This is a genomic window from Pseudonocardia yuanmonensis, assembly GCF_039542425.1.
GTDB lineage: Bacteria > Actinomycetota > Actinomycetes > Mycobacteriales > Pseudonocardiaceae > Pseudonocardia > Pseudonocardia yuanmonensis.
The window spans coordinates 115,344-171,239 of record NZ_BAABIC010000013.1 but is presented as its reverse complement, the minus strand read 5'-3'; the positions used below and the strand labels follow the sequence as shown (position 1 = coordinate 171,239).

Annotated in this window: 56 protein-coding genes and 1 tRNA gene (2 of these 57 running past the window's edge); 35 read left to right on the top strand and 22 right to left on the bottom strand. The window is 73.1% G+C overall.

The window, feature by feature from the left end:
* Positions 1 to 699, top strand: the 3' portion of a protein-coding gene (locus tag ABD990_RS20160) for an adenylosuccinate synthase (protein ID WP_345382167.1). It extends 582 nt beyond the left edge of the window; only the last 699 of its 1,281 coding nucleotides appear in the window; its start codon lies beyond the left edge, outside the window; it ends in the stop codon at positions 697 to 699.
* Here ABD990_RS20160 and ABD990_RS20155 read toward each other — a convergent pair.
* Genes ABD990_RS20155 through nth form a run of 5 tightly spaced genes read right to left on the bottom strand, consistent with a single transcriptional unit; the run spans position 683 to position 4,447 of the window.
* On the bottom strand, positions 683 to 1,102 hold the full coding sequence (locus tag ABD990_RS20155) for a PaaI family thioesterase (RefSeq protein WP_345382166.1): 420 nt from the start codon (positions 1,100 to 1,102) through the stop codon (positions 683 to 685). The genes ABD990_RS20160 and ABD990_RS20155 overlap by 17 nt on opposite strands.
* Positions 1,099 to 2,295, bottom strand: coding sequence for a MarP family serine protease (locus ABD990_RS20150; protein WP_345382165.1), 1,197 nt, complete (start codon positions 2,293 to 2,295; stop codon positions 1,099 to 1,101). The genes ABD990_RS20155 and ABD990_RS20150 overlap by 4 nt, the downstream gene beginning before the upstream one ends.
* A 22-nt stretch (positions 2,296 to 2,317) precedes the next feature.
* On the bottom strand, positions 2,318 to 3,040 hold the full coding sequence (locus ABD990_RS20145; RefSeq protein ID WP_345382164.1) for an NUDIX hydrolase: 723 nt from the start codon (positions 3,038 to 3,040) through the stop codon (positions 2,318 to 2,320).
* On the bottom strand, positions 3,037 to 3,690 hold the full coding sequence (locus ABD990_RS20140; protein ID WP_345382163.1) for a TlpA family protein disulfide reductase: 654 nt from the start codon (positions 3,688 to 3,690) through the stop codon (positions 3,037 to 3,039). Before ABD990_RS20140 ends, ABD990_RS20145 begins: the two co-directional genes overlap by 4 nt.
* A 7-nt stretch (positions 3,691 to 3,697) precedes the next feature.
* A complete protein-coding gene (gene nth / locus ABD990_RS20135; RefSeq protein ID WP_345382209.1) occupies positions 3,698 to 4,447 on the bottom strand; it encodes an endonuclease III in 750 nt (249 codons plus the stop codon).
* Between the two features lie 202 nt (positions 4,448 to 4,649).
* Between nth and ABD990_RS20130 the strand changes: the two genes are divergently transcribed.
* The 3 genes from ABD990_RS20130 (at position 4,650) to ABD990_RS20120 (ending at position 7,052) form a co-directional block, all read left to right on the top strand.
* Complete coding sequence (locus ABD990_RS20130; RefSeq protein ID WP_037041896.1) at positions 4,650 to 4,898, top strand: hypothetical protein; 249 nt, start codon at positions 4,650 to 4,652, stop codon at positions 4,896 to 4,898.
* Positions 4,899 to 5,083: 185 nt separating this feature from the next.
* Complete coding sequence (locus ABD990_RS20125) at positions 5,084 to 5,758, top strand: Crp/Fnr family transcriptional regulator (RefSeq protein ID WP_232873804.1); 675 nt, start codon at positions 5,084 to 5,086, stop codon at positions 5,756 to 5,758.
* Positions 5,759 to 5,837: 79 nt separating this feature from the next.
* Positions 5,838 to 7,052 (top strand): MFS transporter, encoded by a 1,215-nt coding sequence (locus ABD990_RS20120; RefSeq protein WP_345382160.1) that lies wholly within the window; start codon positions 5,838 to 5,840, stop codon positions 7,050 to 7,052.
* On the opposite strand, the gene ABD990_RS20115 is transcribed toward ABD990_RS20120, so the two are convergent.
* Positions 7,041 to 7,832: an MBL fold metallo-hydrolase gene (locus ABD990_RS20115; RefSeq protein WP_345382159.1), complete on the bottom strand. Its 792-nt coding sequence runs from the start codon at positions 7,830 to 7,832 to the stop codon at positions 7,041 to 7,043. The two genes, ABD990_RS20120 and ABD990_RS20115, sit on opposite strands and share 12 nt — an antisense overlap.
* On the bottom strand, positions 7,829 to 8,665 hold the full coding sequence (locus tag ABD990_RS20110) for an NUDIX hydrolase (protein WP_345382158.1): 837 nt from the start codon (positions 8,663 to 8,665) through the stop codon (positions 7,829 to 7,831). Before ABD990_RS20110 ends, ABD990_RS20115 begins: the two co-directional genes overlap by 4 nt.
* A gap of 103 nt (positions 8,666 to 8,768) precedes the next feature.
* Here ABD990_RS20110 and ABD990_RS20105 point away from each other — a divergent pair, with 103 nt between their 5' ends.
* Positions 8,769 to 9,662, top strand: a complete 894-nt coding sequence (locus ABD990_RS20105; protein ID WP_345382156.1) for a Gfo/Idh/MocA family protein — start codon at positions 8,769 to 8,771, stop codon at positions 9,660 to 9,662.
* Positions 9,663 to 9,739: 77 nt separating this feature from the next.
* Here the strand turns inward: ABD990_RS20105 and ABD990_RS20100 are convergent, their stop codons facing one another.
* Genes ABD990_RS20100 through sp36 form a run of 4 tightly spaced genes read right to left on the bottom strand, consistent with a single transcriptional unit; the run spans position 9,740 to position 15,168 of the window.
* Positions 9,740 to 13,921, bottom strand: a complete 4,182-nt coding sequence (locus tag ABD990_RS20100; protein WP_345382155.1) for a hypothetical protein — start codon at positions 13,919 to 13,921, stop codon at positions 9,740 to 9,742.
* 19 nt (positions 13,922 to 13,940) lie between these two features.
* Entirely contained in the window at positions 13,941 to 14,537 is a 597-nt protein-coding gene (locus ABD990_RS20095; RefSeq protein WP_345382154.1) for a hypothetical protein, read from the bottom strand.
* Entirely contained in the window at positions 14,537 to 14,995 is a 459-nt protein-coding gene (locus tag ABD990_RS20090; protein WP_345382153.1) for a RidA family protein, read from the bottom strand. The genes ABD990_RS20095 and ABD990_RS20090 overlap by 1 nt, the downstream gene beginning before the upstream one ends.
* Entirely contained in the window at positions 14,992 to 15,168 is a 177-nt protein-coding gene (sp36, locus tag ABD990_RS20085; RefSeq protein WP_197040498.1) for a Sp36 family protein, read from the bottom strand. The genes ABD990_RS20090 and sp36 overlap by 4 nt, the downstream gene beginning before the upstream one ends.
* Before the next feature lie 155 nt (positions 15,169 to 15,323).
* Here sp36 and bagA point away from each other — a divergent pair, with 155 nt between their 5' ends.
* Positions 15,324 to 16,328: an ATPase BagA gene (gene bagA / locus ABD990_RS20080; RefSeq protein ID WP_345382152.1), complete on the top strand. Its 1,005-nt coding sequence runs from the start codon at positions 15,324 to 15,326 to the stop codon at positions 16,326 to 16,328.
* Positions 16,325 to 17,500: an ATPase BagB gene (gene bagB, locus ABD990_RS20075; RefSeq protein ID WP_345382151.1), complete on the top strand. Its 1,176-nt coding sequence runs from the start codon at positions 16,325 to 16,327 to the stop codon at positions 17,498 to 17,500. Before bagA ends, bagB begins: the two co-directional genes overlap by 4 nt.
* Before the next feature lie 50 nt (positions 17,501 to 17,550).
* On the opposite strand, the gene ABD990_RS20070 is transcribed toward bagB, so the two are convergent.
* The 3 genes from ABD990_RS20070 to ABD990_RS20060 form a co-directional block, all read right to left on the bottom strand.
* Entirely contained in the window at positions 17,551 to 17,871 is a 321-nt protein-coding gene (locus tag ABD990_RS20070; protein ID WP_345382150.1) for a DUF3618 domain-containing protein, read from the bottom strand.
* A gap of 81 nt (positions 17,872 to 17,952) precedes the next feature.
* Positions 17,953 to 18,642, bottom strand: coding sequence for a class I SAM-dependent methyltransferase (locus ABD990_RS20065; protein WP_345382149.1), 690 nt, complete (start codon positions 18,640 to 18,642; stop codon positions 17,953 to 17,955).
* A 51-nt stretch (positions 18,643 to 18,693) separates the two neighbouring features.
* On the bottom strand, positions 18,694 to 19,077 hold the full coding sequence (locus ABD990_RS20060; protein WP_345382148.1) for a WhiB family transcriptional regulator: 384 nt from the start codon (positions 19,075 to 19,077) through the stop codon (positions 18,694 to 18,696).
* Between the two features lie 143 nt (positions 19,078 to 19,220).
* On the opposite strand from ABD990_RS20060, the gene ABD990_RS20055 reads away from it, so the two are divergent.
* The 7 genes from ABD990_RS20055 to ABD990_RS20025 all read left to right on the top strand — a co-directional run bounded on the left by ABD990_RS20055 (position 19,221) and on the right by ABD990_RS20025 (position 26,866).
* On the top strand, positions 19,221 to 21,632 hold the full coding sequence (locus tag ABD990_RS20055) for a transglycosylase domain-containing protein (protein WP_345382147.1): 2,412 nt from the start codon (positions 19,221 to 19,223) through the stop codon (positions 21,630 to 21,632).
* A 66-nt stretch (positions 21,633 to 21,698) separates the two neighbouring features.
* Positions 21,699 to 22,445 (top strand): hypothetical protein, encoded by a 747-nt coding sequence (locus ABD990_RS20050; RefSeq protein ID WP_345382146.1) that lies wholly within the window; start codon positions 21,699 to 21,701, stop codon positions 22,443 to 22,445.
* Positions 22,446 to 22,664: 219 nt separating this feature from the next.
* A complete protein-coding gene (locus ABD990_RS20045; RefSeq protein WP_345382145.1) occupies positions 22,665 to 24,638 on the top strand; it encodes an MFS transporter in 1,974 nt (657 codons plus the stop codon).
* Positions 24,635 to 25,792, top strand: coding sequence for a DNA polymerase III subunit delta' (locus ABD990_RS20040; protein ID WP_345382144.1), 1,158 nt, complete (start codon positions 24,635 to 24,637; stop codon positions 25,790 to 25,792). Before ABD990_RS20045 ends, ABD990_RS20040 begins: the two co-directional genes overlap by 4 nt.
* Positions 25,793 to 25,861: 69 nt before the next feature.
* Positions 25,862 to 26,260: a nuclear transport factor 2 family protein gene (locus ABD990_RS20035; protein WP_345382143.1), complete on the top strand. Its 399-nt coding sequence runs from the start codon at positions 25,862 to 25,864 to the stop codon at positions 26,258 to 26,260.
* A gap of 84 nt (positions 26,261 to 26,344) precedes the next feature.
* Positions 26,345 to 26,533, top strand: coding sequence for a hypothetical protein (locus ABD990_RS20030; protein WP_345382142.1), 189 nt, complete (start codon positions 26,345 to 26,347; stop codon positions 26,531 to 26,533).
* Between the two features lie 256 nt (positions 26,534 to 26,789).
* Positions 26,790 to 26,866, top strand: a tRNA-Thr gene (locus ABD990_RS20025).
* A 165-nt stretch (positions 26,867 to 27,031) separates the two neighbouring features.
* Here ABD990_RS20025 and ABD990_RS20020 read toward each other — a convergent pair.
* From ABD990_RS20020 to ABD990_RS20005, 4 genes are all read right to left on the bottom strand, one after another.
* Positions 27,032 to 28,438: a flavin monoamine oxidase family protein gene (locus ABD990_RS20020; RefSeq protein ID WP_345382141.1), complete on the bottom strand. Its 1,407-nt coding sequence runs from the start codon at positions 28,436 to 28,438 to the stop codon at positions 27,032 to 27,034.
* Between the two features lie 81 nt (positions 28,439 to 28,519).
* On the bottom strand, positions 28,520 to 29,101 hold the full coding sequence (locus ABD990_RS20015; protein WP_345382140.1) for a TetR/AcrR family transcriptional regulator: 582 nt from the start codon (positions 29,099 to 29,101) through the stop codon (positions 28,520 to 28,522).
* A 103-nt stretch (positions 29,102 to 29,204) separates the two neighbouring features.
* Complete coding sequence (locus tag ABD990_RS20010; RefSeq protein ID WP_345382139.1) at positions 29,205 to 30,098, bottom strand: alpha/beta hydrolase; 894 nt, start codon at positions 30,096 to 30,098, stop codon at positions 29,205 to 29,207.
* A gap of 10 nt (positions 30,099 to 30,108) precedes the next feature.
* On the bottom strand, positions 30,109 to 31,584 hold the full coding sequence (locus tag ABD990_RS20005; RefSeq protein ID WP_345382138.1) for a flavin-containing monooxygenase: 1,476 nt from the start codon (positions 31,582 to 31,584) through the stop codon (positions 30,109 to 30,111).
* Between the two features lie 95 nt (positions 31,585 to 31,679).
* On the opposite strand from ABD990_RS20005, the gene ABD990_RS20000 reads away from it, so the two are divergent.
* The 20 genes from ABD990_RS20000 to ABD990_RS19905 all read left to right on the top strand — a co-directional run bounded on the left by ABD990_RS20000 (position 31,680) and on the right by ABD990_RS19905 (position 51,682).
* On the top strand, positions 31,680 to 32,930 hold the full coding sequence (locus ABD990_RS20000) for a saccharopine dehydrogenase family protein (RefSeq protein ID WP_345382137.1): 1,251 nt from the start codon (positions 31,680 to 31,682) through the stop codon (positions 32,928 to 32,930).
* A gap of 448 nt (positions 32,931 to 33,378) precedes the next feature.
* The gene (locus tag ABD990_RS19995; protein ID WP_345382136.1) at positions 33,379 to 34,140 is read left to right on the top strand and encodes a TetR/AcrR family transcriptional regulator; all 762 of its coding nucleotides are present in this window, start codon (positions 33,379 to 33,381) and stop codon (positions 34,138 to 34,140) included.
* A gap of 87 nt (positions 34,141 to 34,227) precedes the next feature.
* On the top strand, positions 34,228 to 34,830 hold the full coding sequence (locus tag ABD990_RS19990; RefSeq protein WP_345382135.1) for a VOC family protein: 603 nt from the start codon (positions 34,228 to 34,230) through the stop codon (positions 34,828 to 34,830).
* Positions 34,827 to 35,084 carry a hypothetical protein gene (locus ABD990_RS19985; RefSeq protein WP_345382134.1) on the top strand — a complete coding sequence of 86 codons (258 nt, stop codon included), beginning with the start codon at positions 34,827 to 34,829 and terminating at the stop codon, positions 35,082 to 35,084. Before ABD990_RS19990 ends, ABD990_RS19985 begins: the two co-directional genes overlap by 4 nt.
* Complete coding sequence (locus ABD990_RS19980) at positions 35,081 to 36,343, top strand: alpha/beta hydrolase (protein WP_345382133.1); 1,263 nt, start codon at positions 35,081 to 35,083, stop codon at positions 36,341 to 36,343. The genes ABD990_RS19985 and ABD990_RS19980 overlap by 4 nt, the downstream gene beginning before the upstream one ends.
* Positions 36,344 to 36,348: 5 nt before the next feature.
* On the top strand, positions 36,349 to 36,921 hold the full coding sequence (locus ABD990_RS19975) for a flavodoxin family protein (protein WP_345382132.1): 573 nt from the start codon (positions 36,349 to 36,351) through the stop codon (positions 36,919 to 36,921).
* On the top strand, positions 36,918 to 38,042 hold the full coding sequence (locus ABD990_RS19970) for an FAD-dependent monooxygenase (protein ID WP_345382131.1): 1,125 nt from the start codon (positions 36,918 to 36,920) through the stop codon (positions 38,040 to 38,042). The genes ABD990_RS19975 and ABD990_RS19970 overlap by 4 nt, the downstream gene beginning before the upstream one ends.
* A 23-nt stretch (positions 38,043 to 38,065) precedes the next feature.
* Positions 38,066 to 39,727 carry an AMP-binding protein gene (locus tag ABD990_RS19965; RefSeq protein ID WP_345382130.1) on the top strand — a complete coding sequence of 554 codons (1,662 nt, stop codon included), beginning with the start codon at positions 38,066 to 38,068 and terminating at the stop codon, positions 39,725 to 39,727.
* Between the two features lie 29 nt (positions 39,728 to 39,756).
* Positions 39,757 to 40,761: an AraC family transcriptional regulator gene (locus tag ABD990_RS19960; protein ID WP_345382128.1), complete on the top strand. Its 1,005-nt coding sequence runs from the start codon at positions 39,757 to 39,759 to the stop codon at positions 40,759 to 40,761.
* Positions 40,762 to 40,787: 26 nt separating this feature from the next.
* On the top strand, positions 40,788 to 41,645 hold the full coding sequence (locus ABD990_RS19955) for an alpha/beta hydrolase (protein WP_345382127.1): 858 nt from the start codon (positions 40,788 to 40,790) through the stop codon (positions 41,643 to 41,645).
* Between the two features lie 115 nt (positions 41,646 to 41,760).
* Positions 41,761 to 42,945 carry a cytochrome P450 gene (locus tag ABD990_RS19950; RefSeq protein ID WP_345382126.1) on the top strand — a complete coding sequence of 395 codons (1,185 nt, stop codon included), beginning with the start codon at positions 41,761 to 41,763 and terminating at the stop codon, positions 42,943 to 42,945.
* A complete protein-coding gene (locus ABD990_RS19945) occupies positions 42,942 to 43,898 on the top strand; it encodes a PDR/VanB family oxidoreductase (protein ID WP_345382125.1) in 957 nt (318 codons plus the stop codon). Before ABD990_RS19950 ends, ABD990_RS19945 begins: the two co-directional genes overlap by 4 nt.
* A gap of 21 nt (positions 43,899 to 43,919) precedes the next feature.
* Positions 43,920 to 45,254, top strand: a complete 1,335-nt coding sequence (locus ABD990_RS19940; protein WP_345382123.1) for an MFS transporter — start codon at positions 43,920 to 43,922, stop codon at positions 45,252 to 45,254.
* Positions 45,255 to 45,807: 553 nt separating this feature from the next.
* Positions 45,808 to 46,680 (top strand): alpha/beta hydrolase, encoded by an 873-nt coding sequence (locus tag ABD990_RS19935; protein ID WP_345382122.1) that lies wholly within the window; start codon positions 45,808 to 45,810, stop codon positions 46,678 to 46,680.
* A gap of 42 nt (positions 46,681 to 46,722) precedes the next feature.
* Complete coding sequence (locus ABD990_RS19930; RefSeq protein ID WP_345382121.1) at positions 46,723 to 48,258, top strand: AMP-binding protein; 1,536 nt, start codon at positions 46,723 to 46,725, stop codon at positions 48,256 to 48,258.
* 39 nt (positions 48,259 to 48,297) lie between these two features.
* The gene (locus tag ABD990_RS19925; RefSeq protein ID WP_345382120.1) at positions 48,298 to 49,389 is read left to right on the top strand and encodes an amidohydrolase family protein; all 1,092 of its coding nucleotides are present in this window, start codon (positions 48,298 to 48,300) and stop codon (positions 49,387 to 49,389) included.
* Positions 49,386 to 49,760: a metal-sulfur cluster assembly factor gene (locus tag ABD990_RS19920; protein ID WP_345382119.1), complete on the top strand. Its 375-nt coding sequence runs from the start codon at positions 49,386 to 49,388 to the stop codon at positions 49,758 to 49,760. Before ABD990_RS19925 ends, ABD990_RS19920 begins: the two co-directional genes overlap by 4 nt.
* Positions 49,757 to 50,068 carry a Dabb family protein gene (locus ABD990_RS19915; protein ID WP_345382118.1) on the top strand — a complete coding sequence of 104 codons (312 nt, stop codon included), beginning with the start codon at positions 49,757 to 49,759 and terminating at the stop codon, positions 50,066 to 50,068. Before ABD990_RS19920 ends, ABD990_RS19915 begins: the two co-directional genes overlap by 4 nt.
* A gap of 62 nt (positions 50,069 to 50,130) precedes the next feature.
* Positions 50,131 to 50,808 (top strand): TetR/AcrR family transcriptional regulator, encoded by a 678-nt coding sequence (locus ABD990_RS19910; RefSeq protein ID WP_345382117.1) that lies wholly within the window; start codon positions 50,131 to 50,133, stop codon positions 50,806 to 50,808.
* 634 nt (positions 50,809 to 51,442) lie between these two features.
* Entirely contained in the window at positions 51,443 to 51,682 is a 240-nt protein-coding gene (locus ABD990_RS19905) for a hypothetical protein (RefSeq protein ID WP_345382116.1), read from the top strand.
* A gap of 44 nt (positions 51,683 to 51,726) precedes the next feature.
* Here the strand turns inward: ABD990_RS19905 and ABD990_RS19900 are convergent, their stop codons facing one another.
* The 4 genes from ABD990_RS19900 to ABD990_RS19885 form a co-directional block, all read right to left on the bottom strand.
* On the bottom strand, positions 51,727 to 52,014 hold the full coding sequence (locus tag ABD990_RS19900; protein WP_345382115.1) for a DUF2795 domain-containing protein: 288 nt from the start codon (positions 52,012 to 52,014) through the stop codon (positions 51,727 to 51,729).
* On the bottom strand, positions 52,014 to 52,391 hold the full coding sequence (locus ABD990_RS19895) for a DUF2267 domain-containing protein (RefSeq protein ID WP_345382114.1): 378 nt from the start codon (positions 52,389 to 52,391) through the stop codon (positions 52,014 to 52,016). The genes ABD990_RS19900 and ABD990_RS19895 overlap by 1 nt, the downstream gene beginning before the upstream one ends.
* 476 nt (positions 52,392 to 52,867) lie before the next feature.
* Complete coding sequence (locus tag ABD990_RS19890) at positions 52,868 to 53,584, bottom strand: DUF2267 domain-containing protein (RefSeq protein WP_345382113.1); 717 nt, start codon at positions 53,582 to 53,584, stop codon at positions 52,868 to 52,870.
* A gap of 237 nt (positions 53,585 to 53,821) precedes the next feature.
* Complete coding sequence (locus tag ABD990_RS19885; protein ID WP_345382112.1) at positions 53,822 to 54,871, bottom strand: helix-turn-helix transcriptional regulator; 1,050 nt, start codon at positions 54,869 to 54,871, stop codon at positions 53,822 to 53,824.
* Positions 54,872 to 55,613: 742 nt separating this feature from the next.
* Here ABD990_RS19885 and ABD990_RS19880 point away from each other — a divergent pair.
* Positions 55,614 to 55,896 carry the beginning of a glutathione-independent formaldehyde dehydrogenase gene (locus ABD990_RS19880; RefSeq protein WP_345382111.1) on the top strand. The gene runs 878 nt beyond the window's last position, so only the first 283 of its 1,161 coding nucleotides appear in the window; the start codon lies at positions 55,614 to 55,616; its stop codon lies off the right edge, out of view.

The window sequence follows — 55,896 nt, the reverse complement described above, 5'->3', positions numbered from 1 at the left end:
AACGGCTTCCGGCACCGCATCGCCGACACCCGGCTGCTGCTCAACCAGGCCCTCGAGGCGGGCGAGACGATCCTGCTGGAAGGCTCGCAGGGCACGCTGCTGGACGTCGACCACGGCACCTACCCCTTCGTGACCAGCTCGAACCCCACCGCCGGCGGCGCCGCGGTCGGGTCCGGCATCGGCCCGAACAAGATCGACCGGGTCATCGGCATCCTCAAGGCGTACACCACGCGCGTCGGGTCCGGCCCCTTCCCGACGGAGCTGTTCGACGCCTCCGGCGAGTACCTGCGCAAGACCGGCGGCGAGGTCGGCGTGACCACCGGCCGCCCGCGGCGCTGCGGCTGGTTCGACGCCGTGATCGGCCGCTACGCCCAGCGCGTCAACGGCATCACGGACTTCTTCCTCACCAAGCTCGACGTGCTGTCCTCGCTCGACCGGGTGCCGATCTGCGTGGCGTATGAGGTCGACGGCAAGCGCGTCGACGACATGCCCATGACGCAGACGGACATCCACCACGCCGTGCCGGTGTACGAGGAGATGCCGGGCTGGTTCGAGGACATCTCCGGGGTCCGGGAGTTCGACGACCTGCCGGCCGCCGCGCGGGACTACGTGCACCGGATCGAGGAGCTCACCGGCGCGCCGGTCTCGGCGATCGGTGTCGGGCCGGGCCGGGACCAGACGATCACCCGCGAGGTCTGACCCGCGCCAGGATCACCGAGCCGCGGGCGACCAGCCGGTCGCCCGCGGTGACCCGGCACGTGGTGAACACGGTCCGCCCGCCGATCCGGTCCACGGTCGCGACCAGCTCGATCCACTCGCCGACGTCGACGGGCGCCAGGTAGTCCATCGTCATCGTCACGGTGCTCACCCCGGACCCGTCGGCCATCGCGGCGCGGGCGCCGCGGGAGGCGGCCACGTCCACCGCGGTGGCCAGGAACCCGCCGTGTGCCCGGCCACGGACGTTCGCGTGCTCCGGCCCCACCCGCATGCCGAATGTGTGCTCCGGCGCCTCGGGGCGGTGGTAGAGGCCGCCGAGGTGTTCGACGAACGCCGAGGTGGGCAGGGGCACGAACCCGGCGGGCACGCCGTTCCCGTCCGTCATGCCGCGCAGGAGCCGGTGTCGACGGAGCGGGTGAGGCCCGGGGCGTTCCCGAGCGCCTGCGCCACCTGCGGCGCGGTGAGCACGAAGCCGGTCTCCGAGTCGTCCAGCGCCGCGCCGAACACCACGCCCAGCACCCGGCCGTCCGGCGCGATCATCGGGCCGCCCGAGTTCCCGGACTGCACCTTCGCGCGCACGGTGTAGACGTCCCGGGTCACGGTGTTGGCGTCGTAGATGTCCGGGCCGCGGAGCTGGATGCGGTCGCGCACCTTGCCGGCGGAGATCGTGTACGGGCCGTCGAGCGGGTAGCCGAGGATGATCGCGTCGTCCCCGGGGCTCGCCGGGGCCTGCGCGAAGGTCAGCGGGTCCGCCTCCAGGTCCGGCACGGCCAGCACCGCGACGTCGATCTCCGGGTCGTAGCTGACCACCCGCGCGTCGAGCTGGCGGATGCGGTTCGACGACGTCGTGACCTCGACGGTGGTGTCCGTGGTCCCGGCGACGACGTGGGCGTTCGTCATGACCCGCTGCGGCGCGACGACGAACCCGGTGCCCTCCAGCTGCCGCTGGCAGGACGGCGCCCGCCCGTGCACCTTGAGCACGCTGCCGCGGACCTCGGACACGATCGGCAGGTTGAGCAGCGCCGGGTCCGGCGGCCCGACCTGCTGGATCGGGGTGGCCTGGAAGGGGCTCAGGACGTCCGGGAAGCCGGAGCGGTCGAGCAGCGTGCGCAGCTCGGCCGGCAGCGACCGCGCCTGGTCCGGCATCACCGCGTCGACGCCCTTGAGCACCTCGGACTGGCGCACGCTCGCGGCCAGCCCGGGGAAGCTCGCCGAGGCCAGCGGCAGTGCCACGAGCCAGGCGGCGATCACGACCGTGACGGCCTGGACGACCGCGCCCAGCGTGGAGTCGACCGCGAGGAAGCGCTCGCCGCGGATCCGGTCCCGGATCTTGCGGCCCAGGTACACGCCGAGGGTCTCGCCGAGCGCGACCAGCAGCACCACGATCACGATGCTGACGATGATCCGCGTGGTCTGCGCCTGGATGTCCGCGACCAGGAGCGGGGCGACCCGCACGCCGATGATCGCGCCGCCGAGCACCCCGACGAAGGACAGCAGCGCGACCGCCATCCCGTGCCGCCACCCGGACACCGCCGCGATCAGGGCCAGGACGACGACCGCGACGTCCACCCAGCTCATCGCCCGTCTCCCGGGTTCCGCCTCACGTGCCCGCAGCCTCCTGCCCGCCCTGTCGGCGTCCGTTCCGGTCGCCACCGCGTGCCGAGCGAGCTGCCGACCACGCCGCGCCCAGGTCCAGGACCCGGGACTCGTCCCAGGGATGCGCCCATCCCGCGCGATCCAACAGGCCGGACAATAGGCCCCCGGTGAAACCCCACACGAGCACCCCCGCCACCAGGAAGGCCGGGCCGCGGTGCCCGCTGGGGTGAGCCACGGTGATGCGGTTGGCCGGGTCGACGAGGTCGGCCACCGGCACCCGCACGACGGTCGCGGTCTCGGCCGGGTCCGCCGCGTGCACCGCGCTCGGCTCGGCCCAGTACGCCAGCACCGGGGTGACCACGAAGCCCGACGGCGGGATGAACAGCTCGGGCAGCAGGGCCAGCGGGACGACGCCCGCGGGGTCCAGCCCGGTCTCCTCCTCCGCCTCGCGCAGCGCGGCGCCGAGCGGGCCGGCGTCGCCGGGGTCGATCCGGCCGCCGGGGAAGGCCACCTGACCGGCGTGGTTGCGCAGCGTCGAGGCGCGCTCGACGAGCAGCACGTCCGGCCCCTGCGGGCCCTCGCCGAACAGCATCAGCACGGCGGCCCGCGGTCCGCCCGCGGGCGGGGGGACGCGGTGGGGGGCGAGGTCGTAGGCCTCGACGCTGTCGAGCGAGCCCAGCAGCGGCTCCAGGAAGGCGGGCGCCGCCTCCGGGTGCACGTCGGTCATGAGGACAGCTTGCCCACCGCCGCGGCCACGTCGTCGGCCGACCCGAAGGGGACGGGCGGGTCGACCCGCGCGACCGACCCGTCCGCCCGCACGACGTAGCTGGCCGGGATGGCCGGCGGCACGGCCAGCGCGGCGCGCAGCGCACCGTCCGGGTCGGTGACCGAGGGCAGCCGGACGCCGAGCTCCGCGAGCAGCGCGAGCGCGGCCTCGTCCGTGTCCTGGATGTCGACCAGCAGTACGGGCACGGCGCCGGGCCGGGCCGCGTACTCGGCGATCGCGGGCAGCTCCTCCCGGCACGGCGCGCACCACGAGGCCCACACGTTGACCAGCGCCGGGCGCCCGGCGAGCGCGCCCCCGACGTCGACCGGGGTTCCGTCGGCCAGGCAGGGCGCGGTGACGCCGGCGAGCGGCCCCGCCCCGCCCGTGCCCGACGGGCAGGCCGGCAGCGCCGCCGCCGCGCGCAGCCCGGCGAGCCGGGCGGGATCGGGCGCGGCGGTCGCGCTCGCGGTGCCGCCGGACGAGGGCTCCGACGGTGCCTGGTCGCGCGGCCAGAGCGCGACCACCCCGATCACCACCAGCACCAGCACGACCGCCGTGCTGACCAGCTCCGACCGGTGCCGGCGCAGCGTGGCCCGCGGCCCCTCGCTCATCTCCCGCTCACTCCCCGCCGAGTCCCGCCAGCTGCAGCAGGTGGGGCGCCTCCGGGCCCTTGACCAGCTTCCCCGCCGCGACCGGGTCCGTGGGCCCGAGGCCGAACGACGGGCAGTCCATCGCCAGCGTGCACGCGCCGCAGGCCGGCTTCTTGGCGTGGCAGACCCGGCGCCCGTGGAAGATCACGTAGTGCGAGGCCATGGTCCAGTCCTTCTTCGGGATCAGGGCGCCGACCTCGTGCTCGACCTTGACCGGGTCCTCCTCGGCGGTCCAGCCCCAGCGGCGGACCAGCCGGCCGAAGTGGGTGTCCACCGTGATGCCGGGGACGCCGAACGCGTTGCCCAGGATGACGTTCGCGGTCTTCCGGCCGATTCCCGGCAGGGTGACGAGATCGTCCAGGTTCCCCGGCACCTCGCCGTCGAACCGCTCGACCAGCGCGGCACCCAGGCCCATGAGCGCGGTGGCCTTGTTGCGGTAGAAGCCGGTCTGCCGGACGTACTCCCCCAGCTCCGTGCGGTCGGCGCCGGCGTAGTCGGCCGCGGTGCGGTAGCGCGCGAACAGCGCCGGGCTGATCTCGTTGACCTTCTTGTCCGTGGACTGGGCGGAGAGGATGGTCGCGACGGCGAGCTCGAGCGGGTTCGTGAAGTCCAGCTCGCAGTGCGCATCGGGATACGCGACGGCGAGCGCCCGCAGGATGCGGCCGACCCGCCGGGCGCGGCCGATCGCGCTCTCGCCGGCGGCGATCCGCGCGGACAGCTTCGCGACCTCACGGCTGGTGGGACGCCGGAGTGTGGTGGTCACACGGCGAGACTACGGCCGCGCACCGACAACCCCGGGCGCGGTACGCAGCGTGACGGTTCGTTGCTGCAGGTGGCGGGTCTCGATCGCGCATCGATCCCGACACGCGGGGGCCCCGGTGCGGCCGGCACCCCGGGGGTGCGCCATCATCGACGGTGACATGACTGCCTGGTTAGCCGTCCTCGTGCCGCTCCTGGTGATGTTCTTCGCGCTCGGCATGGAGCGCGTGGAGTCCCGGATGCGGGAGTCCACCGTGCGGCAGGACGAGCTCGACGAGCTGCTCGAGCGTCCCCGCCCCGACGAGGTGCGGGCCCTGTTCCGGCAGGGCACCGTCCGTGCGCTGGAGCTGTTCCGGCTGCGCAACCGGGGCGGGAGGCGCGGGACACGCCGGAGTAAAGTCTCCTCGTAGCCCGTTCGGCCCGAGAGGGTCGGAGGGGAGGGGGGCCGAACGGGTCGGTCCGCGGTGCCTGGGTACCCCAATCCGGGCATGGTGTTCACACGTCGTCTCGTCACACTGTGCGGAGCGACCCCCTAGACTGGCGCGCCGATGATCCGCTGCGTGGCTGCGGCGGATGTGGACGAGGAGCAGGTGTTGTGGACGATGTTCTGATCCGGGCAGGGATCTTCCAGGGTGTGGAGCCGCACGCCGCCGAGGTGCTGGCCCAGACCCTGGAGCCCGTCGAGTTCCCGCGTGGGCACGTCATCTTCAGCGAGGGCGAGCCGGGCGACCGGCTCTACATCATCGCCAGCGGCAAGGTCAAGATCGGCCGGAAGTCCCCCGACGGCCGCGAGAACCTGCTGATGGTCGCCGGCCCGTCGGACATGTTCGGCGAGCTGTCGATCTTCGACCCGGGTCCGCGCACCTCGTCGGCCACCTCGGTCACCGAGGTCCGCGCCTACACGATGGACCGCGCCGCGCTGCGCGAGTGGATCGGCAAGCGTCCGGAGATCGCCGAGCAGCTGCTGCGTGTGCTGGCCCGCCGGCTGCGGCGCACCAACAACATGCTCGCGGACCTGATCTTCACGGACGTGCCCGGCCGCGTCGCCAAGTCGCTGCTGCAGCTGGCCCGGCAGTTCGGGTCGCAGGAGTCCGGCCTGCTCCGCGTCACGCACGACCTGACCCAGGAGGAGATCGCCCAGCTCGTCGGCGCCTCCCGCGAGACGGTCAACAAGGCGCTGGCGGACTTCGCCCACCGCGGCTGGCTGCGGCTCGAGGGCAAGAGCGTGCTGATCCTGGAGCCCGAGCGGCTCGCCCGCCGGGCCCGCTAGAACCACCTCCGGCCACCTCCGCGGTGGCGTGCGGCAATCGACTGGTACGGCCGTACCAGAATGTGCGATCCTCGACGGCGTGTCCGTCTCGCTCGCCGACTACCGCGCCGCCGTCCGCGCACCCGGGGCGACCGTGCCCGTCCTCACCTCCGCGGTGGGGCGCTTCCCGGTCGCCATGTTCAGCTTCGCCACGCTGCTCTACGTGCAGCGCGAGTCCGGGTCGTTCGCGGTGGCCGGTGCCGTCTCGGCGGGCTCGCTGGTCGGCGTCGCGCTCGGGTCAGTGCTGCAGGGCCGGCTGATGGACCGGCGCGGGCCGTCGGGCGTGCTGCTGACCGTCGCCACCCTGTTCGCGCTCGGTGCGGGCGGGCTCGTCGCGGCCATCGAGACGCGGGCCGCGCTGCCGGTCGTCGTCGCGGTCGCCCTGTTCACCGGGCTCACCATGCCCGCCATGCCGGGCGCCTCCCGGGCCCTGTGGGAGCGGCTGGTGCCGACCGGGCCGCGCCGCGAGGCCGCGTACAGCTACGAGGCGATCAGCCTCGAGGTCTTCTTCATCCTCGGGCCCGGCGTGGCCGCGCTGCTGGCCTCCACGCCCTGGTCCGGGACCGGCACGGCGACGGCCGTCGTCGCGACCGTCGTCGGGACGGTGGGGTTCGCGCTGAGCGGGCCCGTGCGGGGCAGCCGGCCGCTCCCGTCGACCGGGGCCTCCCTGTGGGGGGCGATCGCCAGCCCCGGCATGCGGACGATCGCGCTGGCCGGGCTGGGGTTCGGGCTGGTCGTCGGCGCCGTCGAGGTCGGGGTGCCCGCGGTCGCGGCGGACCGCGGCGAGCCGTGGCTGGGCGGCGCGCTGCTGTCGGCCTGGTCGGTCACGTCCGTCCTGGTCGGCGTGCTGTACGGGATGCGGCCCTGGCCCCGGGCGCTGCACCTGCGGATGCCGGTGCTGGTCGCCGGGTTCGGCGTGCTCGTGCTGGCGATGTGGCTCGCGGGCGCGGCGGGCTCGCTCCTGCTGCTGGTGATCGCGATGCTGGCCGCGGGCGGGCTGATCACGCCGCAGACAACCGGGCACTCGCTCGTCATCGAGATCGTGGCGCCCCGCGGCGCGGCCACCGAGGCCTTCGGATGGGTGGTCACGGCGATCACCGTGGGGGCCGCCGTCGGGCAGTCCCTGGCCGGGCTCGTCGTCGAGGCGGCCGGGGCGTCCGCGGCCTTCCTCGCCGGCGGCGCGGCCGGGGTGGTCGTCGGCGCCGTGCTCTGGGCCCGACGGCGGACGATCGAGGGGACGCCCTCAGCCGCGTAGGTAGTCCAGCTGGGCCTTCACCGAGAGCTCCGCGGCGTCCCACAGCCGCTGGTCGACGTCCGCGTACACGACCTCGACCACCTGCCGGGGCGTCGCGTCCTCCGGCAGCGTGCGCAGGGCCTCGCGGACCTGGTCGAGGCGCTGGTGGCGGTGCTCGCGGTAGTACTTCGCGACGGTCGCGGCGTCGGGCAGCTCGGGGCCGTGGCCGGTCAGCACGGTGGTGCCGGGCGGCAGGTCGGCGTACCAGTCCAGCGAGGAGAGGTACGGGGCGAGCGCGCCGTCCGGGTGCGCGATCACGGTGGTGCCGTGGCCGAGGATCATGTCGCCGGCCAGCAGCGGGGGCGGGCCCTCGCCCGGGCCGTCGACCAGGAAGGACGTCGAGTCCGACGTGTGTCCCGGCGTCGCCACCACGCGCAGCTCCAGCCCGGCCGCGGCCACGACGTCGCCGTCGGCCAGCGCCTCGGAGCCCAGCACAAGGCTCGGGTCCAGGGCCTGCACCGGCGCCTTCGTGAGCTCGGCGAGCCGGCGGGCGGCGCCGCAGTGGTCGTGGTGCCGGTGGGTCAGCAGGATCCGGGCCACCGGACCCTGCGCGGTCACCCGCTGCAGATGCTCCTCGTCGTCCGCCTCGCCGGGGTCGACGACGATGCACTCCCTCACCCCGGGCGCCCGCAGGACCCAGGTGTTGGTGCCCTCGAGCGTCATCGGGCCGGGGTTGTTCTGCAGCAGCACCGAGACGAGCGGCGTGACCTCGCGGAGCTCGCCGTATGCCGGGGCGGTCACGCCGACCGCGCCGGCGCGAACCGGTGCTCGGAGCCGTCCGGGAGGATGATGTACCGGACGCCCTCCTCGTCCTTGCGGAACTTCGGGTGCACCGGGGTCAGGTCGCGGCCGGCGCAACCGGCCAGCGCCTCGGCCGTGGTGTCGAAGGCGGTGAGGTCGCGCAGCGAGAGCAGGGTCGGCGGCATCAGGGTCATCTCGCCGACGTCGAACGCCTCCAGCGCCGCGGCGGGGTGCCACCAGGTGGCCTCGACGGCCTCGGTCGTGTGCGCGTCGGCCTCCTGGCCGGCCGGCATCCCCGCGACGAAGAAGATCGTGTCGTAGCGGCGGCCCTCCTGCGGCGGGGTCACCCAGTGCGCCCAGCTGCGCAGCAGGTCCGAGCGCAGCACGTAGCCCGAGTCGACCAGGACCTGGGCCAGCGAGATCGAGTGCTCGACGAGCTGCTTGCGCCACAGCGGGGCCTGCGCGGTGAGGGAGCCGGGCTCGCCGCCGGGCGGGCCGGCGAGCAGGACGCCGGTCTCCTCGAACACCTCGCGCACGGCTGCGGACACCGCCAGTCCCGCGACCTCCGGCGTCACGCCGATCAGCTCGGCCCACTCGGTGGGGTCGGGGCCCGCCCAGCGCTCGGCGTCGGGCACGTCCGAGGGGTCGACGCTGCCGCCCGGGAACACGGTCATGCCCCCCGCGAAGGCCATCTGCTTCACCCTGCGCTGCAGGAAGACCTGCAGCGGGGCGCGACCGGGCGGGGGCGCCGGGTCGTCACGCAGCAGCAGCACGGTCGCGGCCGGCTTCGGCTGCGCGACTCCGTCGGTCGTGTTGTCCCCGGCGACGCTCACGTCCGGACCTTAACCCGGCGGGCCCACCGAGCCGGGCGTGAAGATGCCCACCCCTCGTCGCCCGACCGGCCGTCGCGGGCGGCCCGCCCGGCAGGATGGGGGCGTGGACCAGCTGCGCGTCGGACTCGTCGGGGGTGGGCCGTGGGCCCGCTCCGTGCACGCCCCCGCCCTCGCCGCCCACCCCGGGGTGGAGCTCGCGGGCGTCTGGACCCGGCGGGCGGAGCCGGCCCGGGAGATCACGGCGGTGCACGGCGGCACCGCCTTCGCCGAGTTCGACGAGCTGCTCGAGGAGGTCGACGCCGTCGCCTTCGCCGTGCCGCCCGCGGTGCAGGGCGCGCTCGTGGTGCCCGCGGCCGCCGCCGGGAAGCACGTGATCCTGGACAAGCCGCTCGCCGAGAGCCTGCCCGCCGCCGAGCACGCCGCGGCCGCGATCGCGGAGGCCGGCGTCTGCTCGACGACCGTGTTCACCCTGCGCTTCCACCCGCCGGTCCGCGCGTGGCTCGCCGGTCTCCCGGCGGGCCCGGCCGACGCCGACACCACGGCCACCGCCCGCTGGCTCTCCGGGGCGCTGCTCGGCGGCCCGTACTCGGCGTCGGCGTGGCGGGCCGAGCGCGGTGCGCTGCTGGACATCGGCCCGCACCTGGTCGAGCTGCTCGACGCGGCGCTCGGCGAGGTCGTCGCGGTCGAGTTCGCGCACGGGGGCGAGCCGGATCTGTGGCGGGTCGGGCTGCGGCACGTCGGCGGCGCGCGCAGCACGCTGACGCTCTCGCTCGCGATGCCCGTCGACCCCACCGAGATGGAGGTGACGGCCTTCGGTTCGGTCGGGCGGCACGTGCTCACCGACCGGCCCTCCGACGCCACGGTCTCCTACGTCGCCCTGCTCGACGAGCTGCTCGACGCGATCGCCGGCGGCCGCGCGGACGGACCGTTCTCCGCCGCCCGCAGCCTGCACGTGCAGCGGGTGCTCGCCCGGGCGGAGGAGCTGGCGCGGGAGTAGGACCTGCGGTCCCGGTGGGACGTGAGCGCTGTTCCGGGGTCCGGCAACAGCGCTCACGTCCCACTCGACCGCCCTGCTCAGCCCGGGAGATCCGGCGGCCCGTAGGGGCCGGAGCCGTTGCGACGCTCGGGCGCGGACTCCCGCACCGCCAGCTCCTGCTGCAGCAGGCGCAACAGGTCCTGCTCGCGACTGGAGAGCGAGGAGTACGTCTCCGGAACCGAGCCGTTCTCCTGCGGCACGGGGCTCTGCGGAGCGTCCTCGGCGTCGCCGTGCGGTTCGTCGTCGGCGCGGTCCCGGGCCGGACCCGGACCGGCTCCGAAGGGATCGTCCGGACGGCTCGGCGGCACCTCCCCGGGACCGAACAGCCCGCTGACGGGCTGGTCGGAGGTCCGGCGGATGCGCGGGATGGTGCGCGGCACCGGCCGGGGCGGCGGCAAGCCCTCCGAGCGGTCCGAGGGGCCGTCCCCGGATCCCGGCGCGGGGTCCGGGGTGGGGCCGGCGTCGGAGGCGAAGTTCCACGGGTCGGGCTCCGCGTCGTCCGGACGGTGCCGTGCCCGGCGACGGCCACCCGGCACGGGGCGGATCGTCGGCACACCGTCCTTGGCCGCCCGACGGCCGGTGGGGGCGTCGTCGTCCGGCGCGGCCGTGGCGTCGATCGCCTCGGCCCCCGTGCTCTCGTCCACGGCCGACGGGTCGGCGCCGGGCCGGGGGCCCGGGGCGTGGTCGGTCGCGAGCGGGCCGGGCGAGGCGCCGGACCCGGAGTCCGGGGTGCTGTCCTCCTCCGACGGACGACCGACCCCGCGGGTGGCCGATCCGCCGTCGGGCCGGGGGGCGGTGTCGCTCGGCCCGCGGGGCTCGGTGGCCTCGTTCGAGCCGGTCGCGGCACGGTCCGAGCCCAGCGGGTCGAACGGGTCGATGCGCAGGGGGCTCTCGGTCGGGTCGGCGACGTCGGCGTGCCGGTCCTCGGCCGCCGCCCCGGCCGGCCGGTCCACGTCGGCCGTCGGGCTGCTCGACGGCGCGTGCGGCGGGAACGGCCGGGGATCGGCCGAGCCAGCGGGGCCCGAGGTGTCGGTCGGGCGTTCCGCCGGCTCGGCGGGTGCCACGGCGGGGCGACGACCGATCTGCGGGTGGGCCGTCCCGTTCGTCGGCCCGAGGGGCTCGACGGCGCGGTCCGGCGCGCCCGCGTTCCCCGGCGGGCCGTTCGCTTCTGCGAGGCCGGCGCCATCCGGGAGGCCGCGCGTGTCGTTCGACGGCCTGGGCAGGCTCGCGCCGCCCGTGACGCCGAAGGTGTCGTTCGCCTCGGTGCGGCGCCTCGGCTCCCCCGCGTCGCCGAAGGGCGAGCCCGGTCGGCTGCCGGCCTCGGGCCCGCCGTTCGTGCGGTCCGGTCCGTCAGCGTCGCCCCGGTCGCCCGTGCCCAGCGGGTCGCTTGCCGGACGACGGCCCGGGCCGCCGAAGCCCGCCGAGTCCCCGAACGGGAAGCGCATGCGGCCTTCCGCGTCGGGCGACCCCGACCGCGAGTCACCCGCTGCCTCGGTCCCGCCGCGCTCGGCCGGGCTCGTCGCGTCGGCTGCCCGGCGGCGGCCGGGGCTGCCGGACCCTTCCGGGTCGCCGAGCAGCGAGCCACCTCGGCTCGTGTCAGGGGAGATGCCGGGCGCGCCGCCGGTGCGGTCCTGGGCGTCGTCGGCGTCGCCCTGGGCGGCCGTGCTCGGCGCCTCGGGCGCCCGACGACGGGCCCCACCGCGGAAGCCGGCCGGATCGTCGAAGGGTGCGGCCGGTCGGCCGCCCGTGTCGGGCGTCCCGCTGATCGTGCCGCTGGTGCGGTCCGGTGCGCCGGGGTCGCCCTGGGCGGTGGTGCCGGCCGCCCGACGGCGGCCGGCACCACCGAAGTCCGCCGCGTCGCCGAGGAGCGAGGGCAGGCCGGTGTGCGCGACGGACGGGGAGCGCCCCGTCGTGGGGTCCTCCGGGTCGGCGGTGCTCAGCGGGTGAGGCGCGTCCGGTGCTCCGGCGGTCTGCCCGGGGCGGCGACGCCTGTCGCCCTCCTCCGGCTCGCCCCCTGGACGGTCGGACGTGATCGCGAAGCCGTCCCTGCCGGCTGACGGGGCGCCTGTGCAGGAGCCCGGCTCCGGGCGAGGGCCGTCCTCGCCGGACTTGCCCGACTCGCCCGCGTCGTCGCTCGGGTTCGCCCGGTCGCCGTCCCTGCGGCCGTCCTCGGGCGGAGCCTCGGACGGGCCCGATGCGCGGACGTCGCCGGACGAGCCGGCCAGACCCGCGTCCGCCGAGCCGTCCTGCGGTCGCCCCGTGGGATCGGTGGTGTCCGTGTGCTGCGCGCGCGGTGCCGTCGGGTCGGCGACCGGCGCGGTGCGACCGGAGCCCTCACCGCCGGCCGCGGCCCGGCCGGCAGCGGGAAGCTCCGAGGAGGGCCGGCGGTCCGGCATCGCCCAGGCACCCGACGTCCAGTCCCGCGTCCACTCCGCAGCAGGCTCGCGCCGCGGCTCCTCGGCGCGGCGCCGACGGCCTCCTGCCGGCGCGTCCGCCGTGTCGCCCCGATCCTCGCCGGTGGAGTCGGGCTCGGTGGAGTCGGGCTCGACGGAGCTCGGGACCTCCGGGCCGACGGCGGGCGGGCCCTGCGGCGGGGTGAGCCCGACGACCGGAACGGGGCCGGTCTCGGCGCGGTCGAGCCGGGCGTCGAGCAGGGGCTCGCGCAGGGGTCCGCTCAGCGGGTCCCGCATCGCCGCGAGGACGGGCGGGTCCCCCTCCTCGGACTCGTCCCGGGAGGCGGGCCAGGGCACGGCCGGGGTCGGGAGGGACTCGTCGGCGCGCACGACCGGGGTCGGACGCGTGACCGGCGCCTGGCGCGGTCCGCTCGGCGGTTCGTGGCCCGGCGCGGCCGGCACCACGCTCAGCGTGGGACCCGAGCGGCGGGAGCCGGGCGTGCGCGTGCGCTCGAAGGGTGTGGTCCGCGGCTCGTCCTCCGGCGGAACCGTCTCCACCGGTCCGAGCGGTGGCCGAGGGCCCTCGGGAGCCGGGCGGGGGCCGGGGCTCGGGACCGGGCGCGGGCGGTCCGCCTGGCTGCCGGAGACGTCGGGAAGGGCGGCCGCCGGGCGCGCCTCGGGATCACCCGCGCCCCCGTCCGGACGCGGACGCAACGGCCGGAACGCCGCCGGCGGCTGCGAGGTCTCCAGGGGGCGGCCGAGCGCCGGGTGCGGCATCGGCGGCCGGGTGCCCGGGTCCACGGAGGCCTGCCGGGGGGACGGGGAAGGCCGTGGCGAGACGTCGGTCGCACCGTGGGCGGGCCGGGACCCGTCGGCACCGACCGACCCCTCACCGGGCACGCCGGCCTCGGTCGTCGGCCCGGTCGTCCTCGCCGCCGAGACCTCACCGAGCGGCACGGGCCCGACGCCGGGACCTGCACCGCCGTCAGAACCCGCCGCAACAGAACCCGCGGCAGCACCAGGCCCCGCAGCCCCAGGCCCCGCAGCCCCAGGCCCCGCAGCACCCGGACCCGCAGCACCCGGACCCGCAGCACCCGGACCCGCGGCACCCGGACCCGCGGCACCCGGACCCACGGCACCCGGACCCACGGCACCCGGACCCACGGCACCCGGACCCGCAGCACCCGGACCCACGGCACCCGGACCCGCGGCAGCACCGGGACCACCGGCCCCGACCCGCCCACCGACGACCTCCCGCGCCCGCTCCAGCGCCGCGCGCTGGTAGGCCGGGAGCGCGTCCGCGGGCGTGTACGCCTCCACCGACGCCGGCAGGCCCGAGCGGGTCAGGTGCGCCCCGAGCCGGTACGACACCACCTCGGGTGCGATCCCCGGCCCGGCCAGCTCCACCAGCACCACCGGGTGCGGCAGCGGACCGGGCGCGGCACCGGCCGGCGTCAACCGCCAGGTCACCCGGACCGTCGAGCCGGGCGGCGGGGAGGTGAGCAGCTCGGCGAGCCGCTCGTCGGCGCCGGCCGGGCCCGCGCCGAAGACGTGTCGGGTGCCGTCGAGCGTGCCGGCGGCGGGGCCGAGCAGGGCCTCGGCGTCGAGCTCGAGGCCGCGCCACCGGGCCAGGTCGACGACCTCGGACCGCAGCGGGGCGGGGAGCGCGGTGCGGTCGGCGACCAGGGTCGCGACGAGGATCTCCAGCGCCTGCGGCTCTTCGCCGATCGCGACGAGCTCGCGCGCGGTGGCCAGCAGGTCGTCGTCGACCCGGCCGGCCAGGGCCAGCAGCAGGTGGTGCGTGCTCGGGACAGGTGGGGCCGTCATCGGGCCCTCCTTCTTTCGGTCAGCTCGCGCCGGAGGTCGCCGGCGTCGCGCTCTCGATCTCGGTGCCGGGCCGCGTCCAGACGGAGCGGGACCCGACGATGGCGGCCTGGTGGTAGGCGGGCGGCTCCAGCCCGGTGGGGAGCACCTCGACGCACGGCGTCCGGTCCCCGTGCACCCGGAGCAGCCGTTGCAGGGTGCCGGTGAGCTCCCAGGCGCGCTCGGCGCCCAGGACGAGGAGCACCCGCTGCTCGCCCCGCCGGCCGCGCCTCGCGTGCCGCAGCTCCTGCGTGCCGGGGTGCCCGGCCACCACGGCCAGGGCACCCAGCACGGGGAGGTCGGGCAGCTCCGGGCCCGCCGCGAACGCCGGATGGGGAGCGTCCGGCGTGTGCAGCGGGAGGACGGCGTCGACCAGGCGGTTCTCGCCCGCCGCGGCGGCGAGCAGGGTGCGCTCGGCGTCCGTGACGCCGACGCGGTTGCGCAGCAGGGCGCGCGGCAGCAGCGCTCCGACCGGCGCCGCGGCACCGGCGGCGAGCCAGTCCCGCAGCCGCCAGAGGACGTCGTCCGGCAGACGTCCGGCCAGCCGGACGAGCAGCTCGTGGGCCGCTGCCGGGTCCACTACGCGACCTCGACGATCAGCTCGACCTCCACCGGCGCGTCGATCGGCAGCTCGGCGACGCCGACGGCGGAGCGGGCGTGCGTCCCGGAGTCGCCGAACACCTCGGCGAGCAGGTCCGATGCGCCGTTGACCACCCCGGGCTGCCCGCCGAAGCCCGGCGCCGAGGCGACGAACCCGACGACCTTGACCACGCCCTTGACGTTGTCCAGGCCGACCAGCCCGTCGACGGCGGCGAGCGCGTTGAGCGCGCAGATCCGGGCGAGGTCCCTCGCCTCCTCGGGCGTGACCTCCGCGCCGACCTTGCCGGTCTTGGGCAGCTTCCCGTCGACGAAGGGCACCTGCCCCGCGGTGAAGACGAGCGAGCCGGACGCCTTGGCCGGGATGTACGAGCCGGCGGGCGCCGCGACGGCGGGCAGCTCGAGGCCGAGCTCGGCCAGCCGCTGTGTGGGTCTCGTCACGACTGCTGCACCGGGCGCTTGAAGAACGCGATCAGGTTCTCCGGCGTGGCACCGGGGACGACCGAGACCAGCTCCCAGCCGTCCCGGCCGAAGTTGTCGAGGATCGCCTTGGTGTTGTGGATCAGCAGCGGGGCGTTCAGGTATTCCCACCTGGTGACGGCCGGGGAGGTCATGGGCCGGGACTGTAGCCCGGCGCCGTCACCCGGTAGCGGGTCGGACGGCCCGGTCTGCGACGAGCGGACGTCCCCGGAGGGACCGGCGGGGAGCGGGCACGTGACGCCCGTCGGTTGAGCGGGCCGCTCGCCGCACCGCTCCGTACGCTGGTGGCGTGACGTCATCCGCCGGGGCCGCCGATCCGTGGGCGGCCCGACTGCACGTGGTCTCGGGCAAGGGCGGGACGGGGAAGACGACGGTCGCGGCGGCGCTCGCCCTGGCGCTCGCGTCGCGCGGCCGCCGGACCCTGCTCGTGGAGGTCGAGGGCCGGCAGGGCATCGCCCAGGTCTTCGACACCGCCCCGCTGCCCTACGAGGAGCGCCGTATCGCCGTCGCCCCGGGCGGCGGCGAGGTCCGCGCGCTCGCCGTGGACGCCGAGGCCGCGCTGCTCGAGTACTTCGAGATGTTCTACAAGCTCGGCGTGGCCGGCCGGACCCTGCGCAAGATGGGCGCGATCGAGTTCGCCACCACGCTCGCGCCGGGCCTGCGGGACGTGCTGCTCACCGGCAAGGTCAAGGAGACCGTGTCGCGCACCGAGCACGGCCGTCCGGTCTACGACGCCGTCGTGCTCGACGCCCCGCCCACCGGCCGCCTGGTGACCTTCCTCGACGTGACCCGGGCCATGGCCGAGCTCGCCCGCACCGGCCCCATCCACAGCCAGGCCGAGGGCGTGGTCGAGCTGCTGCACTCGGACCGCACGATGGTCCACCTGGTCACGTTGATGGAGGACCTGCCGGTGACCGAGACCCTCGACGCCGTGCGCGAGCTGCGGGCGGCGGACCTGCGGGTCGGTTCCGTCGTCGTCAACCGGGCGCGGGAGCAGTGGCTGCCGGACCGCTCGGTGGCCTCGGCCGCCAACGGCCGGATCGACGCCGGGCGGATCCGCTCCGGGCTCGCCACCGCCGGCCTCGACCTGCCCCCCGAGGTGATCGACGGGCTGGTGGCCGAGACCGTCGAGCACGCGGTCCGGGTCGCCGCCGAGGCGGCCGCCGAGGAGCGGCTCACCCGGGAGAGCGCCGGGATCCTCCGCCTGGAGCTGCCGCAGCTGCTCGGCGGGGTGGACCTCGGCGGGCTCTACGAGCTGGCCGAACACCTGTGCGAGCAGGGGGTGCGCCGATGAGCCCGGCCACCCCGCCCGTCCTCGACGTCGACGTCCTGATCGACGACCCGGACACCCGGATCCTCGTCTGCTGCGGCTCCGGCGGCGTCGGCAAGACGACCACCGCCGCGGCCCTGGCACTGCGCGCGGCCGAGCGCGGGCGCACCGTCGTGGTGCTCACGATCGACCCGGCGAAGCGGCTGGCCCAGGCCCTCGGGCTGGACGAGCTGAGCAACGAGCCGGGCACCGTGCCCGGCCTCGACGGCTCGGTGGCGGGCGGTTCGCTGCAGGCGATGATGCTGGACATGCGCCGCACCTTCGACGAGATGGTGTACGCGCACGCCGCCCCGGAGCGGGCGGAGAAGATCATCGCCAACCCCTTCTACCAGACGATCTCCACGTCGTTCTCCGGCACGCAGGAGTACATGGCGATGGAGAAGCTGGGGCAGCTCTGCGCGCGCGGCGAGTGGGACCTGATCGTGGTCGACACCCCGCCCTCGCGGTCGGCGCTGGACTTCCTCGACGCCCCGCAGCGCATGTCGACCTTCCTCGACGGCCGCATGATCCGGTTGCTCAGCTCGCCCGCGCGGGCCGGCGGCCGGGGCCTGCGGAAGATCGTCGGCGCCGGGTTCGGGCTGTTCGCGAAGGCGGTCTCGACGATCCTCGGCGGCCAGCTGCTGGCCGACGCGTCGGCATTCGTCCAGGCCTTCGACACCATGTTCGGCGGGTTCCGCGAGCGCGCGACCAAGACCTACGAGCTGCTGCGGTCGCCGGGCACGTCGTTCGTGGTCGTCGCCGCCCCGGAGCCCGACGCCCTGCGCGAGGCCGCGTACTTCGTCGACCGGCTGGCGGGCGAGGACATGCCGCTGGCCGGGCTCGTCCTCAACCGGACGCACCCGGTGCTGGCCCCGCTGTCCGCGGCCCGTGCCCGGACGGCGGCGGAGAACGCCGGGTCCTCCCGGCTGGCCGGCGCGGTCCTGCGGCTGCACGCGGACCGGGTGGACCTCGCCGAGCGGGAGGAGCGCCTGCTCGCCCGCTTCTCCGGCGCCCACCCCGGCGTGCCCGTGGTCCGGGTGCCCGCGGTCGCCGGTGACATCAGCGACCTCGACGGCCTCCGCGAGGTCGGCGAGCGCCTGGCCGCCGAGGACGACCTGCCCCCCGCCGCCGCCGGGACGGTCCACCAGCTCCGCTGACCCGTGGATGGCGATGGTCGCCGTGGCGACCATCGCCACTCATGAGGGAGCTAGCGACGACGTCGAGGCCGCCGACGCTTGGGGGCGGAGCGGCGGGTCTTGAGCAGCACGATCAGACCCGCGAGCGCGGCCGCGGCCGCCGCGGCGCCACCCCACGCGGCGGGCGGCACCGTGCTCAGGCGCTTCCTGGCCCGGGCGGGCACGTCGAGGCGCTCGGCGAGCTCGTGCACGGAGGCACCGATGTCCTCGCGCAGCTCCTCGACCTCCTGCCGGCGCTCGTCGGACAGGCGCTCGACCTCCGCGCGCAGCTCCTCCGGCGTCGCGCGGGTGCCGTCGACGACCGGGCGGTCGTCCCCCTGCGATTCGCTCATGGCACACCCCTTCCGTCGCCGGGAGTAATGACCGGTCGCGGCGCCGCCACACCTGCCCCGGCCGGGCATGCACCGATCGGCCTACGGCGTCTCGAACCAGATCATCGGGTTCCCGGTCGTCCCGCGCGCACCCTCGATGCCCAGCTCGACCCGCAGGTCGGCGAGCGCGGCGAAGATCTCCGGCGCGCGGCGCGGCGCCACGGTGAAGTGCGGGACCTCCCGCTCGGCCAGCCAGTCGAGCACCACGCCGCCCTCGCGCCGCACCCACGGCGTCCGGCCCCGGTACACCTCGTGCACCCCGACCGGGGTCCCGGACGGCAGCCGCGGGAACACGGTGCGCACGTACCAGCGCCCGAACCGGCGGGTGTGCGCCGCATCGAGCAGCAGGTAGTCGGTCGTCCCCGGCAACGCGTCGAGCCGGGCGCGGACGTCGCCGGTGTAGACGGTCCAGCGGCCCTCGGCCAGCTCGGGCGGCACCGTCGACGGGCGGCGGGAGCGGCGGAAGGAGACCAGCCGCCCGCGGTCGTTGTCCCGCAGGGCGCTGAGCAGCCAGGACGTGGACCAGCCGCGCGCGGTGCCGATCTCCACCACGTGCTCCGGACGCAGCTGCCGCAGGAGCAGGTAGCCGATCTCGGCCTCGAGGTCGTCGAGCCCCGTCCGGACCAGGCCGTCGGCCGCGAGTGCCCGCTGCTGCTCCACGACCCGGACCAGATCGGCGGCGTAGCGGCGGTACAGGCCCGCGACGAGGTCCACCCCGCCGGTCGAGATCACGGTCGTCCTCCGGGGTGGGTGGTGCGGGCCCGACCACGGTACTTCTCCCGGTCAGCAGGCCGTCCGCCGGTCGGGTGACGCCAGCAGGTCGGCCATGGCCGCTGCCGACTCCTCGGCAGCCGACCCCGCCCCTTCCGGCGCCCCCGCGTAGTGCTCCGCCCGGGCCGCCCCCAGCAGCTCCGCCCACGACCGCACGTCGGGCCGCGAGCGCAGCAGGGCCCGCCGCTCCCGCTCGGTCGTCCCGCCCCACACCCCGAACTCCACCCGCTCGTCGAGCGCGTGGGCGAGGCACTCCGTGCGCACCGGGCACGTCGCGCAGAACTGCCGCGCCCGCCGCTGCTCGGCGCCCCGCACGAACAGCTCCTCGGCGTCGGCCGTGCGGCAGCGGGCGGCGATCCGCCAGTTCCACCTGCTCGCGGCGCGTGCGTCCACCATCGTCTCCTCCGCCCCGGGCGGGCCCGGGCGGCCCGCGTTCGGCAACTGGGACGGATTCTGCGAGCGGACGGTTCCGCCCGACACCACGCAGAACTACTCAACCTGACAGAACGGTGACGTCGGGCCGGTTACCCTTCCCCACCGTGGCTCCTCCCCGTCACCTGACCCGGCCGATCGGCCTGCTGCTGGGCCTCTGCCTGCTCGCCGGCGTCGTCACGGCGGGGATGGCGTTCCCGTTCGTCGCGGGCGTCGGGCTGGTCAGCAACGACGCGGGGGACAGCGTCAACTCGACGTCGAGCAGCCTCGTCGAGGGCGGCCTGCCGCTGGCCACGACGCTCACGGACAACGCCGGCCAGCCGATCGCGTACGTCTTCGACCAGAACCGCACGCAGGTGACCGCGGACGAGATCTCGCCCGCGATGAAGGCTGCGATGGTCGCGATCGAGGACCGCCGCTTCTACGAGCACCAGGGCGTGGACTGGCAGGGCACGATCCGCGCGGTGGTGGCGAACTCGGCGTCGGGCGACGTCGTGCAGGGCGCGTCCACGCTGACCCAGCAGTACGTGAAGAACTACACGCTCTACGTCGAGGCGCAGACCGAGGCGGAGCGGCTCAAGGCCACCGAGCAGACGCCGGCGCGCAAGCTCAAGGAGGCGCGGATCGCCCTGCAGCTGGAGCGCCAGCTGAGCAAGGAGGAGATCCTCACCCGGTACCTGAACATCGTGTTCTGGGGCAACGGGGCCTACGGCGTCGAGAGCGCCGCCCGCACGTACTTCGACACGAGCGCCAAGAACCTCACGGTGGCGCAGTCCGCCCTGCTCGCGGGCATGGTGCGCAGCACCGCGGCGACCGACCCGGTGCAGAACCCGCAGGCCGCGCTCGACCGGCGCAACGTCGTCATCGCGCAGATGCGGGACCAGGGCATGATCGACGAGTCCCAGGCGAGGTCCGCGGCGGCCGAGCAGCTCGGGATCGTCAGCCCGTTGAACACGCGGCCCAACGGCTGCATCGGCGCGGGCGACGCGGGCTTCTTCTGCAAGTACGTGACCCAGTACCTCACCGAGGCCGGTTTCTCCGCCGAGCAGATCGCCCGCGGCGGCTACACGATCAAGACCACGCTGGACCGGGACAAGCTCGCCAAGGTCAAGGCCTCGCTCGACGCGGAGGTCCCGCCGACCCAGCCCAACGTCGCCAACACGATGTCCCTGGTCGAGCCGGGGCAGGACAAGCACAAGGTCCTCGCGATGGCCTCCAGCCGGACCTTCGGCCTCGACGCCGACGCGCGGGAGACGAGCTACGGCCTGCCGTACGAGCCGGTCAACCTGGGTGCCGGCTCGGTCTACAAGATCTTCACCGCGGCCACGGCCCTGGAGAAGGGCCTCGGCATCAACTACCAGATGTCGGTGCCGCCGAGCGGCTACGCCTCGCCCATCTACCTCGACGGCGGCGGCCGCCCGATCCCGGTCGCGAACTCGGGCAACTACCCCGAGCGGATGTCGCTGCAGGACGCGCTGGCCACCTCGCCGAACACCGCGTTCATCAAGCTCGAGGAGTTCACCGGCGTGCCGGACGTGGTCGACATGGCCGTCCGGTTGGGCATGAAGTCCCTGGCCACGACCCCGTTCGTCGACCCGGGCACCGGACGCCGGACGGACCGCTCGATCGCCGAGGTGACCAAGGCGCAGCGGCTGGCCTCGTTCACCCTGGGCGTCACGCCGACGAGCGTGCTCGAGCTCGCCAACGTCGGCGCCACCATCGCCAGCGCCGGCAAGTGGTGCCCGCCCACGCCGATCGAGTCGATCACGGACGCCGCCGGCAACCCGGTGGCCCTGACCGAGGCGCCGTGCGAGCAGGTGGTCGAGCCGGGCCTGGCCAACACCCTGTTCACCGGCCTGAGCAAGGACGACCTCACCGGCACCGCGGCCGCCGCCGCCCGCCAGGTCGGCTGGAACCGCCCGATGGGCGGCAAGACCGGCACCACGCAGCAGCACAAGTCCGCGGCGTTCGTCGGGGTCCTGCCGAACCTGTCCGGCGCGGTGATCACCTTCGACAACTCCAACGCGCCGCGGCCGCTGTGCGACGGCGCCGGCTCCCCCTTCGCCTGCCGCAGCGGCAACATCTTCGGCGGCAAGACGCCGGCGGAGACCTGGTTCGGCGCGGTCAAGCCGATGGTCGACGGCACGCCGGTGCTGCCGCTGCCGCCCACGGACGACCGGTACCTGACCGGCGGCGCCGAGAGCCGGGTGCCGGACGTCGTGGGCCGCGGCCAGAACGACGCGCGCGCGATCCTCGAGCGGGCGGGCTGGACGGTCACCACCCGGACCGTGGACAACCTCGCCGCCCGCGGGACCGTCGTCGGGCAGAGCCCGCGCGGCACGGCGCTGCCGGGTGAGCAGATCACGCTGCAGGTCAGCAGCGGGACCGTCCCGGCCCCGCCGCCCGCGCCCGAGAGCCAGGCCCCGGGGCAGCCCGGGCCGCCGAGCCAGGAGGGCCCGCCGCCCCAGGAGGGTGACCGCCCCGGCGAGGGCGGGGGCGACGACGGCGACGGCGAGTAGGGTCGACCGGACGCGCCGGTCTGGAGAGCAGGTGAGATCGGCCGATCGCCCCTACGATCGACGCCCATGTCCGACGTCCACCGCGCCGACGTGCTCGTCCGGTGGGCCGGCCTGCTCCCTTTCGTCCGCGGGGCCGCCGCCCCCGAGCAGCCCACCCCGCCGGCAACGCCCTGGCAGACGGGCCGTCGCCGCCCGGTCCGTCGGGCCGTCGACGCGCCGTCGGTTCCGTCGACCGACGCCGCGCCCCGGGCCGATCCCACCGTCGCCCCGGAGCCCGCCACCGAGGTGCACGCCGGACCGGCCACGCTCGTCGGGGCCGACCCCGCCGGACCGGCCGAGCCCGAGGCCGCCGGCCCCGCCGGACCGGCCGAGCCCATCGTCACCGGCCCCGCCGGACCGGCCGAGCCCATCGTCACCGGCCCCGCCGGACCGCCCGAGCCCGTCGCGCCGGAGCGGGCCGAGCTCGACCTCCCGCTCCACCTCGTCCCCGGCCCACCCCCGCTCCCCGTCGACCCCCCGCCCCTCGACCTGGGTCGCGCGACCCCGGAGCCCGAGCCCCTCCCGCTCGTCGACCCGCTCCTGTTCCGCGGCCTCGCGCGGTCGTCCACAGGACCCTCCGCGCCGCGCCGGCAACGCCGCGGCGCCGTGATCGACGGGATCGAGCACCGCCCGCCCGTCCGGCCGGACCCGCACATCGTCGGCCTCTCGCGGCGGCTGCGCGGGCGCGTCGGCTCCCGCGCCTTCACCCTCGTCTTCCTGGGCATCTACCTGCTCATCCTGGTCCAGCTGATCGTCTCGCTGATGAACGGCTGAGACCGGCCGCGCGGAGCCCGCGCCGTCCTGTCGGTACGTCCGTCTACCCTGAGGGCGACGACGGGGCCGGTTCCCGCTCCCGCGCGGCCCGCCGTCGACCAGCCCGGTCGAGCGAGGATCGGCGGGCGTCGTGCGCGAGGGAGGTGACCCGCGATCGTCTCGGACAGCGTCCCCGGTGGCCTGGCGGCCACGAGCAACCCGGCTCCGACCGCGCACCGCGTGCGCAGCGTCCTGGCCATCCCCGCCTTCCGCAGGCTGTGGACCGTCACCGCCTTCACCGCCACCGGCGAATGGCTGAGCCTGCTCGCGCTGACCTCGCTCGCCACGCAGCTGACCAGCGGGTACGCGGCGCAGAGCTTCGCGCTCGGCGGTGTCGTCGCCACCAAGCTGCTCCCCGCGCTGCTGCTCGGCCCGATCGCCGGCGCGCTGGCGGACCGGTTCGACCGCCGCCGCGTGATGGTGACGTGCGACGTCCTGCGCTTCTGCCTGTTCGTCTCCATCCCGATCGTCGGCTCGCTGTGGTGGCTGTTCGCGGCCACGTTCCTGATCGAGCTGTGCGCGATGTTCTGGATCCCGGCGAAGGATGCCTCGGTCCCGAACCTGCTCCGTCGTAAGGACCAGGTGGAGACGGCGAACCAGCTCGGCCTGGTCCTCACCTACGGCATCTCCGTGCTGGTCGCGTCGGGCCTGTTCACCGTCATCTCCAGCATCGGGCACCTGCTGCCCACCCAGGACCAGCTGACCACCGTCTACATCGCCCTGGTGCTCGACGGGTGCGCCTTCCTACTGTCCGCGACCGTCGTCTGGTTCGGCATCAAGGAGATCTCCGGCCGCTCCGGCCCGCGCGAGCAGGAGGCGCAGGCCGGGCTGTTGACCCTGCTCCGCGAGGGGTTCGCCTACGTCGCCACCACCCCGCTGATCCGCGGCCTGGTGCTCGGCATCATCGGCGCCTTCGCCGCCGGCGGCGCGGTCATCGCCTCGGCCAAGCTCTACGCGGCCAGCCTCGGCGGTGGCGACGCCGCGTACTCCGTGCTGTTCACCGCGGTGTTCGTCGGCCTCGCGCTCGGCATGGCGGTGGCCCCGCGGCTCGCGCACCGGCTCCCCCACAACCGGCTGTTCGGCACGGCGATCGTCGGCGCGGGCGTCGCGCTGATCGTCGTCGCGGTGTCCGGGCACCTGTTCATGGCGATCCTCGCCGTCGCGCTCGTCGGCGGGTTCGCCGGCATCGCCTTCCTCACCGGGCTCACGATCATCGGCTCCCAGGTGGCGGACGACATCCGCGGCCGGATCGTCGCATTCGTCCAGTCCCTGGTGCGGCTGGTGCTGCTCGGCTCCATGTCGCTGGTCCCGGTCCTGGTCGGACTGGTCAGCACGCGGCCGATCGACCTCTTCGGCGCGCACTTCACGGTGGACGGCACGCGATTCGTGCTGGCCGGTGGCGGTCTCGTCGCCGCCGTCGTCGGCACGCTGGCCTACCGGCAGATGGACGAGCGCCGGCTCGAGCCGCTGCTGGGGGACCTGGTCTCGGCGCTGCGCCGGGGCGAGGTCCGGCGCGGCTCCGGCACGCTCGTCGCGGTCGAGGGCGCCACCCCCGAGGAGGCCGCCGACCAGGCCGAACGGCTCGCGCGGGCGCTGCGCGAGCGCGGGCACGTCGTCGTGGAGCCGGACGACGGGGAACGGGACGAACTGCGCTGGGCCGCCGCGACCCGCGAGGCCCACCTGTCCGGGGCGCGGGCCAAGGCCCTCGCTGCGGCCGCCGTCCGCGCCGACCTCGTCGAACGGGTGATCCGCCCGGCGCTCGACGAGGGCGCGGTCGTCGTCATGGACCGGTTCATGGTCAGCCCGATCGCGCAGTTCGGCGTCGCGGCGGACCGGATGGACGCCGAGCTCGAGCGCGGTGAGCTGGAGCGGCTCGCCACCTGGTCCACCGGTGGCCTCCGGCCGGACGTCACGGTCCTGCTGGACCGCGAGGGTGCGAGCGCCGGATCCGGCGGGGTCGCCGGCGAGGAGCACGTCCGTGTCCAACGGCTGCTGACCGGGCTGGTCGCGGCCGAACCGCACCGGTACGTCGTGGTGGAGGCCGACGGGGAGCCGGAGGAGGTCGCCGCGCGCATCCTGGCCGGCGTCACCCCCGCGCTGCCGGAGGCCCCCGGGCAGCCCGTGGACGTCCCCCGCCCCGTGGTCGAGCCGTGAGTGCCGGGGTCTGGCGGGACGTCGTCGGGCAGCCCGCCGCCGTCGCGGAGCTGAGCACCGCCGCATCCACGCCCTCGGCGATGACCCACGCCTGGCTGTTCACCGGCCCGCCCGGGTCCGGCCGCTCCAATGCCGCACGCGCCTTCGCCGCGGCGCTGCAGTGCCCCACGGGTGGCTGCGGCGAGTGCCAGGCCTGCCACACCGTGCTCGCCCGCACGCACGCCGACGTCCGCGAGGTCGTCCCCGAGGGGCTGAGCATCTCGGTCGCGGAGATGCGCAACCTCGTGCAGCTCGCCGCCCGCCGCCCGTCCACCGGAGCCTGGCAGATCCTGATCATCACGGACGCGGACCGGCTCACCGAGGGCGCGGCGAACGCGCTGCTCAAGGCGGTGGAGGAGCCGGCGGACCAGACCGTGTTCCTGCTGTGCGCGCCGTCGGACCATCCGGACGACGTCCCCGTGACCATCCGCTCCCGGTGCCGCGTCGTCGCGCTGCGGACCCCGGCGCCGGAGGCCATCGCCGAGGTGCTCGTGGAGCGGGACGGGATCGAGCCCGAGCAGGCGCGATGGGCGGCGTCGGTCTCCGGCGGGCACGTCGGGCGGGCCCGGCGGCTGGCGCGGGATGCGGAGGCGCGGGAGCGGCGCGAGCGGATCCTCGGCGTCCCGCTGCGGCTGCGGCACTTGGGGGACGCGTTCGCCTTCGCGGACGAGCTGGTCCGCTCCGCCGAGGCCGAGGCGGCCGACGTCAGCGGCGCGCGCGACGCCGCCGAACGCGAGGAGCTCGCCGTCGCGATGGGTGCCGGGGGCACGGGCAAGGGCGTGGCGGCGGCGGCCCGCGGGGCCAAGGCCGCGGAGCGCGAGCTGGAGCGCCGGCAGAAGTCCCGCAACACCCGCACCCAGCGTGATGCGCTGGACCGTGCGCTCGTCGACCTGGCCGGTTTCTACCGGGACGTGCTGGTGGCCGGCGCCGCGGCGGCCGTGTCGCTCGGCAACCCGGACCGGGAGTCGGACATCCGCCAGGCCGCCCGCGAGTGGAGGCCCGAGTCGACCCTGCGCCGGCTGGAGGCCGTGCTCGCCTGTCGGGAGGCCCTCGAGCTGAACGTGAAGCCGCGCATCGCCGTCGAGGCGATGATGACCGCGTTGCAGCAGGGCTGAGCCCCTCCCGTACCGGGAGGCGCCGGCCGCGCCGAGATTGCCGCGGGTCCCTGCGGGTAGCCGGGGGACATGGAGGACAACCACATCCGCCACGACCTGACCCGCCAGTTCGTCGCGGCCCTGCGCAAGTCCGAGCAGGAGAGCGACGTCGACGAGCTGGCCGCCCTCTTCACGGACGACGCCGAGCTCTTCCGGCTCGACGGCGAGGGCCCGCGTCGCGGCGAGGCGCGCCGGTTCTGGGAGCAGTACCGCGCCCAGTTCGGCGAGGTCCGCACCCAGTTCACCAACGTCGTCGAGAGCGACGACGAGGCGGCGCTGGAGTGGCAGAGCACCGGCACCCGGCCGAACGGCCACGACTTCCGCTACGAGGGCTCGACCTTCGTCACCTTCGGCGACGGCAAGATCACGAGCCTGCGGACCTACTACGACACCGCTGCGTTCGTCGATCTCCCCGCCGGCACCCGGTAGGGGCGTCGACCACCGGCGTCTCTCAGCGCACGGGCTGCAGCCGGACCACGGCCGGCCGAGTACGAGAGGCGCCGCTTCGCGGACATGCACGCGCTCGTCGCCTCGTTCGCGCCGCTGCTGCGGGACGGGCTGTCGGTCGACGAGGCCGCGGACGTCTACTGGTCGGTCTTCACCACCGAGACCATGGACGCCTTGGTGCGCGGGCGCGGCTGGAGCGTCGAGCGCTACGCGGACTGGATCGTCGACGCGGTGGACCGGTTGCTCCTGCGTTGATCGGACGAGCTTCCCCGGCTCGAGCTGATGAGCCGAGCCGATCCTCCGAGCCGATCTACCGGGCCGATCAGCCGGGCAGCCTCGGCGACCAGCACGTCCCCGATCCTCGTGTCCTTGTCGACCGTCGTCATGCATCCGGGCATCGCGTCCGTGCGTACTGGCGGCCCGCCTGAGCTGCGAAGACCACCCGTCCGAGTGAGGGGGTGGGGGTCCGGTCGCCGCGCGGAGGGCGGTAGGTAGACTGATGTCGCACCACGCCGCCTTAGCTCAGTCGGTTAGAGCGACGCACTCGTAATGCGTAGGTCTGGGGTTCGACTCCCCAAGGCGGCTCCATTTTCGCAGGTCAGAGGCCTGCCGCGCGATCTTCGGTCGGCAGGGATCTGTGTTGTGGCCTCCTCTGTGACTGTTTGCCCTGGTCAGAGGGCCGCCGCGTGGCCTCCATCGGTGTGTGTTCGTCAGTGAGGGCATGTCCGGCAGGAGTTCCGGCGCAGTGACACGTCAGGTCGAGCGCAGCGTCTCGCGGGGGCGGTCACCCTGGATGGCGGTCGCGACCTCGTCGACGGCGCGCTCGGCCGAACGGACGGCGCCCTCGAGGTATCCCTCGAACCTCGGTGCCGCCTCGGTTCCCGCCCAATGGATTCGACCGACCGGTGTCGTCACCGCGTCGGTGTAGGCGGTCATGACGCCCGGCGACCGGGTGGACACGCATCCGGTGATCCACGGCTCGCCGACCCAGCTCTGGTCCAGGACCTGCGTCGGCTGCGCGGCCTGCGGGCCGAACAGCGTGACCAGGTCGGCCAGCACCGCTGCGCGGCGACCTGCGGGGTCGTCAAGGACGGGGTCGGGCCAGGCGTGCCCGCCACCAGAGCCCGCGGTGCCGAGGAAGGTGAGCAGGATCCCGACGCTCCCGTCCGGCGGCGAGTTGTCGATGACGTAGTGCGCGGTCGGGAGGTCCGTGACAGCCGAGCCGTTCAGGCCCTCGTCGCGCCAGAACGGGCGGTCGTAGACGGCGAACACCTTGCTCTCTGTGCCGTTGTGCCACACCCGCTGCAGCGCGGCGCGCCGGACGGGGAGCCCCGGAGTGAAACCGAGGTGCCCGGCGTCGGCCGGGGACATCGCCACGACCACCCGGTCACACCGGAGCGACCCCCGGGCGGTGTCGACGACCGCCCCCTCGGCGTCCTGCCGGATCCCGGTGACCGGTGTGTCGAGCAGGACCTGATCGTCGAGTCGTTCGGCGAGCACCGTCGCCGGCCGTTGGGAGCCGCCGACGATGCGGGTCTCCTGGGCGCCGTTCTCGGTGTTGAGCATGAAGTCGACACCGCCGCACGTCGCGATCGCGTGCAGGACCTTGAGCAGCGAGGTCCGATGGGGGTCCTCGCAGAAGATCAGGCTGAACCCGAAGGTGAACATATGCCGGGACTCGGCGGCGTGGCAGTGGGTGTCGAGCCAGTGGCCGAAGGTCGTGCCGTCCCAGGCGACGGCCTTCACCGCCGTCCACGGCGCCTCGACCGGGACCTGCCTGGCCATGCGTTCGAGCCGCAGCTGTGCCTGGGCGAAGTCGGCGATCGCCCAGGGGCGCATCGGCGGAATGGTTCCGGTGAAGGTCCGCGACCGGCCGCGCCGTCGGTAGATGGTCTTCCCCGCGGTATGGGTGGCGAAGGTGTCCAGCCCGAGCTCGTCGAGGAGCGCGAACATCCTGGTGTGCAGGGCGCCGATCCACTGACCCCCGCCCTCTGCCGCCACTCCGTCGGCGACGTGCAGGTCCCGCGTCCGGCCGCCGACCCGCCCGCTCGCCTCCAGGACCCGCACCGACAGTCCGCGCTGCCGGAGCCGATGGGCGGCGGTGAGGCCGGAGAGGCCCGCGCCCACGACGACCACGTCCACCTCGTCGACATCCGTCATGACTCGCTCCTCGTTCGAATTCGATTCGATATCGGGTTCAACGGCTATGCGAGGCCCCGGGTGCGGGCGCACCGCGTCAGATCAGGGCGCGTACAGCTGCAGGTAGGCGGTGACCAGGCGGCGGGCCTCGTCGAGGACTGCGTCGTCCCCGACCGTCGGGGTACTGCGGAAGGCGACGTCGAACAGTCGACTGCCCGCCTCGAAGGCCAGCTGCATGACCAGCCGCGGTGTCTCCGCGCGCAGGAGGCCCTGGTCGAGGGCGAGCTGCCACAGGCGGTCGGCCAGCGACTCGTCGAAAGCACGGACGAGCTCGTCGAGCGTGGCGTTGCGGCGGCCGAACCACAGCTCGACGCAGCTCGGGTGCGCCCGGAAGTACGCCACCATCGGATCAACGACGGCGTCCACCGCGGCCCGCAGCGAGTCGGGCGAGTCCTGCTGTAGGCCGGTGTCGATGCGCTTGTCGAGGTGGCCGACGTGGCGTCGGATCAGCTCGGCGTCGACCTGGAAGCGGTCGGCGAAGTAGTGGTAGACCGAGGCGGTCGGTATGCCGGCGCGCTGCCCGATCGCCTTGAGGGTGGCCGCTTCGTAGCCGCCGGTCTCGAGGAGCTGCTCGGCCGCGTCGAGGATCGCCTGGACCCGCTCGACACCTCTGCGCTGGAGCACGGCATGCGGCCGAGCGGGTGCCTGCGGTACCACCGCGGCGGACCGTCGCGGGCCGCTCACGAGGCGTATGGGGGCACGGCGAACTCGACCATGGATCGACATGCTAGTCCAGCACTCGACGCAGGAAAGCGATCTGGTCCGTGACGGCTCTGCGCTGCCAGGGCCCGGCGTAGACGTCGAAGTGGTCGACCGGGTACTCCTGTAGACACCCCCGAGGCCCCAGCCTGCGCGCCATCCGTCGGGCCGCGCCGACCGGGACGACCTGGTCCCGTGTCCCGATCTGGACGAGGACCGGGCAACGGACGCCGCTGGCCGCGGCGACCGGGCGGTTGCGGGCGACCTCCAGGGCGTGCCGCGCGCCGACCTCGTTCCGCCAGGTGGGGCCGGCGAGGGACGGGTAGGCTTCGGCGGCACCCGGCACGGTGATCATGGCGGTGGTGCCGGGCCGTCCGACTATCGGCACCTGGTGCGGGCGCCGGTGGAGGATTGCCGCTGTGGCGTCGACCAGGCCGTGCGCGGCGAGCCGCGCGAGATGCCCGACGCCGTGCCTGCGGATGATCAGGGCGAGGCTCGCCAGTCCGTCCGCGGCGGGGGTCATCGACACCGCGGCGGCGATCGTCGGGCGGCCGGCGGCGACCGCCACCACATGTCCCGCGGAGTACGAGGTTCCCCAGAGCACGATCCGGTCGGGGTCGACGCCCGGCAGGTGCCGCGCCGCGTCGACGGCGGCGTGGTAGTCCTCGCGCTGGCGCCGCACCGACACGTCCTGGCGGGGTCGCCCGTTGGAGGCGCCGAACCCCCGATAGTCGAAGGCGAACACGTCCCACCCGGACTCGGCGAAGGGCGTGGCGAAGGCGAACAGGCCGGTGTCGAGTGTCCCGCCGAAGCCGTGCGCCATGACGACACAGGGGCGAGCCGGCGCGTCGCCCGTCCCGGGCAGGTGCCACGCGGCGCACCGCACGCGGTGGCTGGTGAAGGACAGTTCGCGGGGTTGCACCGCACTCACGTCAGCCGACCTGCACGAGCGGCGCGGTGGCTCGGAAGCGCAGTGCCGGGTCCTCGACCGGACCGTGGCGCAGCCGCTTTACGTCCTGCTCGTAGGCGTGCGCCTGGGTCCACGGGCCCGAGCCGCCCGCCTTCGGGAAGGCGGCGATGCCACGCGCGACATAGCCGGCGCTCAGGTCGAGGAGGGGATGGCGCTCGGCATCGGGGTCCTCGTGCACCGGTTCGACGACGTCGTGGCCGTGGGCATCCATGTGATCGAGCAGCCGGCAGAGGTGCTCGGCGACCAGGTCGACCTTGAGCGTCCAGGAGATGTTGCTGTACCCGAGCGCGAAGGCCAGGTTGGGCACCCCGGACAGCATCATCGACTTGAACGCGACGCGGTCCGCGACGTCGACCCGCTTCCCGTCGACGGACAGGGCGATCCGCCCGAACGCGAGCATGTCCAGCCCGGTCGCGGTGACCACCACGTCCGCGGCCAGGTGCTGCCCGGACTCGAGCTGGACGCCAGTGGGGGTGAACCGGTCGATGCGGTCGGTCACCACCGACGCCCGCCCCGAGGACAGCGCCCGGAACAGATCACCGTCGGGGGCCATGCACAGGCGCTGGTCCCACGGGTCGTAGCGGGGCCTGAAGTGGGTGTCCACGTCGAAGTGCCGAGGAAGCCGGGAACGAACGCTCGCGACGAGCACCCGGTGCATCAGCCGCGGGAACCGTCGGCACGCCCTGAACAGTCCCCTGCTCAGGGCGATGTTCCTGCGCCGGACGAGGCGATGCGCCCGTTCCGGCCCGAGCAGCACCCGTAGGGCGGCACCGACACGGTCCTCGGCGGGGATCGAGAGCACGTAGCTTGGTGAGCGCTGCAGCATCACCACGTGGGCGGCCCGTTCGGCCAGGGTCGGCACCAGCGTCACGGCGGTGGCACCGCTGCCGATCACCACCACCCGCTTCCCGTGATAGTCCAGATCCTCCGGCCAGAACTGCGGATGGACCACCGCGCCACGGAAGTCGGACACGCCGCGGAACTCCGGCACGTGGGCGCGGTCGTAGTCGTAGTAGCCGGTGCCGAGGAACAGGAAGCGGGCGACGAAGGTCGCGGTGCCGTCGCCGACGCGGGTGGTCACCGTCCAGCGCCCGGTGTGGGTGTCGAAGTCGGCCGCGGTGACCCGATGGCCGAGGTGGATGTGCTGGGCGAGGTCCGCCTCGTCGACGGTGTCGCGCAGGTAGGCCAGGATGCTCCCGCCCGCGGCGATGGTCGCGCGGTGCGGCCAGGGCCGGAAGCCGTAGCCGAACGTCGGCATGTCGGAGTCCGACCGGATCCCCGGGTAGCGGAACAGGCTCCACGTACCGCCGATCACCGAACGAGCCTCCACGACCGCGAAGGACGTGCTCGGCCGCCGCGCCCTGAGGTGGTGGGCCATACCGATCCCGGAGATCCCGGCCCCGACGACGAGCACGTCGACGTGTCTCACGCTGTCCATGGCGTCTCCCGATCTTGAATCGACTTCCGATACGCAGCTTGACACGCCGCGTCGCATTACTCAAACTCGAATCGACTTCGAGATTGGAGAGAGCTATGGCAGAGCCAGCGCAGCGGGTGGTCGTCATCGGAGCTGGCGGGGAGATGTGTCGGGTGGCCGTAGAACGGCTCGCGCAGGCTCCGGGGAACCTGGAACTGGTCCTCACCGACCTCCGGACGGAACCCCTCGAGGCGTTGGCGCGCAAGCTGCCGGCGGGCCGGGCGACGGTTCAGCGGCTGGACCTCTTCGACGACGACGCGCTCCGCGCGCTGGTCGACGGCGCGTCCTTGGTCCTGCTCGGCGCCGGCCCCTACATCCGCACCTCCGGCCCGGTCATCGAGGCGTGCCTCGCCGCGCGAGTCCCCTACCTCGACTTCGACGACGACGTCGAGAGCACCGAGCACGCGCTGACCGTCGACCAGAAGGCCAAGGCGGCGGGCATTCCGATCTACGTCGGCTGCGGCGCGTCACCCGGCATGTCCAACGTCATGGCCGTCGACGCCGCAGGCGACCTCGACACCGTCGACATGATCGACCTGTGCTGGCTGGTGGGCGACGAGCGGCCGAACGTGGGCCGGGCCGTCCTGGAGCACCTCCTGCACATCTCGGCGGGCGACTGCGTCACGTGGGAGGACGGGCACCGGGTCGTGCACGAGACATTCGTGGAGACCGGGCGGGTCCCGATCCTCGCCGGGCAACCCGATGTTCTGCTCTACGAGACCGCCCATCCCGAGCCGGTCACCCTGCCGCGCCGCTACCCGGACGCCCAGCGGATCCGCTGTGTCGGCGGCCTCGACCCCGCCCCGCTCAACGGGCTGGCGCGCGGCATGGGGCTCGCCGCGCAGCAGGGTCGGATGACCGCGGCCGAGGCCGTCGACTTCATCGAGGACATCGTCAAGGGCGGCCTCGGGTCGGGCACCGGCTGGCGCAACGCTTTCCGCGGCATGACCGCGCAGGTCCGACGGAAGGACTCCACCGCGGGCGAGCTCGCGAAGTTCGTCGCGACCTCCGCCGTCAAGTACGTCTATCCGTACCGTGGCGGCCTGCTGGCCCGGGTCTACGGAACGAAGGACGGCAAGCCCGCGGTCTCCACCCGGCGCACCGCGATGAGCACCGGCAGGGCCTTCAACAACATGGGCGGGGTGACCGGCACCGCGACCGCGGCGTTCGCCGTCCTCGCCCTCGAGGAGGCCGGCACCCGCGCGGGCGCCTTCGCACCCGAGGACTGGGCGGACCCGGCGAGCTTCTACCGCGCCCTGGAGAAGGTGGGCGTCCCGCGCCACGAGATCGTCGAGACGGTCCACTGAGCCGATCCGGCTGCCCATCCTCGGAACGGCAGCCGCCCGAGGAGCCGATGACGGTGACCGGCAGACGGGGGTGGTCATCGCGGCCGCCGTCAGCCGGGGCCGTGGCCTCCTTCGTGGCCTCCCCCTGGTTCCGGCGATACCAGCCGCGCCCTGCCGCGAGCGTCTGAGCTGCACTGATGCGACGAGTACCTGGCACGGCCCCATCGACGGCAATCCTCGTGATGCGTAGGTTTGGGGTTCGACTCCCCAAGGCGGCTCCATTTTCGCAGGTCAGAGACTTGTGTCCGGCATATCCTGCAAGATTGCGTGGCCTCCCCTGTGCGTAGCTCGGTCTACCCATGGCCGGCATGAGTAGACCTGGCAGGCGTCAGTCGGCTTGGTAAGGGCCGGGTCGATCTCTCCGACCCATCTTGGCCGGGGCCGGCCGGACGAGGAGGAGTGGCCGGTCATGGGAGCGATCGCCGTCTACGGTGGCCGGGTGACGGAGGACGCCGAGCGGGGTGGCAGCGGCCGGGGGCCCCGGAAGCAGGCCGCGCCGCGGCGCAAGCTCCTGATGAGCGAGATCCTGGAGCAGGCGATGCGGCTGTTCGCCGAGCGCGGCTACGAGGGCACGACGCTGCAGGACGTCGCGGACGCGGTGGGGCTGAGCAGGCCGAACCTGTACAACTACGTGCGGAGCAAGGAGGAGCTGCTCGTCGCGATGGTCGAGGCGACGAGCCAGGAGGCCGCCGACACTCTCCGTGCGGTGCGAGAGCGGGTGGACCTCGATCCCGCGGAGAAGCTGCGCACGCTCGTCCGGACGCTCGTCCTGCAGCGAGCGGAGCATCCGGCCCAGTTCCGGACGCTCGACCGCAGTGAGCAGTCGTTGCCCGTCGAGATCGCCGAGCGTCACCTGGAGTCCCGCCGGGCCGTGCTGCGCGAGATCACGGCTGTGCTGGACGAGGGCGTCACGGCCGGGCTGTTCCGGCCGCTCGACAGTCGCGTCACGGCCTTGTCGATCATCGGTATGTGCAACTGGGTGGCCTGGTGGTTCCACCCCGCACCCGCTCATCCGGCCGACCCGGTGGCCGAGCAGATCGCGGCCAACGCCTTGGCCATGGTCGCGCAGGTCGACGAGCGCCGCCCCAGCGCACCCACGCCGCTCGGCGCCGTCGCACTCCTGCAGCAGGACCTCGACTACCTGGCCAGACTGCTCCGCGAAGAAGACTGAGCGATACGCACACGTCAGTTTCTTGACGCATGCGACAGATCGCCTTAGGCTCGAGCCCGCACCGTCCGACGCGGGAGGAGTCATCCGATGTCCACCACGGAACGAGCGCACGTGGTCCGAGGGGTAGACCACGCCGCGTTCCCGACGTTCGACCCCCGGGGGACCATCACGTTCTACCGGGACGTGCTGGGGTTCCCCGTCGTGCACGCGACCTGCGCCCTGGGTTGGGGTCCGGGCGACCACCCGGACTTCATCCACTTCTTCTTCGACATCGGCAACGGCGACCGGCTGGCGTTCTTCTACTACTTCGGGGTCGAGCCCTACCGGGACAACGCGATTCCGGAGCTGATCCATCGAGCCCGGCACCTGGCGATCCACGTGGACTCCGAGGAGCATCTGCAGGAGTATCGCCGCCGGCTCGATGCCAGCGACTGGCCGTGCGAGCTCCAGGTCCGGCACGAAACGGTCGAGTCGATCTACGTGACCGATCCCAACGGCTACCTGATGGAGATCACCCGCCCGCTGCGGGCGATCACGGTCGAGGACGACATCGACGCGAACGTCAGCGTCGACGCCCTCATGGACGTGACCGGCGAGGACGAGCCGACACTGGAGAAGTTCTTCGCCCGCAAGGCGAGGCTCATCGCCGAGCGCTACGCGGGTGAGGCCGAGCTGGTGACGTTCGCATGACCACCCTCTACGTCCTCGACCTCGACGACTTCCGGCCACTGGCCGAAGTCGCGAGCAAGGACCCGGACACGACCGTCCGCCGCCGCGGGCCCTACCTCGAGGTCGAAGCGGTCGGCGAGATCCGGATCGAACGCGGTGCGACCGGCTGTCGCAACGCGGTCTGGTACAGCTCGATCGCCGCCGTCGAGGGCGGCCGGGTGTCGCGCTGGGACAAGGTCGAGCTGGTTGTCGAGCCGCGGGACGACGCACCGTGAGCCCCGTCGCCGTCGACCGTCTCGGTGCGGGGCGAGACGTCGACACGTCCGAGCCGCCACCCGGCGTCACGATCGCCACTCACCAGCTGACCACCGCGGACGGGGCCAAGGTGGAGGGCGTCCTGCACGCTCTCCACGGCGCCACTGCGGTGGTCACGGTCATGCACCCCCGGCAGTCCCTTACCCATCACCCCATGATCCCCGAGTTCCTGCGGGCGGGAGTGTCGGTCTGGACCCAGGGCACGCGGTCGCCCAACAACGACATCGCGCTCGTGCACGAGCAGGCCCTGCTCGACGCAGCGGCCGGACACGTCCTGCTGCGCGACCTGGGCTTCGAGACGGTGCTGACCTTCGGCCACTCCGGCGGCGGCACGCTCTCGGCCTTCTACATCGAACAGGCCGCGACGGAGCCCGAGCGGCGCCTCGATGTGACTCCGGCGGGCAGACCGGTCTCGCTTCCCGGGACGCGGATGCCGATGCCCGACGGGGCGATCTTCCTCGCGCCCCATCCCGGGCAGGGGCAGGTGTTGCGCCACTGCATCGACCCGTCGGTCGTCGACGAGACGGACCCGATGTCGGTGGATCCCGCGCTCGACGTGTACTCGGCCCGCAACGGCTTCGCGGCGCCGCCGGAACCGAGCCGCTACTCGGCGGACTTCCTCGCTGCCTACCGCTTCGCGCAGGCCGAGCGGATCGCCCGCATCGACGCACGGGCGCTCGCCGCGGCCGACGAGGTCGCGCGAATGCGAGCCCGGTTCAGCAGGAGCAAGGACCCGGCCGACCGGCGAGCGGCGCTGGCTCCGCGCATCCTCACCACCTACCGGACCGACGCGGACCCGGCGTACGTGGACCTGACCATCGAGCCCAACGACCGGCACTACGGGTCGCTGTTCGGGCACCGGCCGGACCTGATCAACTACGGGCTCGTCGGGTTCGGCAGGCTCACCACCCCCGACTCGTGGCTCTCGACGTGGTCGGCGAACCACACCCGCGCGGACTTCGTGCGCTGCGCCCCCAGCGTGACAGTGCCGACGCTGTACGTCGAGTTCAGCGGGGACCAGGCGGCGCGGCCCGCCGCGGGCGCCCGGATGGTCGCCGCTCTCGGGGCGGCCGATCTCACGCACCACGTCGTGCGCGGACAGCATTTCGGCCAGCCGGTGGCCGAGGGCGAGCCGACCGGCTACGCCGCTGCCGCCACGCATGTCCACCATTGGCTCGCGGAGCGCTTCGGCACCGCGCCACCACACGAAACGAGGTGACCCACGTGGGCTCCATCGGAGTCGTCTACGACAGCGGCTTCGGCCACACCGCCGCCCAGGCCCGAGCGGTCGGGGAGGGGGCCGCCGCGGTCCCCGGAACCGAGGTCTCGCTGTACTTCGCCGAGGAGGTCGCCCTCGATCCCCGACAGCTCGACGGGTGCGACGCGCTCGTCCTCGGCACCCCCACCTACATGGGCAGCGGCTCCGCCGTGTTCAAGACGTTCATGGAGGCAAGCTCCAAGATCTGGCTGGACCAGGGTTGGAAGGGCAAGCTGGCCGCCGGGTTCACCAACTCCAGCGGTCACTCGGGGGACAAGCTCAACACCCTGACCCAGCTGTGGCTCTTCGCGATGCAGCACGGGATGGTCTGGGTCGGCCTGGGTCTGCTGGACGGCAACGGGCGCAGCTCCGGGTCGGACGCCGAGCTCAACCGGTTGGGCGCCTATGCGGGCGCGATGGCCCAGTCCAACTCGGACCAGGGCTTGGAAGGCATGAAGGACAGCGACCTGCGCACCGCCGCGTCGCTCGGTGAGCGCGTCGCGCGTCAGGTGGCGCTGTGGAAGGGGACCGGACTGTGAGGATCCTGGTGGTCGGCGGCGGACCCGCCGGCCTGTTCTTCGCGCTCCTCGCCAAGCGGGCCGTCCCCACGGCGACGTTGCAGGTCCGCGAGCAGAACCCGCCCGGCGTCACCTACGGCTGGGGGGTGGCGTTCAGCGAGAGTGCGGCCGAGGCGCTGCGGCCCGCCGCCCCGGACGTCGTCGACGCCCTGACCGCGGGCATGAGTCACGAGGAGATGGTGCTCAGCCTCGACGGGACGGACGTTCCGGTGCACGTCGGGCGGAGCTTCCTCAACGCCCGCTGGACCTTGCTGGCGGCGCTGGAACGGATCGCCCGCGAGGCGGGCGTGACCGTCGATCACGATGCGGAGGCCGCCGTCAGCGAGGCCGAGCTGGCGGACTGGGACCTCGTGGTCGGCGCGGACGGGGTGAACAGCCGGACCCGGGCGCGGTTTGCCGAGCAGTTCGCCCCCACCGAGGAGCTGGGCACGAACTGGCTGGCCTGGTACGGCACGCCCAAGGCCTACCCGCCGTCGATCATCCTGCAGAACAGCGACCACGGCCTGCTGATGAGCCATGCCTCGCAGTTCTCCCCGGAGATGAGCAACTTCACCGTCGAAGTCGGCCAGGAGACCTTCGACCGGCTCGGGTTCGGCGAGATGACCGAGGAGGAGTCGCGGGCGCTGTGCGAGCAACTGTTCGCCGGCTCGCTCGACGGCGCCCCGCTGAGGAGCAACCACTCGCCGTGGTTCCAGACGAAGTTCCTCGGCTGCGCCCGCTGGACCCACCGCAACCTCGTCCTGATCGGGGACGCGCTGCACACCGTGCACCCGTCGATCGGGTCGGGCACCCGGTTCGCGATGCGGGACGCCGTGTACCTCACGAAGGCCCTTGCCGGCTCCGGCTGGGACGTCGAGGTGGGCCTCAAGGAGTTCGAGCGCACCCGCAAGCCCGTCGCGGACGCCTTCCAGGCCGCTGCCAAACGGAGCATCGACTGGTACGAGGGCCTGCCCGGCCGCACGATCACCCACCCCACGAAGTTCGCGCTGGAGTACCTGATGCGGACCGGCCGGGTCTCCTACCGCGACTTCCGCCGCCAGAACCGCGACGTGGTGCTCGGCTACGAGCGCGACCTACGCTGACGCCCCGACGAGAGAGACGTGCGATGACGCTCGCTTCTGACGCCAAGATTGTCCGCTACCCGCCCGAGGTCGAGGCGCGCTACGTCCGCGAGGGCCTCTGGCAGACACCGACGATCGCGGAGCACCTCCACACGATCGCGCTCGAGCACCCGACGACGGACGCGGTGGTCTGCGGCGCCGACAGCCTGACCTTCGCCGAGCTGGACCGGCTCAGCGACCAGCGCGCCGCGGGCCTGAACGGGCTGGGGCTCGCCCCCGGCGGCGCCGTGCTGCTGCAGGTGCACAACACCGTCCATACCGTGGTCGCGTGGTACGCGCTGCTGAAGGCCGGGTTGGTGCCGGTCTGCACGCTGCCGCTCCACCGTGGACACGAGATCGGTGAGATCGCCCGCCAGACCTCGCCCGTCGCCCACCTGGTCGCCGCCGCGGACCCGCGCTTCGACCTGGTCGCCTTTGCGTTCGAGCAGGCGGCCGGCACCGAGCGGACGGTCCTCGTGTCCGACGGCGCCGCGTCCGACCCCCGTGCGGTCGAGCTCGACCACCTCGGGGACGACATCGACCCCGCAGCGGCCCGTGCGGTCGTTGAGCGTGTGCAGGCGGGGCTGGGCATGCAGTCCCTGGCGGCGTTCCAGCTGTCCGGCGGTACGACCGGCGTGCCCAAGGTGATCCCGTGCCTGCAGGCCCCGTACTGGCTCTGCGGTGCGAGTCTCGCCCGCGCGATGGGCTGGGGTCCGGGCGACCGGATGGCCTTCATGATGCCGATCGTGCACAACGCCGGGGTGATCATCGGGCTGCAGGGTCCGCACAGCGTCGGCGCGACGCTCGTCCTCGGCGTGCCCGACGCGCGGGCCGCCGTCGATCTCGTGGTCCGCAACGAAGCCACTGACCTGCTGCTCGGCCCGTTCGCCTACGACATCGCCCGCGACGAGGGGCTCGCCGCGGCAGGTTGGCTGCGCCGGGTCCTCTTCAGCGGCAAGAAGGTCCCACGCACCCATGTCGACGCCCTGGACGCCCACGGGATCTGGGCCGGACAGATCTTCGGGATGAGCGAGGGCCTGTGCCTGACCACCCCGCTCGACCACCCGCTCGACGCGCGAGCGGAAAGCGTCGGTGTCCCCATCTCGAGCGCTGACGAGATCCGCCTGTACGAGCCCGGGACCGAGGACGAGGTCGCGCCCGGCGAGGTGGGTGAGCTCTGCACCCGCGGCCCCTACACGCTGCGCGGGTACTACGACTCCGCCGAGCACAACCGCCGGGCCTTCACCGTCGACGGGTTCTACCGCACCGGGGACCTGATGGCCGAGCGGATCATCGCGGGAGTGCGCTGCTACACCGTCGAGGGCCGGATCAAGAACATGATCAGTCGAGGCGGAGAGAAGATCAACACCGAGGAGGTCGAGCTGCTGCTCGGCTCGCACCCGGCGATCTCCGAGGCGGCGCTGGTCGCGATGCCCGACCCTCGGCTCGGCGAGCGGGCCTGTGCCTTCGTCGTGACGAGGGAGGGCGCGGAGATCGACCTCGACGCCGTCCGGGCCCACTTCGAGCGCCTGGAGGTCGCGAAGTACAAGTGGCCCGAGCATGTCGAGGTGCTGGTGGAGATGCCACGGGTCAGCCAGGTCGGCAAGATCGACCGGGTCCGCCTCCGCCGACTCGCCGAGGACCTGGCCCCGCGGGCAGGCGTGTAGCGGGTGCCTGTCGGGCACGGAGGACCGAGATGACGACGACGCCCCTGCCGCTGCGCAGACACACCCGCATGCAGACCACCGCACTCGACGAGGCCGAGGAGGTGGCGGGCCGCGTGATGTCGGCGCACCGGCTGCGCGCGACCCGTCCCCGGGAGTTCGGGTCGCGCGTGCACGCCGTCGCGATCGGCACGTCGACGCTGCTCTCCGCACTGTACGAGGGCGAGGCCGAGGTCACAGGCCGGGTTCCGATGGACTACTACACCGCCGTGCTCGCGCTCAGCGGTGGGATGGACGTCGCGACCGATCTGGGACGGCACCGGATCGCCGCGGGCCGGGCCTGCGTGATCTCGCCGGGGGAGCGCTTGTGCCTGCGGTTCGCCCCCCGGACGGCGCAGGTCGCGGCGAAGCTGCCGCGCGCCGTCGTCGACCAGGCGTTCTCCCGGGTCGGGACGGAGCCGCCACACGGTCTGACCTTCGACCTGCGTGTTCCGGACGACTCGCCGTGGCCCGGGGTGCTCCGGCTGGCGGCCTCGACGGTGGACCGCTTCGACAGCGGCGTCCTGCCTCCGGGTGCGGGTGCGGAGCTGGAACGCATGCTGGTCACCACCCTCCTGCTGGCCCAGCCGCACGACCACGCCGCCGCCCTGACCCGGTGCGGTGGAGCACGTGGCCACCGGGCGGCGGGTGCCGTGGCGGAGAGGATCGCGGCAGACCCGGTCGCCCCGCTGCGCCCCGAGGAGCTCGCCGCGGCGGCGGGGGTGTCGCTACGCACGCTCCAGGAGGGCTTCCGGTCGCGGTTCGCCACCTCGCTCACCCGCTACCAGCGCGAGCAGCGGCTCGTGCGGGCCCATCGGATGTTGTCCGGCTCCCCGAACGATACGACGGTTGCGGACATCGCCCTGGCCTGCGGGTTCGTTCATCTGGGCCGGTTCGCGCAGGACTACCGCGCCCGCTACGGCATCACGCCGTCCACCACTCTGCACAGCGCCCGACGGATCACGCAGACCGAGCGGCCCCGCACGACGAGAGGATGACCATGACAAGAACCGCGGCGACACGCATGCCCATCGAGCTGCGCACCGCCGCAGGGCGGGTCGCGGGCCGCGGCACCGGGCTTGTCGCAGAGGACACCCCACTGGTGGTCGCCCTGCACGGCGGCGGCTACCACTGCGGGTACTTCGACGTCCCCGGGCACTCGCTGCTCGACGTCGGCGCGGCAGCGGGATTCGAGGTCGTCGCGCTGGACCGGCCCGGACACGGCGGGAGCGATGGACCGGTGGCGGACGAGCTGACGTTCGCGCGCTCCGCGGCGATCCTCGACGAGGCGGTCGGTGCGCTGTGGAGCGAGCGTGGCGGCACGCGGCCGGGCATCGTCGTGGTCTCGCACTCGATCGGCTCGGCGATCGCGGCCCACCTGGCTGCCCGCAGGCCGGAGTGGCCGCTGTTGGGAATCTCGCTGCACGGCGTGGGGGACCGGTCGCCGGCGCACGTGGTCGACGCCTGGCACGGAATCCCAGCAGGCGCGGGCCCGGTGGAGCTCCCGGCTCCGCAGCGGCGCGCGCTGCTGTACGGGCCCGCGGGCACGGTGGACGAGGACGCCGTCGACGCGGCCCGGGTGAGCGTCGCCCCGCTGCCCCTGACGGAGATGCTGGAGATCATCGACGGGTGGCCCGCGGAGCACAGGAGGATCGCGGCCGACGTGGTCGTCCCCGTCCACTACACACTCGCCGAGCACGATGGGTTGTGGGTCGTCGACGAGGAGCGGCTGGCGGCCTTCGCCCAGGCCTTCAGCTCGGCGCCCTGGGTGACCGCCCGGATCCAGCGCGGTGCAGGCCACAATCTCGACCATCACCGGCTCTCGCGGGCGTTTCACCTCGGGCAGCTCGCCTTCGCCGCGGAGTGCGTCGCACGCCGCTGAGCGTCGAACCGCCGACCGGTCGCGTCGTGCGGACATCGCCGCGTCGACCGGATAGACCGCCCGGACGTCCCGGACCACGCTGAGCGCACCCGTCAGTGCAGACGAAGGAGTCGTCTTGACCACCACACCTGCTGCCTTCGACCATCTCGACGGCACCCTGCCCGCCACCGAGGTTCGTCGCGCCCACACCGAGATGCGAGAGCGCTGCCCGGTGGTGCACAGCGACCGCCACGGCGGTTTCGACTACCTGACCCGGTACGAGAACGTCCGGAGCGCCCTGAACGACCCGGTGGCATTCTCCTCCGCCGATGGCGTGAAGATCCCCGCCAACACCCTGCTCCCGCCGGTCCCGGCCCTGGAGTTCGACGAGCCCGAGCATGCCGAGTGGCGGCGGGTCCTCGACGGGCCGCTCACCCCGCGCGCCGTGCGGGCGTTCGAGCCGGTGATCGCCGAGGTCGTCGACCTGCTGATCGACGCCTTCGCCGGGTCGGGGAAGGCGGACCTCGTCGACCAGCTCGCCGAGCCCCTGCCCGCGATCGTGATCGGGCGGATGATCGGCCTCGAGCAGCCGGAGGCCGTGCGGGCCCGCGGCATCGCCGCCGCGCTGTACGCGGCGATGGGCACGGCCGAGTTCCCCGCCCGGTACGCCGAGTTCCACGACACCACCCAGCGGTGGTTGGTCGACCGCCGCGAGCACCCGCGCGACGACATGCTGACGCAGATGGCGAACGGCGTCGTCGAGGGCAAGACGATCGACGAGGCGGGCGCGACCGGGTTGCTGCTCGCCTACATCGTCGGTGGTCACCACTCCACCGGGTCAGCACTCGGCGGGTTGATCCGGCACGTCCTCACCCTGCCGGGGTTGCGCGACGAACTGGTCGCCGACCGCAAGGCACTGCCGCGGGTCATCGAGGAGAGCCTGCGACTGACCACGCCGCTGCAGTTGTTCGCCCGCACGGTTCGGTGTCCGGTGCAGGTCGGCGATCACGACCTCGCGGAGGGCGGCCGAGTGCTGCTCGACCTGGCAGCGGCGAACCGCGACCCGCGCGAGTTCAGCGATCCCGAGACCTTCGACCGGGGCCGCACCCGCAACCGGCACGTCACCTTCGGGTCGGGCTCGCACGTGTGCCAGGGCCAGCACCTCGCCCGTGCCGAGCTGCGGATCGCGCTGGGCAGGCTCCTCGACCGGATCCCGGACCTGCGGCTCGACGGGGATCCCGTCGAGAGCGGCCTGGTCGGCGGATCGCTGATGACGCACTACGCCCTGCCCGTCGCCTTCACACCGGAGGATTCGATATGACGGACGAAATCGACGTCGTCGTCGATGCACGCACCCGCCTCGCTGACGATGTGGTCGAGTTCGTCCTGCGCCCGGTGGCGGGTGGGGCGCTGCCCGCCTGGGAGCCGGGGGCGCACATCGACGTCGAGGTCGGCGATGTGGACGGGGACCGGCTGGTCCGACAGTATTCGCTGTGCGGCGACCCGGCGGACCGCACCGCCTACCGGATCGCCGTGCTGCGCCAGCCGGCGGGACGTGGCGGGTCCGCGTGGCTGCACGACCGCGTCGTGGTGGGCGACAAGCTCAGCGTGCGTGGGCCGCGCAACCACTTCCCGCTCGAGGAGGCACCGGGCTACCTGTTCCTCGCGGGCGGCATCGGCATCACCCCGCTGCTGGCCATGGCCCGCCGGGTCGCCGCGGGCAGGGCGGAGTGGTCGATCCACTACGGCGGCCGCAGCCGCGCGGCGATGGCCTACCGCGAGGTGCTGGCCGATGTCGCGGGTGGGCGGCTGACCCTCGTCCCGCAGGACGAGTCGGGGCTGATCGACCTCACGGCAGCGCTCGACGCGGTGCCCCCCGGCACCGTCGTCTACTGCTGCGGCCCCGAATCGCTGCTCGCCGCCGCCGAGGCGGCGTGTGCCGCCCGCGGGCTCCGGCTGCGGACGGAGCGCTTCGCGCCCAAGGACGTGGATCCGGCCGCCGTGGACCGTGCGTTCACGGTGACGATCGCCTCGTCGGGCTCCGAGTACTTCGTGCCCGCCGACCGGACGATCGTCGACGTCCTGCTCGCGGCCGGCGTCGACATCCTCACCTCGTGTGAGGAGGGCACCTGCGGAACCTGCGAGACCACCGTGGTGGCCGGCGTCCCCGATCACCGCGACTCCGTGCTGACGGACGAGGAACAGGCCGCGGGGGACCGGCTCCTGCCGTGCGTCTCGCGGTGCCTCGGCTCCCGGCTCGTACTCGACCTCTGACACCACCCCGAAAGGACAACGATGTCTGACCCCACACCCACGACGGGGACCGGTCGTCCCTGGCGCGTCGCGATCGCAGGCCTGATCGGCACCACCATCGAGTGGTACGACTTCTTCATCTACGCACTCGCGGCCACGCTGGTGTTCGCCCCGCAGTTCTTCCCGAGCACGTCCAGCCTGGCGAGCACGCTGGCCGCGCTGTCGACCTTCGCCATCGGCTTCGTCGCCCGGCCCATCGGCGGCGCACTGATCGGGCATTTCGGGGACCGGGTCGGCCGTAAGAAGATGCTGGTGCTGTCCCTGCTCGTGATGGGGATCGGGACGGCGCTGATCGGTGTGCTCCCGACCTACGAGACCATCGGCGTCGGCGCCCCGATCCTCCTCGTAGTGGTGCGGCTCGCGCAGGGGCTCGCGGTCGGTGGCGAATGGGGCGGTGCCACGCTGCTGGCCCTCGAGCACGCCAAGACGCCCGCGCAGCGGACACTGTTCAGCTCCCTGCCCCAGGTCGGCCTGCCGCTGGGCGTGGTCCTCTCCAGCATGGTGTTCCTTCTCGTGCGTCTGTCCATCGGGGACGAGGGCTTCGTGGCCTGGGGCTGGCGCATCCCGTTCTTCGCCAGCGCTGTGCTCGTCGTAGTCGGCCTGGTGATCCGCCTGAAGATCGACGAGAGCCCCGAGTTCGAGCGGCTGCGGGCGCGGAACACGGTCCGACGCGCCCCGATCGCGGACGTGTTCCGTGCCCCGCGGATCTGGGTCCCCGCCTCCGGGGTCACCATCGCGGCCTCGGTGCTGGGCAACCTCCTCCTCGCCTTCGTGCTCGGGTACGCCGCGCAGGCGAAGCTGCACAGCGCCTCGACGATGCTGACGGTCACGATGGTCGCCGCGCTGCTCTGGAGCGTGACCCTCCCGCTCGCGGCGGTGCTGGCCGGGCGCTACGGCCGCAGGCCGGTCCTCGTCGCGGGGATCGTGGCCATGGGCGCGTGGGCGTTCCCCTACTTCGCTCTGGTGGAGTCGGGCTCGACGGTCGGCGTCTTCGTCGGGTCGATCGTCGCCGCGCTGACCATCGCCCTGATGACGGGGCCGTACGGCGCCTACCTCACCGAGGCCTTCCCGGCCGAGGTGCGATACAGCGGTGCCTCTGTCGCGTACGGGATCAGCGGGGTTCTGGGCGGTGCGTGTGCTCCCATCGTCGCGACGCTGCTGGCCAGCTCGACCGGGGGTCTCACCGCGGTGGCGGGGTACGTGGCGATCGCCGCACTCGTCAGTCTGATCGCCACGCTGGCCCTTCGCAGCCCCCACCGCCCGGACGACGTCACCGAATCAACGGCCTCGCCGGCCGAGCCTGCGGCCAATGCGTAAGGTATTGCAGCTCGCCCGAGCGGACGATCCGCCGGGCGTGCGCGCGTGCGTCGATCGTCCGCGGAAAACCAGCCTGCACTCGGCTGTGCCAGGGACGAAACGCACAGACGGCGTGGCCTCCTTCGTGGCCTCCAACTGGTTCCCGCGATTCCGATGATGCGTCCTTGTGAGCTGCTGAGCTGCGCTGATGCCACGGATACTTGCCACGAACGCGTGGACGGCAATTCTCGTAATGCGTAGGTCTGGGGTTCGACTCCCCAAGGCGGCTCCATTTCTGCTGGCCAGGGACTTGTGGAGTCCTTCGCGATGTGTGTCGTGGCCTCTCATCGTGCGTAGCTCAGGCATGGCATGTCCAGCATGAGTCGACTCTGCTCCGAGGTCGGTTGCCGGGTGTTCGGCTCTGAAGCTCGCTCGCTCAGGTTGCTGCTCTGCGAGGTAGCCGCGGTCAGGCCTTGATCTCTCCTGGGCTCCCGCCGCTGCTCGGTTACCGACCTGCGGATCTTCGGACGGCGAGGCCCTTGAGCGAGACACGACGTCGTGTATTGTTTCGGGCATGCCGCTCGATCAAGCCGTAGCAGCCTTCATCGAGAACGCCACGAGCAAGCCTGCAAAGCCCCTCTCGGAGACGTCGGTGGCCGAGATGCGCGAGGGCGTCGAGGCCTTGATCCCGCTCGGGTTCGAGCGGGAGGAGGTCCGTGCTGTCGAGGACGGGGTCGTCGCCGGCGTCCCGGTGCGGACCTACACGCCGTCCGTCGAACCCCTGGCCACCGTGGTCTACGTGCACGGCGGCTCATTCACCCGCTGCGGGCTGCACACCCACGACACCTTGTGCCGACGCTTCGCCAACCGCTCCGGCTGCACGGTCGTGGCTGTCGACTTCTCCCTCGCCCCCGAGGCGACCTACCCGCGCCAGCTCGACGAGATCGGCGCCGTCCTCGACGGGGTCGCCGGCTCCAGCAAGGTGGTCCTCGCGGGGGAGTCCAGCGGAGGGTGTCTCGTGGCCGCGACGGCGCTGCGTGATCGCAGCCTGAGCGCCCTCGTCCTCATGCTGCCCGTGCTGGACCGGGACTCGAAAACCGAATCCCGACACACCTTGGACAAGGACTACCTGCTCACCGGCGAACAGATGGAGTGGATGTTCGCCCAGTACGCCCCCGACGCGAAGGACGACGACCCGCTCGTCTTCCCCTTCCGCGCCACCGACCTGAGCGGGTTCCCACCCACGGTCGTCGTCACCGCCGAGTTCGACCCGCTGCGCGACGAGGGGCACGCCTTCGCCGAGCGGATCCGTGCCGCCGGCGGCACGGCCGAGGACATGTGCATCCCCGGAATCATCCACCACGCACCCCTGGTGCCCAAGAAGATCCCGGCAGGATCCCGCGTGATCGACGACGCCTGCGACCTGCTCCGCACCCTCGTCTCCTGACCCCTGCCCGTCACCCCACCACGATGACACCGAGGTCGTCCCATGCTGCTCGTCGACTACATCGACCGCGGCGCTCGCGCGGCGCCCACCGATCCGTGCCTCGTCAATCCTGACGGCACGACGGTCCTCACCCACGTGGAGTTCCGCGAGCTGACCCACAAGATCGCGGGCGCGCTGCTCCGGGACGGGATCCAGCCGGGGGACCGGATCGGCGTCCTCAGCCGGAACCATCCGCTCGCCCTCGCGAGCATTGTCGGGATCCTCCGTGCGGGGGCGATCTGGACCGCGATCAACGTCGCCTCCGGTTCGGCAGACCAGGCCGACTTCCTGACGACGGTCGGGTGCCGGCGGATCCTCCATCACCCCGATCTGGCCGACCGGGCCGCCGAGCTGGAGAAATTGGTCGACGGCCTCGAACCCTCCCAGCCTTTCGGCGCCGACGACTGGCTGGTGCCGGCGGGTCCCCGCGTATCGGACCGGCCATTCGAGGCCGGCGGTGTCGCGATGCTCCTCCCGACCGGTGGGACCACGGGGCGGTCGAAGGCGGTCCCGATCACCCACCGCCAGATCCACCTGATGTGCCTGGGGTTCCAGATCCACCTGCGCGAGCCGGACCCACCCCGCTACCTCTGCGCGACCCCGATGACCCACGCCGCCGGCCTGGTCTGTTTCCCGACCCTCGCGCAGGGCGGACGGGTGGTCGTGCACGACGGAGTGGTGCCCGAGCAGGTGCTCGGGTCGATCGAGCGCAACCGGATCTCCACGACTTTCCTCCCGCCGACCGCCCTCTACAAGCTGCTGGCCGACCCGAAGGTCCGCGGATACGACTACTCCTCGCTCCGCCAGTTCCTCATCGCCGGAGCCCCGCTGGCCCCGGACCGCCTCGCCGAGGCCGTCGAGGTGTTCGGCCCGGTGATGACACAGACCTTCGGCCAGGCCGAGGCACCGCTGCTCTGCACCGTCCACGAGACCACGGAGATCGCGCGCGCCGCGGCGGACCCGGCCCTCGGCCGTCGGCTGGCGTCCTGCGGCCGACCCTCGGCGCTCGCCCGGATCGAGATCATGGACGACGACGGGAACCTGCTCGGGCCCGGCGAGAGCGGCGAGATCGTCGTGCGGTCCGACCTGGTCTTCGACGGCTACTGGCAGGACCCCGACGCGACCGCCCAGACCCGCAGACCCGGAGGTTGGTACGGGACGGGCGACGTCGGCCTGCGCGACGCGGACGGTTTCGTCTACATCGTCGACCGCAAGAAGGACATGATCATCACGGGGGGTTTCAACGTCTTCCCGTCCGAGGTCGAGGCCTTCCTGCACACCTTCCCGAGCGTCGACGACTGCGCGGTCATCGGGCTCCCCGACCCGAAATGGGGCGAAGCCGTGACAGCGGTGATCGAGGCCCGGCCCGGACACCTGATCGATCCGAACGAGCTGATCGCGGCCTGCAAGGCGCACCTCGGCTCGGTCAAGGCGCCCAAGCGCGTCATCGTCCGCGCGCTTCCGCGCTCGGGGATCGGCAAGGTCCTCAAACGGGCCTTGCGCGACGAGTACTGGACAGGTTCCGACCGACGGATCTGAGCAGCTCTGATCCGCACCACCCATCACAGGAGGTCAACGATGATCGACGACTACTTCGTGATCAACGCCGTGTCCCACGCCTACAACCTCGAACCGGCGAACATTCGCAACAAACCCGGCCAGCTGTTGTGCGACATGCTCTGGGGGCTCCACAACACCTGGTCGCCGCCCCACGCCCGGATGACCCTCGAGGAGTTCACCTCGGACTGGACCGTCGACGCCCTCGCCCAGGCGCTCTTCGTGGAGGCGGACGTCGACATCGCCGCCACGCACACCCTGCGCCTCGACTCCTACTTCGGCGACGGCCTCGCTGCACGGGAGAAGACCGTCGAAGCGGCCACCAAGTACGGAGACCGCTTCCTCGCCTACGTCGGTGTGGACCCGACCGCGGGACTCGAGACCTGCCTGCGCGAGCTCGACGAGCAGATGGCCGAGCTGCCCCAGGCGATCGGGCTGAAGATGTACCCGGCCCAGGTCGAGCCGGACCGGTCCTGGCGGCTCGACGACCCGGACCTCGCGTTCCCGATCATCGAGCGGGCCATCGAGCACGGGCTCAAGACCGTCGCGATCCACAAGGCGGCCCCTCTCGGGCCGGTGCCGATGAACCCCTACAAGATCGACGACGTCGACGGGGCCGCCGGGCGCTTCTCCGAGGTGAGCTTCGAGATCATCCACGCCGGGCTGGCGTTCACCCGCGAGACCTCCCTCGCGCTGGGCCGCTACCCCAACGTCTACGCCAACCTCGAGGTCACCAGCCTGCTGCTGCTCAAGGCGCCGAAGATGTTCGAGGAGATCATGGCCGACTTCCTCCTGTGGGGCGGCCCAGACAAGATCATCTTCTCGGATGGGGCGATGTTCGCCCACACCCAGTCCTTCCTGGAGGCCTTCACCGAGTTCCAGTTCTCCGAGGAGACGCTGAACGGCGTGGGGATCGAGCCCCTGACCCGTGAGGACAAGGCGAAGATCCTCGGCCTGAACTACGCGCGCATCCTCGACCTGGACGTCGAGGCGATGAAGGCGAAGATCGCCGACGACCAGTTCTCCCTGGCGCGGCGCACCGGGCCCCGCCCGGAGCCCTACGCCGCCTGGAAGAAGGAGTTCGCGTCGGACCCGGCGGGGTACCGGCGATGAGCGCGACGCCGGCGGCGATCGAGGCCGCGCTCGGCAAGGTCGACGATCCCTGCAGCATCGCGGCGCGGGCGCCGATGAGTGTGCGGGAGATGGGGCTGGTCCGAGACTGGCATGTCGAGGACGACGGAACGGTCGTCGTCACGGTCAGCCCCACGGCACCGTCGTGCATCCTCATGAGCTCCATCGCTGACGGGATCGAGGCACGAGTGGCCGAGGTCGACGGCGTCGAGAACGTCCGGGTGGAGGTCGACACGGTCACGATGTGGACGCCGGACCTGATGACCGACGCCGGTAGGCGCACGCTGGACGAGCGGCGGGCGGCCTCCCTGCACGAGGTGCCGGTGCGCCCACGGGAGTGGGAACGCCGGTGATCCGCAACGTGGTCCTCGGCCGGATCCGGGAGGGAGTGGGTACGGCCGAGATCGAGGCGGGCCTCCAGGAGCTGCGTGACCTGCGGGTGCCGGGCGTCGAGTTCGAGCTCCGGGCCGGCCGTGATCTCGGGTTGCGCGAGGGCGACGCGGACTTCGTGATCACCGTCGACCTCGCCGACGAGGCGGCCTATCGTCGATACGACGAGGACACCGAGCACAACCGGATCCGGCGGGAGGTCTTCGGCCCGCTCTGCTCGTCGCTGGAGCGGGTCCAGTTCATGCTGCCGGACGAAGACACGACGCTGTGAGCTGTGCCGGACCCGCGCGCATCGCGGGTCCGGCACGTCGGGCGGCGGTAGAGTCCACCGCGATGACAGGTCCGACGGCCGCGCCGATGAGCAGTGGGCAGCGCGAGCGGAAACCCACCACCCGCGCCACCCGGCGTCGGGACGCACTGATTCTGGACGCGCTCGAGCGTCTGCTGGTCGAGACGCCGCTGCGGGACCTCGGTGTGGAGCAGATCGCCGAGGAAGCCGGGATCACCCGCACGCGCTTCTACTTCTACTTCAAGTCCAAGCACGAGGCCTACGCCGCGCTGCTCGCGCGAGTGCGGGACCGGCTCCTGGTCTTCTACGACACCGAGGACTCCTGGTTCCAGCGGCCGGAGTCCGCCCGCCCCCGCGAGTCGATGACGGCCACCATCCGAGCTGTCGTCGACTTCTGGCTCGAGCACGGCGCCGTCATGCGCGAGGGCGCGGACCTCTGGAACTCCGTCGACGAGGCCCGCAGCCTGTGGGACGACCTCATCCACCAGCCCGTCGAACGTATGACCCGGGCGATCGAGCGCGAGCGGCAACGCGGTATCGCTCCCGACGGGCCCGCCGCCGACCAGCTCGCCCGCAACCTGATCTGGCACGGCGAGCGCATGCTCTTCCTCACCCTGATCAACGCCCCGGACGCGTTGGCCGTCGACGACCTCGTCGAGTCGGCGACGACGGTGTGGATGCGCGCCATCTACCTGGCAGACGACCCGGCTCCCGTGTCCTAGGGGTCTCGTTCCCGGCGACTCACCCGAAACGTGGCCTCCTCTGTGGCCTCCCTGTGGTTCCTGCGATACCACTCACGCGCTGGGGAGAGCCTCTGAGCTGTGCTGATGCAGCTGACGCCTGCCGTGACCTTGGAGACGATAATTCTCGTAATGCGTAGGTCTGGGGTTCGACTCCCCAAGGCGGCTCCATTTTCGCAGGTCAGCGGCTTGTCAAGTGATCTTCGACTTCGCCCGTACCTGCGCGTGGCCTCCTTCTGATCTATTTGTGCTGGTCGGCGCCTTGCGGCGTGGACTCCGTCAGTGTGCGTACGTCATCCCGAGCGGCAGAGGCAGGATTGGGCATAAGTAGCGGGCCCAGGCCGTGATCGACCGCCCCGTGCGCTCACATTCCGGTGTCGCGAGCTGTCGTGGCGAGCATCCGACTCTGCGCATGGGCAGGTTGGCCGTTCCCGTCGTGGGGGATCCGGGACGATCTGTGGCAAGTCCTGCTCGCCCGGCGCCTCACGCAGTGCGCCGAAGATGGGTACATCTGCCGATACCGTCCACGGTTCCATCCGGCTGCAATCGGGGGGCTCGCGACCAGTGGTCGTGCCCCTGATCGACGCCGCCGCGGCGGTCGACCGAAGGAGATGGCATGCGTGCAGAGGATCTGACGGGAACGGATGCCGCTGTGTACCGTGCCGTTGCCGAGCGGGAGGTCGGCGCGGGCGCGCCCCATCTGCAGGACATCGCCCGCCAGGCCGGGCTGAGCCTGGAGGCGACCCGCACGGCCGTTCATCGGCTCCTGCACAGCGAGCCGAAGATCCTGCACGAGGTCCCCGACACCGGCCGGACCGACCTGGGGCCGGTCTACGAGCTGGCGCCCCGCACCTGACTCCACCCGAGTCACTCGGCTCGGCGCCGCGGCCTCGTGGTCCGCTACTCTCGCGGAGAGCGCATGTGCTCGGCGACGCGCGGTGGTGCGTCCATCCGCGCCTGCTCGGCGGCGAGGCCGGAGGGGCGCTCGGGGGCTGGGTCCACTCGGACCGAGCGCACGACCTCCGCGCGGCTGCGGTAGTCGACCGGAGGGATTGCCCTCAGGCTCCGGAGCACCTCGTCGGGCGCCCCCGCCCGCTCGGCAGCGCTCACGAGAGCGTCCTTGTCCGCGGGGTAGTCGACATCCGTCAGGTAGTCGAGGACCTGCTCCGGGGTCAACGAGCCGGCCATCACTGCGCCCCGGTCATGAGGACGTCCAGCCCCCGTGCCATCTGCGAGGCGATGTCCTCCGACTCGCCGGCGGTGATGTCCTCCCGCGTCGTCGTGAGGACCGCGGCCACGGCCTTCCTGGCCTCGCCCTCGTCGACCTGCGCCTGCTCCGCCACCCGGCGCACGAAGTCCTGTGCCTCGTGCCGCTGTGCCTGCTGGGTCGGCGGGATCAGGTCGGGCTGCAGCTCCTTCGGTAGCTGCGACGCGAGGTCCCGGGTCTCGCCTCCGCGGAGCCGCTCCGCGAGCACCCGCAGCGTCGCATGCGTCAGTGACTCGGCGATCTCCGGCGCTCGCCCGGTGCGGGCCGAAGCGGTTCCGATGAACTCCTCGTAGTGCACGTGTCCTCCTCCTGGACGGGATTGCCTCCGTTGCCGGTCCCATCGAAGCCTCGGACGAGGCGCGGAGCCATCCGGAGAACTGCCGATATCTCCCCGCTCCAGCTCCGGGTTCCGTTGATGCCCGCCCGGCCGCCCGACGCGGACTCGTCACGCTCCTGCCGCTGCGGCGGTTGCACCCGCGGGTGCTGCCGGGTCTCGGCGCGGGAGCTGCGGCGGCGATCCTCCTTGGGCTGGGGGATCGCGCAGGACCCCAACCTGCTGGGCACCCGCCTGCCGATCGCGGCCGTGGCCCCGATCACCACGCCGTCCCCCATGACCGTGGTCGTCGGCGCGGCGCCGCCCTCATGGTGCCGTCCCTGGGGTTGCTGTTCGTGGTGCAGCATCACGGGCATCCGGGCAAGTCCGTAGCAGCACGCCTCGAGGCGCACCGGAGGAAGCCCGGATGGCGAGGAGGAGATCGCCGGACCGGGGACGGGTCAGCCGGAGGACCCGAGCGCAGCGATCGCCGCATCGATCCGCCGGGCGAGCTCGACGTCCATGTCGGTCACGCGGTCGAGCGAATGCGTCCAGACCTCGAACGTGATCCCGTCCTGCAGTTGCTCGACGCGCGCGTGGTGGGTCATGTCGCGCTCGACCCGGGCGACGGCGTCGCGCAGCGGCCTCCGGCGCTCGGGCGGGAGCACGACGGTGCGCCGCAGCCGATGTTCGTCGCCCTCCCAGCCCTCCAGGGCGGCGAGCGCGCGGTCGATCTCGTCCCGCTCGAGCAGTCGCGGGGTCAGTTCGGTCGGCACCCCGGAACCGTGCGGCGGAACCCCTTGGTCGATGGGCGAGAAGAGCTCTTCGCCGTCCGGCAGACGCCCGGCGAGGACGCGGGCCAGCTCCGGTTCGGAACCGGCCAGTGTGGACAGGACCGCCCGGGTGTAGAAGCGGGCACGCTCGGCCGGGCATCCGAACCCGGTGCTCACCGCGGAGACCAGAGCGGCGCCGCTGTCGGGGTGCACGGCCTGCCCCCGGATCTCCGCGGCGCCCCGGAGGGAGGCGGGCAGGACCGCGGCCAACCGGTCGCGGTCGGACTCCTCCAACGACCCGGCCACGGCGGCGATGACCGCATCCACCGCGCGCCGAGCCTCCTCGGTGTCGGCCGCGCCGGCCTGCTCGCCGACGGTCTGGATGAACGTCGCGTACTGGATCACCGGCTCCTCCTGATGGTGGTGCGGCTCTGCCCCTCCGCCGGTCCCGGCCGATGTCTGGGGGCCGGCGAGCTCAGGCCGTCGGCCCGACCAGCTCCCGGTACTCCTGGGCCACCGCGGCTCACACGCTAGGACCGGTCCAGGCGCGTGGACATCGGTCGATCGGCCGATGTCGCCATTCAGAGACACACCCGCCTTGACGATCTGCTCCGGCCAGGTCCTCCGGCTCGCGGAGGGTCGCTACGGTCCGACCGCGCCCTGCCGCTGGTCCACGCAAGCTCCGCCCGGGGCGAGGGCCGGAACATAGAGGCCGTCTCGTTCCGCGCGGACCGCGGCGAGTGTCCGCGTCGGTGCCCCGAGCTTGCCGAGGACGTGCTCCAGGTGGGCGGCCACGGTCCGTGGAGCCACCACGAGCGAGTGGGCGATCTCCTGGTTGGAGCACCCCTCGACCAGGAGGCCCAGCACTTCCAGTTCCCGCGGCGTGAGCCCCTGGAGATTGGTCGCAGGGGACAGCAGGGCCAGACCGGTCAGCCCCGGCGGAACGTCCTCAGGTGCCGCCAGGGCGGTCACGCGCACGTGCCCGCCCGGGGCGTGGGGCCCACCCACCGGCCAGAGGAACGAGGAGTAGACGTGCCCGTCGCCGATGCGCTCGCGTGCGGCGGCCATGACGGGGGAGGACGGGGTCAGCAGCTCGTCCGCGGGAAGGCCCGGCAGCGCCTGGCAGCCTTCGTCCACGCGGAGCACCACGCCGGCCGTGGCCCCGTGCACCAGGCGTGCGGCGGTGAGAAGCGAACGCATCGGGTCGATGCCGTGCGCGAGCACCGGTCCGAGCCGTCCGAGCCTGCGGCGCGTGAGCGGGGACGGTGGGCGCCGGTTGCCGGACAGCAGCGCGAGGAAGCCGACGTGCCGCCCCGATGGTGTGAAGAGGGCGAGGACCAGCGCCTCGTTGATCCCGGACGGGATGAGGCATTCGGCCCAGGTCGGCAGCTCCTCGGCCGGGTAGGGCAGGTCCGACGGGCTCAACGGGGGACGTGCCCGGTCGGTGCCGGTCGCTTCGATGTCCCGCGCCATCAGCGGGCCGGAGAGGAACTCCACGATCGGGCCGTCGAGGTCGAGGCTCGCCAGGGAGTGGTAGCCGTGGCCCATCGGGTCGGCGAGCGCCAGCCACGCACCGTCGAACGGGACGAGCCGGCGGAGGACCTCGAGCAGGGCCTGCGCGCGCTCGGAGGTGGTGCCGGCCGAGGCGGCTGTCTCGGCCAGCATCAGCTCACCGGCCTGGTGCGAGCGCATGTGCCCTCCAAAGATCGCCGCGGCAGTGGCCCGAGCCCGGCCATCACTGAAACGGCTGCTCGATGGGGTGGGGAGGACGCCGCTCGGGTAGTCAGTCATATCGTGGAAGCGGGTGTTACTACCTCGGGCGCGGTGACCTAAACCCGATGCCGTCGAGGCGCCCGGCGGGGACGGCCAGTGCGGCGGTCGTCTGGAGCGGGTCCCAGGAGCACCGCTCCCCCGTCGCAGGCGTCCGGCAGCGTGGTGGACACCTGCTGCCGAGGTGGCTCGTCGGGGCAGGTCGGACATGCGCCCACGACGTTCGCGTACCCGCCGTTCCCTCTGCCCACCGGGACCGACTCCACGTCCACGCGGTGATGGATCACGCCCGGTGAGCGGGACCCGTCGGCAATGGCCACCTGGTGGTGGTGCCGAGATGGCCACTGTGACGACGCCGCGCATCGCGCGGCAGACCGGCCTCGACGTCGCGTCGAAGGGGTCGTGGACGGTGGTCACCAGGCGTGGCGGCCGGAGGACGCCGGAACAGCGGGCCGGCCGACGTGTGGCCGTGCACGACGAACACGTCGCGGATGGCGGCGTGGCTCGTGATGACGTGGCGCAGCTCGGTGGCCACCCCGGCCACCGACAGATCCCTCCGGGCCCGGTATCGGCATGTCTGCCGATACCCGGGCCGACGCTGTGACGGGTGCAATGAAGACCCGCTCGGGCCGGGACGCTTGGGCACACCGACGAGGGAGGCAGCGTGAGAGCAGTGGTCTACGAGGGGCCGCGGCAGGTCAGCGTCAAGGACGTACCGGACGCACGGATCGAGCGGCCGACCGACGTCCTGGTGCGAATCACGTCGGCGAACATCTGCGGCTCGGACCTGCACATGTACGAGGGCCGGACCGACTTCGAGCCCGGCCGTTGGTTCGGGCACGAGAACCTGGGCCAGGTGGTCGAGGTCGGCGACGGGGTCGACAAGGTCAAGGTGGGGGAATACGTCGTCCTGCCGTTCAACATCGCCTGCGGGCACTGCAAGAACT

What these genes read in the sequence shown, in the direction of transcription:
- ABD990_RS20155 (WP_345382166.1), bottom strand. Translation starts at nt 1,102, where the DNA reads ATGACGGACGGGAACGGCGTGCCCGCCGGGTTCGTGCCCCTGCCCACC.
- ABD990_RS20150 (WP_345382165.1), bottom strand. Translation starts at nt 2,295, where the DNA reads ATGAGCTGGGTGGACGTCGCGGTCGTCGTCCTGGCCCTGATCGCGGCG.
- ABD990_RS20145 (WP_345382164.1), bottom strand. Translation starts at nt 3,040, where the DNA reads ATGACCGACGTGCACCCGGAGGCGGCGCCCGCCTTCCTGGAGCCGCTG.
- ABD990_RS20140 (WP_345382163.1), bottom strand. Translation starts at nt 3,690, where the DNA reads ATGAGCGAGGGGCCGCGGGCCACGCTGCGCCGGCACCGGTCGGAGCTG.
- ABD990_RS20130 (WP_037041896.1), top strand. Translation starts at nt 4,650, where the DNA reads ATGACTGCCTGGTTAGCCGTCCTCGTGCCGCTCCTGGTGATGTTCTTC.
- ABD990_RS20100 (WP_345382155.1), bottom strand. Translation starts at nt 13,921, where the DNA reads ATGACGGCCCCACCTGTCCCGAGCACGCACCACCTGCTGCTGGCCCTG.
- sp36 (WP_197040498.1), bottom strand. Translation starts at nt 15,168, where the DNA reads ATGACCTCCCCGGCCGTCACCAGGTGGGAATACCTGAACGCCCCGCTG.
- bagB (WP_345382151.1), top strand. Translation starts at nt 16,325, where the DNA reads ATGAGCCCGGCCACCCCGCCCGTCCTCGACGTCGACGTCCTGATCGAC.
- ABD990_RS20070 (WP_345382150.1), bottom strand. Translation starts at nt 17,871, where the DNA reads ATGAGCGAATCGCAGGGGGACGACCGCCCGGTCGTCGACGGCACCCGC.
- ABD990_RS20060 (WP_345382148.1), bottom strand. Translation starts at nt 19,077, where the DNA reads ATGGTGGACGCACGCGCCGCGAGCAGGTGGAACTGGCGGATCGCCGCC.
- ABD990_RS20050 (WP_345382146.1), top strand. Translation starts at nt 21,699, where the DNA reads ATGTCCGACGTCCACCGCGCCGACGTGCTCGTCCGGTGGGCCGGCCTG.
- ABD990_RS20035 (WP_345382143.1), top strand. Translation starts at nt 25,862, where the DNA reads ATGGAGGACAACCACATCCGCCACGACCTGACCCGCCAGTTCGTCGCG.
- ABD990_RS20030 (WP_345382142.1), top strand. Translation starts at nt 26,345, where the DNA reads ATGCACGCGCTCGTCGCCTCGTTCGCGCCGCTGCTGCGGGACGGGCTG.
- ABD990_RS20020 (WP_345382141.1), bottom strand. Translation starts at nt 28,438, where the DNA reads ATGACGGATGTCGACGAGGTGGACGTGGTCGTCGTGGGCGCGGGCCTC.
- ABD990_RS20005 (WP_345382138.1), bottom strand. Translation starts at nt 31,584, where the DNA reads ATGGACAGCGTGAGACACGTCGACGTGCTCGTCGTCGGGGCCGGGATC.
- ABD990_RS20000 (WP_345382137.1), top strand. Translation starts at nt 31,680, where the DNA reads ATGGCAGAGCCAGCGCAGCGGGTGGTCGTCATCGGAGCTGGCGGGGAG.
- ABD990_RS19995 (WP_345382136.1), top strand. Translation starts at nt 33,379, where the DNA reads ATGGGAGCGATCGCCGTCTACGGTGGCCGGGTGACGGAGGACGCCGAG.
- ABD990_RS19990 (WP_345382135.1), top strand. Translation starts at nt 34,228, where the DNA reads ATGTCCACCACGGAACGAGCGCACGTGGTCCGAGGGGTAGACCACGCC.
- ABD990_RS19985 (WP_345382134.1), top strand. Translation starts at nt 34,827, where the DNA reads ATGACCACCCTCTACGTCCTCGACCTCGACGACTTCCGGCCACTGGCC.
- ABD990_RS19965 (WP_345382130.1), top strand. Translation starts at nt 38,066, where the DNA reads ATGACGCTCGCTTCTGACGCCAAGATTGTCCGCTACCCGCCCGAGGTC.
- ABD990_RS19960 (WP_345382128.1), top strand. Translation starts at nt 39,757, where the DNA reads ATGACGACGACGCCCCTGCCGCTGCGCAGACACACCCGCATGCAGACC.
- ABD990_RS19955 (WP_345382127.1), top strand. Translation starts at nt 40,788, where the DNA reads ATGCCCATCGAGCTGCGCACCGCCGCAGGGCGGGTCGCGGGCCGCGGC.
- ABD990_RS19945 (WP_345382125.1), top strand. Translation starts at nt 42,942, where the DNA reads ATGACGGACGAAATCGACGTCGTCGTCGATGCACGCACCCGCCTCGCT.
- ABD990_RS19940 (WP_345382123.1), top strand. Translation starts at nt 43,920, where the DNA reads ATGTCTGACCCCACACCCACGACGGGGACCGGTCGTCCCTGGCGCGTC.
- ABD990_RS19935 (WP_345382122.1), top strand. Translation starts at nt 45,808, where the DNA reads ATGCCGCTCGATCAAGCCGTAGCAGCCTTCATCGAGAACGCCACGAGC.
- ABD990_RS19930 (WP_345382121.1), top strand. Translation starts at nt 46,723, where the DNA reads ATGCTGCTCGTCGACTACATCGACCGCGGCGCTCGCGCGGCGCCCACC.
- ABD990_RS19925 (WP_345382120.1), top strand. Translation starts at nt 48,298, where the DNA reads ATGATCGACGACTACTTCGTGATCAACGCCGTGTCCCACGCCTACAAC.
- ABD990_RS19920 (WP_345382119.1), top strand. Translation starts at nt 49,386, where the DNA reads ATGAGCGCGACGCCGGCGGCGATCGAGGCCGCGCTCGGCAAGGTCGAC.
- ABD990_RS19910 (WP_345382117.1), top strand. Translation starts at nt 50,131, where the DNA reads ATGACAGGTCCGACGGCCGCGCCGATGAGCAGTGGGCAGCGCGAGCGG.
- ABD990_RS19905 (WP_345382116.1), top strand. Translation starts at nt 51,443, where the DNA reads ATGCGTGCAGAGGATCTGACGGGAACGGATGCCGCTGTGTACCGTGCC.
- ABD990_RS19900 (WP_345382115.1), bottom strand. Translation starts at nt 52,014, where the DNA reads ATGGCCGGCTCGTTGACCCCGGAGCAGGTCCTCGACTACCTGACGGAT.
- ABD990_RS19885 (WP_345382112.1), bottom strand. Translation starts at nt 54,871, where the DNA reads ATGCGCTCGCACCAGGCCGGTGAGCTGATGCTGGCCGAGACAGCCGCC.